Below are 54,355 nucleotides of genomic sequence, written 5' to 3'. Positions count from 1 at the left end.
GCCGCCACGCTGGCCCGCACCCGGTGACCAAGGCGCCGCGTTACCTCCCGGCCGTGTCGCCCGCTGGGACCGTGATCATCGTGCACCGACACTCGCCGACCTCCCCGCGGTGGGGCTCGGGGCTCGCGCCTGACGCCACCTCAGGGCGACGGCGCCCGCCCCGAGCCTCTGGCCGGAAGCCGCGGCGAACGCCGTGGCGGGTCGGCGATGGCATGTCGTGGTCAGGCGTTGCGCTGGCCTGGCCTCGACTGGTGGGAGGGCGCCTGCGATGCGACGACATCAGCGAGCGAATCGACGGCCCCGCACGCCCGCGGCCAGCGAGATGTCGTGGCCGCGGGCCAGCTCGCGGTCCACCGCGAGCCGCAGCCGGACGGACACGCCACGGTCCACCTGGCCGGGAAGGTCGCGGACGGCAGGTGCATGTCAGGGCATCGCGGCGCTGTCGGCGTCCAGCAGGGCGAGGAGTGCGTCCCGGTGGAGGCCGGCGATGCCTTCGAGGAGGTCGGGATGGCGCAGCAGGGCGGCGGCTTCGCTGTCGCGGGGGCCTGGGACGGTCAGCCGGCGCAGGCCGCCAGCCTCGTCGCGGTGCTCGGTGCGCTCGAGCGCCTGGCGGGCGCGACCGGTCAGCGAGGGGTCGGCCAGGAAGCACGCCGCCCAGCTGACCACGGTCTCGTCGACCCAGGTACGCCACGCCATGCCCTCGTCGTCACCGAGGTCGGCCGCGGTGAGCCAGTCGAGCCGGCCGGTGCCACCCGGGCCGAGGAGGTGGAGCAGCTGCACGTCCAGGGCGGTGGGGTGGCGCAGGTGGGCGGCGAGGGTGGCGGCCTGGCGGGCCTGGGCCTCGGCCAGCGCGTAGTTGAGTGCGCCCGGGGGCGGCGGATAGGCGGCCAGGAGCCAGCGGGTGCAGGCGGCTATGACGGGTGTCAGATCGGCGGGCACGGCAGTCGGTCCCTCGGAAGCGTGCTCGCCTGCCCGGTGATCGGGTGCGCGAGCTGGTGCGCGGGGGCGGCACTGCCACCGCTTCGTGGACGACCAGTGTAGGCCGGGCCTGGCAGGGATCGGCATGCCCGGCGTCACGCCCGGCCGTGCGGGCGGAGCCGGGCCGGCCGGGCGGGCCTCCGATCGGTCCGCGCGCTCTGTGGCCGAGCAGTACCAGGCAGGACCGTGGTCCTGCCTGGTACTGCTCGGCGAGGAGGTTCAGGACTTGCCGCGGCCGGTGACGAAGTCGCGGGCCCGGTCGACCAGGCCGACGCCCGGGGCGAGGAGCTTGCTGGCCGTCGGAGTACTGGGCGCGGAGGGGTGCGGGCGGGTGGGAGCCATGGACTTGGCGCGGCGGATCTTGTCGCCGAGGTCGTCCAGCTGCTGCGGGGTGCAGGCCCGGCGCAGCATGGGGAAGAGGTTGTTCTCCTCGTCCTGGACGTGGGCGGCGATCTCGTTCATGAGTTGTTGCAGCAGCGGGCTCATCTGCGCGTCGTCGGTGTCCGTCTTCTCCAGCTGCTTGAGGATCTTCTCGATCCGGCCGTGGTCGGCGATCTCCTTGTCCGCGAGCCGGTCACCGTCCTGGATGTGCTTGCGCACCGCCGGGTACAGGTACTGCTCCTCGGCGACCGAGTGCCGCACCAGCTCAATGGTGACCTCGTCCACCATGTCACGCAGCTGCTGGCCGCCTGCGGTCATCGCCTGGATACGGGCGAACATCTCCTCGACCTCGCGGTGGTCGGTCATCAGCTCGTCGATCACGTTCCGGCCGTGCGCCATCGCACATCCGCCTCTCGTCCTGCCGGGTCGGGTCCATCCCGCCCAGCCCAGACATATCCCTGCCCGGCGCACGGCGCCTGCCGAGCCCGCTGTGGCCTCACCCGATCGGCCCTTCCGCGCACGGCACAGCGGCAGGCTGGTCGAACAGCATCGGGTCCCACAGCGCTGACCACAAGCCGATGCAGAGCCTCGGCGTAGACGAACAGGAAGCGGTGTGGGTCGTGTCCTGCGAGGTGCTGGCGGCCGGGCTGCGCAGGCCTGCGGGGGACCGCGATGTTCCACATCGGGCCGGGTGACGGCGGCATCGGGCCAGGTGACGGCAGCGAGGTATTCATCGCGCTGCGCGGACGGCCAGCGTGGCGCTCCTGAGCGCGCCCGTCACCGCCTTGGCCCGGTTCCTCGCCGAGACCAAGGAGTTGGTGCCCGACGGCGCGGAGCCTGCGCGCACCGACTGGGACTGGCGCATCCGTGGCTGCTGTCGGTCTGACGGCTGGCCGTGGGACCAGGCCAGGATCCGGAGGAACGCCACATCCCGCGATTCTGGGGCCTGCTGCCCGCTGCCCCTTCAGCCGATCGCGTTGGTGTCGGTGGTGGCCCGGCGCGGCCCGGGCCTCGGTGGCACGCTCGCGGCCTAGCGTGGCGGTCCGGTGCTGCGCGCGCCGCGGCCGCTGGAAAGCGGCAGACTTCGGAGAGGAGCGGGATCCGGTGACCGAGTACGGCTACTTCCTGTCGTGTGAGGAGTTCACTCCGGCCGAGCTGATCGACCAGGCCCGGCGGGCGCAGCAGGCCGGGTTCACCCGGCTCGCGATCTCGGACCACTTCCATCCGTGGAACGAGGCGCAGGGCAACAGCGCGTTCGTGTGGTCGATGATCGGCGCGCTGTCGCAGGCCGTCGGCCTGCCGGTCACCACGCTGGTGACCTGTCCCACGGTGCGGCTGCACCCTGCGGTCACCGCGCAGGCCGCCGCCACCTCCAGCGTGCTGCTCGGCGGGCGCTTCGCGCTCGGGGTCGGCACGGGTGAGGCGCTGAACGAGCACATCCACGGCGACCGGTGGCCGTCCTTCGAGGAGCGCGCCGACATGCTGGAGGAAGCGGTCGACGTGATGCGCAGGTTGTTCGCGGGCGACCTGCTCAGGCATCGCGGACGGCACTACACCGTCGACAACGCCCGCCTCTACACCGCACCCGATGGGCCCCTGCCGATCCTCGTCTCCGCCTTCGGTCCGAAGGCCGCCGGGCTGGCCGGCCGGATCGGGGACGGGTTCGTCACCATGACCCCTGCCGCGGACCTGGTGGGCGCCTTCCGTGACGGCGGCGGGGAGGGCAAGAAGGTGGTGGGCGGGGTGAAGGTGTGCTGGAGCAGCAACCGGGAGAAGGCCGTCGACGTGGTGCACCGGCTGTGGCCGACCGAGCTGCTGCCTGGTGAGCTCGCCCAGATCCTCCCCACCCCAGCGCATTTCGAGCAGGCCAGCGAGCTGGTCACCCTCGACATGGTCGCCGACACGGTCACGTGCGGCGACGACGTGGAGGAGCACGTGGAGACGGTGCGCGCCTATGCGCGGGCGGGCTTCGACGAGGTGTACGTCGGGCAGATCGGTCCAGATCAGGAGGTTTTCTTCGACGCCTACCGCGAGCTCGTGCTGCCCGCCCTCCAACGCTGACCGGGGTGTCGCCCAGACGGGGCCGCGAAGCCGTCGACGGCGAATTGGACGGGCGGCGGCGCGGATGGCGCGTTGGCGACCGGCGGACTGCTGGTCAGCGGCGCGGCAGGTGGTGCCGCCGTGGTGCGATGGCGGTTGGCCGACAGGCCCGGCGGCCCGAAACCGCTCACCGTGACGGTGTGAGAGGCTACCGCTCGCCGCGCTGAGGAAGGCCGGGCGGGCGGCCCTGCGAGAAAGCCGTTCCCGTCACGGCCGGGCGGTGTTTCCGGCCCGCCGATCAGGGCACGCGGGGCGCATGGGGTGTCCCAGCCCCGCGCGAACCGCGCGCCGCCGCACACTTCGCGGTCGCCGTTCAACCCGTGGACTGGACCCGACGAGGCCCGTCGACCGTGCGGCGCCCCTGTGGCAGTGGAACCGATTGCGCGCCGTCCTGCTGCACGCTGCGCCCTCCGACTGCGGACCGGTCTGGCCGGGCCGCGGCTCGGCGGCCGGTACGCGTGTCAGCCCGATCCCTCTGGACCGTCGTCGTGCCAGCCGCTGGCCTCGCGGTCCTCCAGTCGCTCGCGCAGCCGGGCCAGAATGGCGCTGAGCAGACGGGAGACGTGCATCTGGGACACGCCGATCCGCGTCGCGATCTGCGCCTGGGTCCAGCCGTCCCAGAAGCGGAGCTTGAGCACGGTCTGCTCGCGCTCCGGCAGTTCCGCCAGCAGCGGACGGACGGCGGTGCGGAAGTCGGCCAGCTCGATGCCGGGGTCGCAGCCGCCGAGGCGGTCCAGTATCGCGCTGCCCGTCTCGTCGGTGTCACGTTCGCGCAGCGCGTCCAGCGAGTTCGGCCGGTAGACGCGGCTGGCAACCAGTCCCTCGATGGCCTGCTCGACGGTGATGTGGAGGTCCTCGGCGATCTCCTCCGGGTGCGGGAGGCGGGCGAGTTCCTGCTCCAGCCGGTCGGAGCCGCGGGCCACTGTCAGGTAGAGCTCCTGCATGCTGCGGGGCACGCGGACGGGCCAGGAGGTGTCGCGGAAGTACCGCTTGATCTCGCCGACGATGGTGGGGATGGCGTAGGTGACGAACTCGACGCCGCGGTCCGGGTCGTAGCCGTCGACGGCCTTGATCAGGCCGATCGTGCCGACCTGGAGGATGTCGTCCATGTCCTCGGAGCGGTGCCGGAAGCGGGCGGCGATGAAGCGGACCAGCGGCATGTTGAGCTCGATGATCGTGCCGCGCACGTAGCTGTAGGCGTGGGTCTCCCGGGCGAGGCCGTGCAGGCGCCCGAACAGCGCGTCGCTGAGCTCGCGCGCCTCGAACTTGCCCATCGCCCGCAGTTCAGCCTCGGTGAGGCGCTGCGGGAGATCGGACGGGAGGCAGTGGTGCGGGCCGTCCGTGCGCTCGGCACGGCTGGCGGTTTCGAGCGAGGTGGACACTTGCTTCTCCTGGGCTCGGGTGAACGCCCGGCGTCATCCGCCGGCTTCCTCCCCTGGGACCTGTGCCAGGCTTCTTCAAGCGACGGTCCCGGTGGCACCCGATGGGTGCGGAAGCGGCCGGTCGAGAGCAGCCGCTCCATCGGGGTTTTTACCCGTCATCCGATACATGAATCATATTTCGGGTGATTTATGGGTTTTCGCCGGGTACACGCGCCCGTGCAACGACCTCAGTGGGAGAAGGAGGAGGAGCGGTGGGATCCACCCAGTGGAAACGCTCCGGCGCATCGCCTTCCTCCTGGAATGGGAGGGCGCCTCGCCGTACTGCGTCCGGGCGTTCCACACGGCGGCCGACGCCGCCCACAGCCTGCCGCCGGGCCCGCCGGACGCCGTCCGTGCCCGGCAGCTGAGGGGCCTGGTGTGAAACCGCCCCTCCCGGGCAGACGCGGCGCGGGGCGGAGCCCGCCCCCTCGCACGAGAGGAGCGCACTCCATGGGTACCGAGGAAAAGCTGCGCAACGCCGCGGAGAAGGCCCACGGCAAGGCCAAGGAGGCCGCCGGCAAGGCCATGGGCGACCGGGTCGTCGAGGCCGAGGGCCGCGGCAAGCAGATGAAGAGCGACCTGAAGCAGGCCGCCGAGAAAGTCAAGGACGCCGGGAAGGACTGAGCCGGCGGCCGACGGTCGCCCCGCGCGACCGCCGGCCCGGCCGGCGGGAGAACCACCGTGAAGGCAGTGGCCTGACACGGACACCGCGACGTCCGCGTCGACTCCGTCCCCGGCCCGGCGGTCCGGGGGCTCCCGGACATCCTGGTGGAAGTCACCGCCACCGGACTCTGCGGAGCCGACCTGCGGTTCAGATGGGGAGCGATGAGGCCGGCAGCCTGACCGTGCACGCGCTCGGCGGTGAAGCCTCCGCGCTGGAGCGGGCGTTGACCGGAGACGCCCGGTGAACGCCTGGCTGCTGGCGGCCGCTCTCCTCGCCGCCGGCGGGATCGGCCCCTGCCTCTCGCTCGGGCTGCGCGGCGCGCCGCAACAGCGGCTGGCCGCGCTCAACCTCGCCGCGACGGTGACGTCCGTCGTCCTGCTGCTGCTCGCCCAGGGGTTCAGCCGCACCTCGTACACCGACCTGGCGCTGGACCTCGCCGTCCTCGCCCCCGCCGGGACGCTGGTGTTCACCCGCCTCCTGGCCGGGAGGCAGCGATGACGGGCCGGCACACCGTCGCGCTGGTCCTGCTGTGTGCGGGACCGCCGCCCTACTGCTCTCCGCCCTCGCCCTCGTCGTGCTGCCGGGCCCGTACCTGCGGCTGCACGCCCTCTCCCCCGCCGCCGCCCTGGGCGCGCCGCTGGTCGCCCTCGCCCTCGCGGTGGACACCGGCCGGGCCGGGCGGCTGCCAAGCTGCTGGTGATCGGCCTGCTGCTGGCGGTCGGCGGCATCGTCACCACGATGGCCGTCGCCCGGACGACCGTCCGAGCAGGAGGCGAAGCGGTGAACAACGCCCTAATCGTGATCACGCTGCTGCTCACCACCGTCACCGCGACCGCCGCCGCGCTCACCGGCGACCCGGTCCGGCAGGCTGCCGTCCTCGCCCTGCTCGGGCTCTGCCTCGCGCTGCTCTTCACCGTGCTCCAGGCCCCGGACGTCGCGCTCTCCCAGCTCGGTGCGGGCAGCGCCATCACCCCGCTGCTGATCCTGCTGACCGTCCGCCGGGTGCGCCACGAGGAACACCCCGACGACCGTCCGGACCGCACCGAGTGAGCCGCACCGCCCGGCTGCGGCTCTTCCTGACCGCCGCCGGCGTCCTAGCGGCCGCCCTGATCGCCGCCGCGACCGAGCTGCCAGGCTTCGGCGGTGTCCGACACCCGTACGGTGAGCGGGCGGTGGCGGCCGGACTGGCCCAGCGCACGGCCAACATCGTCTCCTCGGTCAACTTCGACCAGCGGGCCTTCGACACCCTGGGCGAGGAGGAGTCGATCCTGCTCGGCTCGGTGCTCGGCGCCGGCCTACTGCTGCGTCTCACTCGGGACGAGCGCAAGCGCCGGGCAGCCGCCGAACCCGTCCTGCCCAGCACCCGGCTGTTCGGGGCCGCCCTGCTGCCGGTCACCCTGCTGACCGGCGGATACCTCGTCGCCCACGGCCAGTTGAGCCCCGGCGGCGACTTCCAGGGCGGCGTCGTACTGGCCACCGCGCTGCACCTCGCCTACGTCGCCGCCGACTACCTGGTGCTCAAGCGGATCCGCCCGCTGGCCGTGCTGGACGTGGCGGACGCGCTGGCCGCCGGGGCCTTCGCCGCGCTCGGTCTGATCGGCCTTGCCGAGGGGGTCGGCTACCTCGCCAACGCCCTGCCGCTCGGCACCTTCGAACAGCTCTCCTCCAGCGGGCTGGTGGCCGTGGTGAACGCCGTCGTCGGCGTGGAGGTCGGCTCGGGCGTGGTGGTGCTGCTGGCGCACTTCCTGGACCAGGCGGTGGAGGTCGTTCCCCGGACCCCGAGGAGGAAGCGTTGAGCGTCTCGCCCTGGTCGTCGTCGCCTTCGTCCTGGTCCTGGCCGGTCCGCTGGTGAAGGCCGCGACAGCGCCCTTCCACTTCTGGCTGCCGGACGCGCACGCGGTGGCGCCGAGCCCGGTGTGCATGCTGCTGTCCGGAGTGATGGTCGAACTCGGCGTCTACGGCGTCGCGAGGATCCACCAGGTGGTGTTCGGCGGCGCAGGCGGTCTGCCGGAGGCCGTCGTCCGCGACACGCTGCTCGCAGCCGGGGTGCTCACCGCACTGGTCGGCGCCGTCATGTGCTGGCAGCAGCGGCACCTGAAGCGGATGCTGGCCTTCTCCACGGTCGGGCACATCGGCTTGTTCCTGGTCGGCGCGGCTCTGCTCACCCCGGCAGGCCTGGCCGGATCCGCGGTGTACGTGGCCGGCCATGCAGGCGCCAAGGCCGCCCTGTTCGGTCTCACCGGCGTCCTGCTCGACCGCTACGGCTCGGTGGACGAACACGGGTTACACAGCCGGGCTCGCGAACTCCGGCTGCCCGGGCTGCTGTTCGTCCTCGGCGGGCTGGCCCTGGCCGGGCTGCCGCCGTTCGGCACCGGGCTCGGCAAGGCCGTTGCCGAGGAGGCCGCCGGGCGCGAACTCGCCTGGCTGCCAGCCGTGTTCGTCCTGGTGTCCGCACTGACCGGCGGTGCGGTGCTACGCGCGGGCCTGCGGGTCTTCGGCGGAGTCGGCGCCCCGCCGTCCGAGCACCCCGAGGCGGCCGCGACCACCGGCGAGGGCGAGGAGCCGGAGATCTGTTCAGCTGACCGCCGACTGCCGACGCCGATGCTCGCCGTGCCGGGGCTGCTGCTGGCCGGCTGCCTGGCCGTCGGTGTCCTGCCGGGGGTCGGACGGGCTCTCGCTGCGGGAGCGGCGGCCTTCGCCGACCGCGCCGTGGTGGACCGCCTCCGGGATCGCACTGGGCCTGCTGTCCGCGCTGCTGGCCGCCGGCTTCGCCACCGCCGCCGTCCGCCGCGCCCCCCGGCGCGACACCGGCGGACTGTACCGGGCGGCCGTCCTGCCGCTGCGCCGCCTGCACTCCGGTCTGCTCGGCGACTACGTGGCCTGGCTGACCGTGGGCCTGGTCGCGCTGCTGGTGGCGGCGACAGCGCAGCTGTGAGCTCATCCGTTTCCGGTCCGCCCGCCCGGGTGGCCGCACGAGGCCGGACGGGAGTCCGGCCAACCCCGAGGAGGCGGCCCGTGCGCATACCCGGCACCGGACCGGTCCGCACATCAGGCTGGCCCGCGACACGCTCGGCGTCGAGATCCGCAGCGCCTGCGTCACCTGCTGGCCCTCCCCCGCCCCGGCAAGCCCCGTCGTGTCGCCACAGATCGACTTCGGCGCCGGCCGCGCCCGCTTCACCCGGTTCCACCTCCACCACGACCCCCACGGTCGCCGCTACTGGACCCGGCCGCCCTCAACAACACCCCCACCTCCGGTAGCCGTGTTGCCGCCCTGACCCTGTTGGCGCCTCGGCAAGAGCATGTGCGCATGTGCGCACGGAAGCGACCTAAGACGACCGGATGAGCACCGGCACTGATCTGGCAGACCGCCGCAGCGGCGGGCCGAGGAGCGTTTGGGCGTCGCCGTGTCCGTGCTGGCGCTGCTGGCCGGCCGCACCGGCTCGCTCTGCTGGAGCGGCCCGGCCGGGGCGAGGCGGACGTCACGACGCCGACCGAGGCCACGGGTGCCACCCGGCCATCTGTCAGCCAGCACCTCGCCAAACTCCGCCTGGCCGGCCTCGTCACCACCCGCAAGGACGGGCGACGGGCCGTCCACTCGCTGCACCTGCGCCGGCTCGTCGACGAGGCACTGAACGTCGCCGACCACCAGATCGGCCACCTGCCACCCACGACTGACTCACACATGCGGGGAGGGTGCGGACGGCCACACGGCAAATATGTGCACACGTATGCACATATTCTTTATGCTGGATTGACCACCCCACTGCCGACCGGGACGGGGGCCCATGCTGTCCGTGCTGTGCAACCGCACCTACCGCCACCTGTTCACCGCACAGGTCGTCGCCCTCGTCGGCACCGGCCTGGCCACGGTGGCGCTATCCCTGCTCGCGTACCGGGTCGCCGGCAGCAACGCCTCGGCGGTGCTCGGCACCGCGCTGGCGATCAAGATGGTCGCCTACGTCGCCATCGCACCGATCGCCGGCGCGCTCGCCGGACGGATACCCCGGCGGGCCCTGATGGTCGCGATGGACCTCACCCGGGCTGGCGTCGCGCTCACCCTGCCGTTCGTCACCCAGGTCTGGCAGATCTACGTCCTGATCTTCCTGCTCCAGGCCGCCTCCGCCGCCTTCACCCCGACGTTCCAGGCCACCATCCCGGACGTGCTGCACGCCGAACGCGACTACACCCACGCCCTGTCGATGTCCCGGCTCGCCTACGACCTGGAGTCCCTGTTCAGCCCGGCGCTCGCCGCGATCCTGCTGTCGGTGGTCTCGTACAACTGGCTGTTCACGGGGACCACGGTGGGCTTCCTCGCCTCCGCCGTCCTGGTCGTCTCGGCCGTCCTGCCCAAGCCCGCACCGGTCGAGCGCACCGGCGGGATCTACGCCGAGGCCGCCTTCGGCACCCGTCTGTTCCGGGTCACCCCGAGGCTGCGGGCCCTGCTCGCCCTCGACCTCGCGGTCGCCTCCGCCGGCGCCATCGTCTTCGTCAACACGGTCAACGTCGTCCGCGACCACTTCCACCGCCCAGCGGGGGCCGTCTCGCTGGCCCTCGGCGCCTACGGCGTCGGCTCGATGCTCACCGCCCTGCTGCTGCCCCGCCTGCTGGCCCGGGTCAGCGACCGAGCGATCATGCTGCCCGCCGCTTTCGCCCTGCCGGCCGTGCTCGCCGCCGTCGCCCTGATCACCGCTGCCCCCGCCGGCACCGGGACGTGGGTGGCCCTGCTCGCCGCCTGGGCCCTCGTCGGCGCCGGCAGCTCCGCCGTGCTCACCCCAGGCGGGAGGGTCATCCGCCGCTCCGCCGCCGACGCCGACCTGCCCGCCGCCTTCGCCGCCCAGTTCTCCCTCTCCCACGCCTGCTGGCTGCTCACCTACCCCCTCGCCGGCTGGCTCGCCGCAGGCGCCGGGCTGCCCGTCACCGCCGTCGTCCTCGGCATCGTCGCCCTGGCCGCCGCCGTCGGAGCCGCCGCTCTGTGGCCGTCCCTCGACCCCGAGACCCTCGACCACCTCCACACCGACCTGCCCGCCGGCCACCCCCACCTCGCCGACGCGCACGCAACCGCCACCGGCGCCTGGCACCACGGCCACCACTACGTCATCGACCAGCACCACCACGCCTGGCCCCGCCCGGTCGGCGCCTCCGCCACGGCCGGCTGAACCTGCCCGGGCCGTCCCGCAGCAGCCCTACACGGTCACTGCACCGGAGCGCTCGTGCACAGATCATGGTGGGTGACAGGTATCGACATCCAGTTGTCCCCGCCCGTCGCGGGAGGTGCGCGACCGTGACCGAGCAGTCCCACAACGACGAACCGCACAAGCACCACGGAAACGGAGGCCACCGCCACGGGGGCCGCGCACGGGCACGGCTGTGGCATCGGCTTATGCACGTGGTCACTCCGCACAGCCACGAGACGATGGACAAGGTCGACCCGACGATGGAGACCTCGCACGAGGGCATGCGCACGCTTTGGCTGTCGCTGGCCGTCCTCGGCCTGACCGCCGCCGTCCAGGCGGCCGTCGTGGCGGTGTCCGGGTCGGTGGCGCTGCTGGGCGACACCATCCACAACGGCGCCGACGCACTGACCGCAGTCCCGCTCGGCGTAGCGTTCCTGCTGGGCCGCAAGGCGGCCGACCGTCGCTACACCTACGGCTACGGCCGCGCGGAGGACCTGGCCGGCATCGCCATCGTGCTGACCATCGCCACTTCCTCCGCCCTGACCGCGTACGAGGCCGTCGACCGCCTGCTGCACCCGCACGACCTCACCCGCCTGTGGGCGGTCGCGCTCGCCGCGCTGGTCGGCTTCGCCGGCAACGAGTGGGTCGCCCGCTACCGGATCACCACCGGCCGCCGGATCGGCTCGGGTGCCTTGGTCGCCGACGGCCTGCACGCCCGTACCGACGGCTTCACCTCCCTCGCCGTCCTGCTCGGGACCGGCGGCGTCGCGATCGGGTGGCGCTGGGCCGACCCGGTCGTCGGCCTCCTCATCACCATCGCCATCCTGGCCGTCCTCAAGGACGCCGCCCGGGAGATCTACCGCCGCCTGATGGACTCCGTCGACCCCGCCCTGGTCGACCGCGCCGAACAGGCTCTGCGCGATGTCCACGGCGTCGAGCACGTCGGGCACGTACGGATGCGCTGGATCGGCCACGCCCTGCGCGCCGAGACCGACATCGTCGTCGACCCCCACCTGACTGTCGCCCAGGCCCACGCCATCGCGGTCGAAGCCGAGCACGCCCTGATCCACGCCGTACCGCGCCTGACCGCCGCCACCGTCCACACCGACCCCCACGCCAGCCCCGACAACACCGACCCGCACGCGGCCCTGCGCCACCACGGCGGTCACTGACGCCGCCTGCTCCGATCGTCGGGCACGGCTTGCGGGCAGGGAGATCAGCCACCATGTGCCAGCATCGGAGTCGATGCCGGCGCGGATGCCCCCTCGCCCCCAAGCACTGCCACAACCCTCCCCTGATCATGCGCCTGAATGACGCGCGGCCGAGCTTCGGATCTACCGGCTGTGGCGCGACGGCGGCTTCGCCGTCGGCGCCCTGCTCACCGGAGCCCTCGCCGACGTCTACGGCCTCACCACCGCCATCTGGGCCACCGCGGCCCTCACCACCGCCGCAGGTGTCGTGGCCGCCGCGTGTACGAGACCCACCCCCGCACCTGGCTCCGGACAAACCCGGTGCCGTTCGGACCGTCTCCGGGGCCGGACGGCCCAGGCCCGCCCGCACCCTAATCCGCGAGGCTGGAAGAGGAGCGGAAAGACCTCCGGGAAGGTGGGGCACGATGATGTACTGGAACGGCGGCTGGGCCTGGATGATGCTCATGCCACTGCTGTGGATCGCCCTGATCGGTCTTGTCGTCTGGGCGGTCGTCCGCGTCACCCACCAGCGGCCCGGCCAGTACGGCGACCGGCCCGTCAACGGCGGCGGGCCACCGCACCGCGAGACGCCTCGAGAGATCCTCGACCGCCGCTACGCCTCCGGTGAGATCGACACCGACACCTACCGCGAGGCCCGCAATCACCTCGCCGACCAGGAGCCGAGACCGTGAAGACCTGGCTGCGCGGACGACGGCTGCCGCTTGCCGTGCTCGTCACCGCCGTGGCCGCGCTCGTCGCGTCCCTGGTGTGGGTGACAAGCGGCACCGGCGGCTCCCCGTTGCGGGCCGGTCCGGGCACGATGATGGGCTCCGTCTCCACCGGCGCGCCCGTGCACTCATTCGCTGATGCCGACCGGGCCGCCGACCGCTTCGCCTCCCCACGCCACCTGCATGTCGGCGAGGTCATGCAGTTCAGCAACGGCTACTACGCCGAACTCCTCGACCCGGCCGGCAACCGCGCCACCGAGGTCCTCATCGACCCCGGCAGCGGCACCGTCCAACTCGAGTTCGGCCCCGCGATGATGTGGAACACCACGTACGGCATGATGCCCACCCCCGCGCACACCACCATCACCCCGGACCGGGCCATGCGCCTCGCCGACCAGTGGCTGACCAACCACCGCACCGGCGAGCACGCCGCCGAACCCGACACCTTCCCCGGCTACTACACCCTCCACGTCCTCGACAGCACCAATCAGATCACCGGCATGCTCTCCGTCAACGCCACCACCGGCCAGGTCTGGTACCACACCTGGCACGGCACCTTCGTCCGGATGCAGGAGCAGCCAGAAACCGGCTGACACGCGCCCGGCCACCACACCGGACCGGCCGACAGTCCACCACCGCGTCGCCCACCACGGATCGGGAGGCATCCGGGTGCCCATGCCCCACATCAACGCTCTGCAGCGTGCTCGGGCTCCCTTCGGGCCGGCCTTCCCAGCCCGGCGGTGAGTTCGGCGAGGACGTCCACCTGCTCTCAGCCCGGGATCAGACCCTCGTCGGACAGCAGCACGCGGACCTCGTCCAGGGTGGCGCCAGCCTCCGGCAGGACAACGTCGGAGGGGACGAGCCGTTCGGCGGGCAGCGGCCGTCCGGCCCGGCGCACACCGTCCAACAGCGCGGTGAGGGCCGCGTCGAAGGCGGGCTCGTCCCCGGAGGCGATGGCGCTCCCCAACTGCTCGTCCCACCGGTTCAGTCGGTCGAGGTCCTCCTCGCCGATCTCGTACTGGCCCTCGCCGAGGATGCGGGCGATCACGACTCAGCCTCCTTACCCGGTACCGTGCGGTCGGCTTCGGCGGTCCGCGCGGGTTCGACGGACGGCTTGGCGCTGCCGGGGAGCTCGGCCTTCATCGCGGCGAGTTCGGCCTCGACGTCACCGCCCGCCATGATGGCGTCGAGCTCGGCCTGGAGGTCGTCGCGGGCGACCGGCGAGGTGGCGTCCTCCAGTGCGCCGGAGGCCATCAGCTCGTCCAGCGCGCCCGCGCGGGCCTGGAGCTGTTCGGTCTTGTCCTGGGCGCGCTGGATCGCCATGCCGACATCGCCCATCTCCTCGGAGATGCCGGTGACGGCCTCGCTGATGTGGGTCTGGGCCTCGGCGGCGGTGTAGGTGGCCTTGATGGTCTCCTTGCGCATGCGGAACTCGTCGACCTTGGCCTGCAGCCGCTGCGAGGCCAGCGTCAGCTTCTCCTCCTCTGCCCGGAGTGAGGTCTCCTGGGCCTGCAGGTCCTGGTCCTGGGACAGGACGTGGGTGCGCCGGGTGAGCGCCTCACGGGCCAGGTCCTCCCGGCCGACTGCGAGGGCCTGCTGCGCCTGACCCTGCAACTTGGCGGCGGACTGCGCCAGTTGTTCCCGCTGGAGTTCGAGGCGTTTGCGGCTGGTGGCGACGTCGGCGACCCCGCGCCGGACCTTCTGGAGCAGTTCCAGCTGGCGTCCGTAGGAGTAGTCGAGCACCTCCCTGGGGTCCTCGGCATGGTCGAGCGCCTTCCCCACCTTGATTCTGAACAGTGCAGCAATGCGGCGAAGGAGACTCATCGTGGTTCACGTCCTTCCCTGATGCGGGGCGGTCCGACCGCGCCGTCGGGAGACCGGGCCGCCGCCGTGGGTGGCGGGTTGCAGAGCGGGTCGCGGGCGGCCGGTCCCCCGGCGGGGACTCGGCCTGCTTGGTCATGATCGCCCTCCCTGCGAGGGGACGCCGTACCGGTTGGGGTCGGCGTCGAACGCGGCCGCGCAGCCGGCCGAGCGAAGTACACCGAACCGCCCTCCGTCTCGCGGCGTTCGGCGGCGGTTTCCAGGTTGATCGGCATTCCGCACACCGGATCGGTCAGGCCCTCCCCGGCGGGCGCGGCCTCGCGTCCCACTTCCACGCGCGGTTCCACGGCGACCGGCGCCGCGGTGGGCAGCGGGGCGGTGCGCCAGCGGCGCAGCCGGTTGGCGTTGGTGACCACGGAGAGGGAGGAGAGTGCCATGGCGCCGGCGGCGATGGGGATGCCGGTGGCGTTGTAGGCGAGGGCGAAGAACAGGTTCTGGCGGATGTTGCGCATGGTGGCTCGGGAGAGCTTGATGGCGGTGACGAGAAGAACCAGCCCAGCACCGCGATCAGCAGCACGGCGGCAACCAGAACGACCACGTCGGCGACGCCCATGACGCGCTCCTCCCAGCAGTCCTTCCACACTCCACCCTGAGGCGGCGACACCCCAACCGAGTAGAGCCGCTTCGCCCCGGGAAGCAGGGCCGGTCGGCCCATGTCCGCCCGCTGTCCGCCGCGGGACCGTGGCAAGATGGCGGACCCTGCCCGGAGGAGTGACCACGTTGATGATCTGGACCGACCACGGACTCGGCGGATGGGGCTGGTTCACCGTGTCGCTGAGCGTGGTCATCTTCTGGGCGGCGATCACCGGCCTCGGCGTCCTCCTCTTCGGCGCGATCTTCCGCGCGCTCGGCCGCGCCCCCGAACCCCCTCCGGACCGACGGGCCCCACCTCCCTGCGGGGCCCCATGCTCGCCATAGCTATCTCCCTGGTCGCCACCAGCGTCCTCAGCGCCCGCTTCCTGTTCGTCGCCATCGCCTGCGTCGTCATGATGTACGTGATGATGCGGGGCATGCACGGCGACGACGGCCGCGCCTGAGCGCAGGGAGCCGTGACCACCGCGATCGGCACACTGCTGCTGGCTGCGTGGGCGTGGTGGGCCGTGCGGCATCTCGCCGCCTACGCCCGCCGCTGCCCGCCCCTGGCCCGGCTCGCCGGCCCACGAGCAGCCGCACGAGCGGCCGAACGGCGCCTCGACCACCTGCTGACGACCCGCCAGATCGACCAGGCCGCCTACCAGCACGGGAAAGGGGACGACGGCGGCGATGGGGGCGGCCAGGGCGGCGTCATGGTGGCGGCGCTGGCGCGGCGGGCCTGCCACCAGGCGGTGAGCATGTGGATGGCGAAGACGCCGAGCCGTAGTTGGTCCAGAGCTCGGCCGGGTGGTTGAGCCAGTGGGTGTGGCGGGCGAAGTCAGTGACGGTGGTGAGCGGTGACGGTGGTGAACAGTAGCCGTCGATGCCTGAGCCGTCGTAGGCGAGCTGGGGGCGGGTGGTGGGTTCACGGGCTGTCCTTCTGCTGGGTGGTGCTGCCGGATGTGCGGGTGGGTGCGCGGTTGCGGGTCCGCTCTCCCGGTGAACGAGGCTGCGCGGCGCGTAGTATCGATGGCCGATATCGGTTTCGTCACACCCGGGAGGAAGCGGTGCGGGAGTTCCAGCGGGGTGCGGTGCGGCTGCACATCCTGCACCATGCGACCGAGGAGGAGATCCATGGCGCGTGGATGGCCGAGGAGCTCGCCTCGCACGGCTACAAGATCAGCCCGGGGACGCTGTACCCGACGCTGCACCGACTGGAGGCGGACGGACTGCTGACCTCCGAGCAGCGGGTCGTCGACGGCCGCGCGCGCCGCGTCTACCGGGCCACCGAGGCCGGCAAGCAGGCGCTCGCGGAGGACCGGCGGGCACTGGCGGAGCTGGCCCGCGAGCTGCTGCCCCCGGACCAGCTCCAGGTCTGAGCCCGGTCAGGCTCGGCGAGTGAGAGCCTTGCGCGCGCCGAAGGCGACGGCACCGAGCGCGATCACCACGGCGCCCCACAGCACCGAGGCTGCCGGGAGGGCGAAGGCCAGGACCAGACAGCCGGTCGTGCCGACGATGGGCACGATCCTCGGCGGGCGTCCCTCGTCGGGGGTGAGGGTCCAGGCGGAGGCGTTGGCAACGGCGTAGTAGGCGAGCACGCCGAAGGAGGAGAAGCCGATCGCCCCGCGGACGTCCGCGACGGCCGCCAGGACCGCGACGATCGCGCCGACCGCGAGTTCGGCGTGGTGCGGCACCTGGAAGCGCGGGTGCACGGCGGCGAGCTGGTGGGGCAGGTGGCGGTCGCGGGCCATCGCCAAGGTGGTGCGGGATACCCCGAGGATCAGCGCGAGCAGCGAGCCGAGGGCCGCGACCGCCGCACCGACGCGCACCACCGGGGCCAGGCTCGGCACCCCGGCGGCCCGGACGGCGTCCGCCAGCGGCGCGGTGGTGTGGGCCAGGCGGTCGGGTCCGAGCACGGCCAGGACAGCGAGCGCGACGACGGCGTAGACGACCAGGGTGATGCCGAGCGCCACCGAGATCGCGCGGGGGATCGTACGCTTGGGGTCGCGGACCTCCTCACCTAGGGTGGCGATGCGCGCGTACCCGGCGAACGCGAAGAACAGCAGACCGGCGCCCTGGAGCACACCGTGGAAGCCGGCGTCCGTGCCGATGGCCCAGTGGCCGGTGTCGGCGGCGGAACTGGTGAGGCAGGCGGTGACCACGGCGGCCAGCACTGCCAGCACCAGGGCCACGATGGCCCGCGTCAGCCAGGCGGCTTTCTGCACGCCGACGTAGTTGACCGCCGTCAGCGCGACCACCGCAGCGACCGCCACCGCGTGGGCTTGGCCGGGCCACACGTACGAGCCGACGGTGAGGGCCATCGCCGCGCAGGAGGCGGTCTTGCCGACCACGAAGCCCCAACCGGCCAGGTAGCCCCAGAAGGCGCCGAGTCGCTCGCGTCCGTAGACGTAGGTGCCGCCGGACTGCGGGTAGCGGGCGGCCAGCCGCGCGGAGGAGGTGGCGTTGCAGTACGCGACCACGGCGGCCAGCGCGAGGCCCAGCAACAGGCCGGAGCCGGCCGCCGACGCGGCCGGGGCGAGCGCGGCGAAGATGCCTGCGCCGATCATCGACCCGAGCCCGATCACCACGGCGTCGAAGACGCCCAAGTGCCGCTCCAACTGCCCAGCACCGGCGGTAGCCGATGGCTTTCCCATGACGCACTCCTTGGCGGCGCGCGCCCGCGCCGCTATGTTTACGGAACCCGATATCGGAAGACGATATAGGAGCCAGGTGCCGAGCCCAGCCGAACGGCGAGCAGGAGGAACAGGCGGCCATGAACGGCCTCCGGCCCGATCAGCTGGCAAGGGGGCTGAACTGGGTGTAGGGGGCCTGTGATGGGATTGGCGCACGGGCTCGGTTGGGCTACAGGCAGCGGATGATCTCCCGTTACAGCTGGACGGCCTGGCCGCCGCCCGGGCCCGCGGCCGGGTCGGCGGTCGCCGGCCGTAGCTCACCCCGGACCGGGCAGCGCTCGCCCAGCCGCTCTACGACGCGCGGAGAAGACCGCGCAGCAGATCGCCGACCTGATCGGCGTGCCCCGTCTCGACGGTGTACGGACATCTGGACCGGGACAAGCCCGTGCCACGGCAACCCCGAAAGAGGACGCTCACGAGGCCCGGCCCTGACCGCACAAGTAGTTCGTGCGGGTCTGGTTGTTGACCCACTCGGACGACAAGCCGATCACCCCCGACGCTGTGCTGCCCGGGCGGGGCACCGTCGTGTGTGATCGCGGGCGCGCCAGCCAGGCTCGTGGGCGAACAGTCGGGAGACCTGTGCGGGCGTGCCCGTGCCGAGAGAATCAGGAGCAATCGGATGTTCGTTGAAGGAGACAGGGCCGTGAGGCCCCGTTGGGTACCGGCGGCGATGGTGGCGGTAGTGGCGGGGGCGGCCGGCCTGACCGGAGTGGTCCCGGCCGTGGCGGCCCCGAGGGCCCTGGTGGACTGCACCGCCGACCCCGGTGCCCTACAGCCCGCGATCAACGCCGCTTCGCCAGGAGACGCCCTTCGGGTAAGGGGTACCTGTATCGGCCCCTTCACCATCGGCAAGGACCTGACCCTCACCGGTCTCAGCGAGCGGCAGGCGGTCCTGGACGGGAACGCCGCCGGCTCCACCGTAACGGTCAACAGCGGTGCCCAGGTGCACCTGGACGACCTGACCATCACCAACGGCAGCGCTGCGTCCATCGGTGGCGGCATCAACAACCAGGGCACGCTAACGGTGAGCCACTCCACGGTGAGGAACAACAATGCGCCGTCAGGTCCGGCGGGCGGCATCAACAACCAAGGCACGCTGACGGTGAACCACTCCACCGTGAGCGGCAACTACGCACTGGGCGCCGGCGGCGGCATCAACAACAACGGCTCGCTCACGGTGCGCGACTCCGACGTGTCCGGCAACTCCGGGGACAACGGCGGCGGCATCTTCAACTACCTCGCCGACAACACCGTCGCGGTCACCCGCTCCCGGGTGCACGACAACATCGCGAGAGCGAACAGCGGCGGCGGCATCGACAACTACCAGGGCACGACGACGATCTCCGACTCCCAGGTGTACTCGAACACCGCCCCCAACGGCGGCGGTCTGGAGAACGAGTTCGGCACGATGAACGTGATCGGCTCGTCGGTGGAACACAACACGGCGCCGAACCAAGGGGGTGGCATCTACAACGGCGGCACGGTCACGCTGACCCGCTCCACGGTCGAGAACAACACCGCGGGCGGCGGTCCCGGCAGCGGCGGTGGCGTCTACAACACTGGAACCGTCACCCTCGACCGTTCCAGGGTTCGCGACAACAACCCCGACAACTGCGATCCGGCCGGCAGCGTCCCGGGCTGCACCGGCTGAACCTGCCGTCGCCACGCCCCGCGCTGACCGGGGGCTTCGGTTCCAGTCAGCACCGCTGAATCGCAGGCGGGAGCGGCCGACAGCCGAACTTTGCACGACAAGGGCGCCTTCGGGGCCATGGTCTTCACCCCGGACGGCACGAGGCTGCTGACCGCCAGCCGCGCCAGCGACCAGCTCACCCCGCCGGCCATCGGCAAGGCCGTCGCCGAGACACTGGTCCGCGACGGCGCCCGCGACCTGATCGACGCCATCGCTTCGAAGGTAGAGCCCACTGAGTCCGGCGCGTGACCCCTGCCGCAGAAACGGCCCACCAGAGGTTCACTCGAAAGGGTGAATCTCTGGTGGGCCCGCGACCTCAGCGGCCGCGGATCACGGACATCAGGCGTTCATGGGTCTCGCCGTCGGCGGCCACGACCAGGCCGCGGCCAGCTTCGCCGATCCGGCCGCCATCGATGCCGGTGACCACGCAGCCGGCGGCCCGGCACAGGGCGATGCCGGCGGCGAAGTGGACGCTCCCGGACAGGTCGCCGCCGTCGGTGACATAGGCGGCGCGCTTTCCGGCGGCGACCCAGGCCAGCGCGATCGTGGTGGAGACGACCCGGGGCCGGAAGCCTTCGACGAACCCGGGGTGGGCCAGCAGGTCCACCGCCCGGAAGGTCCCGGCGTTGGGGAAGGGCGGGTCCAGGTTGACGTCCACGAGCCGGGTGGCGGCCGTGGGCACCAGTTCGGTGTCGGCACCGTCGCGCCGGACCCAGGCGGTGTCGCCGTCGGTGTGGAAGACCTCGCCGCTGAACGGGTCGGCCACCGCCGCCGCACCGCTGCGCAGCGCCACGTTGACGGCCACCAGCATGTTGCCGACGGCGTAGTTGAGCGTGCCGCACAGGGGGTCCACCAGCCACTGGCGCGCGGCCCCCGCAGCCCCCTGCTGCCCGCCCTCCTCGCCGAGTACGGCGTCATCGGGCCGGGCGGCGTGGATGACGGCGAGGATCGCCTTCTCGGCCTCGACGTCGGCGGTGGTCGCGAAGTCCCCGGCACCCTTGTCGATCCGGGCGAGCCGCTGCCCGTACATGGCGCGCACGATGTCCGCGCCCGCCTGCGCCGCGGCCGTCGCGACGCCCGCGTCGTCAAGTCCCTCATACGAGTTGATCACGTCGGACAGGATATCGAGCACGCCCGACCGACCTCCCCTTGGGCCCACGACCGGTTGACGGGGCTTCAGGCGTCGTCCTGCCACCCGGGCGCGTCCAGGTCCTCCAACTGCTCGCGCAGCCGGGCCAGGGTGGCGGTGAGCAGACGGGAGACCTGCATCTGGGAGACACCGATCCGGCGGGCGATCTGCGCCTGGGTCCAGCCGTCCCAGAAGCGGAGCTTGAGCACGGTCTGCTCGCGCTCCGGCAGTTCCGCCAGCAGCGGACGGACGGCGGTGCGGAAGTCGGCCAGCTCGATGCCGGGGTCGCAGCCGCCGAGGCGGTCCAGTATCGCGCTGCCCGTCTCGTCGGTGTCACGTTCGCGCAGCGCGTCCAGCGAGTCGGACCGGTGGACCCGGCCGGCGACCAGTCCCTCGATGGCCTGCTCGACGGTGATGTGGAGGTCCTCGGCGATCTCCTCCGGGTGCGGGAGGCGGGCGAGTTCCTGCTCCAGCCGGTCGGAGCCGCGGGCCACTGTCAGGTAGAGCTCCTGCATGCTGCGGGGCACGCGGACGGGCCAGGAGGTGTCGCGGAAGTACCGCTTGATCTCGCCGACGATGGTGGGGATGGCGTAGGTGACGAACTCGACGCCGCGGTCCGGGTCGTAGCCGTCGACGGCCTTGATCAGGCCGATCGTGCCGACCTGGAGGATGTCGTCCATGTCCTCGGAGCGGTGCCGGAAGCGGGCGGCGATGAAGCGGACCAGCGGCATGTTGAGCTCGATGATCGTGCCGCGCACGTAGCTGTAGGCGTGGGTCTCCCGGGCGAGGCCGTGCAGGCGCCCGAACAGCGCGTCGCTGAGCTCGCGCGCCTCGAACTTGCCCATCGAGCGCAGTTCGGCCGCGCTGGGCCGCATCGGCGGATCGGACGGCGGGCGGGACGGTGCGGCTGCCCCCCGATCGGCGGGGTGGACTCGGGTGGGAGGGATGAACACGTGCTTCTCCTGCCCGTTCGGGCGGCACCCGGGGGAGAGGGTGCGGGAGCGGCTGGCCGGACATCGTCGGCCGCCACGTGGTCTATGTACCCGCCACGGCTGCGCGGACGCGCCGTTTATCCGGTTTGTTCAGCTTCGTCCGAGTGTGCGGGCGGCCGCCGGGGCGGAGACGCTGGGAGGGGGCCTCCCCCCGGGGGATCCCCGGAGGCTCCCACGAACGACTGCAGGAGGTGGGATCGACGGACGGCTCGGCCCCGAGGAGACGGCCCGCGCGGGTGAACGGCACCGCACCGGCCCGGCGGCCCGTGCCGCTCGGCAGCCGTCGGCCCCGGACGATCCCGCCCCGCGCCCGAACCGTCGCGGCCGGTGACCGCGGCGCGCCCGGTGACCGTGACCGCGGCGCGCCCGGTGACCGGGTCCCGCCCGGCCTGCGGACCGTCACCGGGTACGTCTGGCGGCTCGGGCTGCTCGGGGTGGCCGGATACCTGGTCGTCGCCGTCCTCGGCGAGCTCGAACTCCCGGTGATCGCGCTGTTCCTGGCGCTGGTGATCACCTCGGTCCTGCGCCCGCTGGTCGACCTGCTGGCCCGGGCGCTGCCCCGCTCGCTCGCCGTCCTGCTCGCCTTCGTCCTCGCCGCGGTGGTCGTCGGCGGGGTCCTCGCGCTGGTGGGGACGACCGTCGCCGACCAGTGGAACCAGCTGGGCGCCGAACTGCGGGGCGGCCTCGTCCGGATCGACCACTGGCTGACCGGACCGCCATTCCACCTGCGCCCCGGCACCGTCACCGACCTGAGGGCGAAGCTCGGCGAGTTCCTCTCCTCCCACCGTTCCTCGCTGCTCACCACCGCGATCAGCGGCGCCAGCCGGGCCGTCGAACTGGGCACCGGGCTGGTGCTCGCGGTGTTCTGCTCGGTGTTCTTCCTGCACTCCGGCGACCGGATGTGGTTCTGGGCCCAGCACCAGCTCCCGGCCCGGGCCCGCCCGGTGTGGGGGCGGGCGGGGCAGGCCGCCTGGCGCGCCTTCGCCGGCTACACCCGCGGCGTGCTGATCGTGGCGGCGACCAACGCCGTACTGGTCGGCATCGCGCTGGCCCTGCTGCGGGTGCCGCTGGTCCTGCCGCTGATGGTGCTGGAGTTCGTCGCCGCCTTCGTCCCACTGGTCGGCTCCCCGATCGCGCTGGCCGTCGCCGCACTGGTCGCGCTGGCCGCCCGCGGACCGGTGGTCGCCCTGCTCGTACTCGCCCTGATCGTCGTGATCGGCCAGATCGAGGGCCATCTGCTGCACCCGCTGGTGCTCGGCTGGTCCGTACGGATCCACCCGGTGGTCATCGCCCTGTCGGTGATCGGCGGCGCCGTCCTGGCCGGGGTGCTGGGCGCGCTGGTGGCCGTGCCGGTGGTGTCGGTCGCGTGGGCGGTACTCAACGAGCTGCGGGCGCGCGACCCCTCGCCGGGCGGCCACCGGCGCGGCGACGAATAGCCGGGCTACCGGCCTGCGCCGCGCCGCTTGCCGTCGAGCCAGTCGGCGAGTACGGCCGCCTGGCTGTGGTCGACGTCCTTGGTGGCGGTCAGCAGCGTGATGCCGTCCCGGGCGGCGAGGTCGCGCAGGTGCGCGGCGGCCTCGCGGTGTTCGGCGTCGCCGAGCTCGGCGAGGTAGCGGCGACGGAACTCGGTGTAGCGGCTCGGCTCGTGCCCGTACCAGCGGCGCAGTTCGGTCGACGGCGCGACGTCCCGCAGCCACTCGTCCAGGTGGGCGTCCTCCTTGCGCATGCCGCGCGGCCAGATCCGGTCGACCAGCACCCGCTGCCCGTCCTGCGGCGAGGACTCCTCGTAGATCCGGCGGTAGGCGATCCGTGTGGCCATGACGGCGTCCCCTTTCAGGCGGGCCGGCGCGGCACGGCGCCGGGGCCGGCGGGAAGCGGTGGGCTACCAGGACGCCTACCCGATCGTCCCGCAGGGACACCAGGGTCGCGGACCTCGGGCAACCGCAGCTCGCACCAGACGGTCTTGCCCGGCCCCAGCGGGCGCCAGCCCCAGCGCAGGGCGATCCGGTCGAGCAGGAACAGGCCGAAGCCCCCGCCCCCGTCCGGGCCGTGCGGGCGCCTGGGCAGCGGGGGCCTCGGGCTGGAGTCGCTGACCTCGATCCGCACCCGCCCGGGGCATCGGACGAGCAGCAGCGCGCCGGGCTCCCCGGCGTGGCGGAGGGCGTTGCCGACGAGCTCGGAGACCAGCAGGACGGCGTCGGCGACCACCACCGGGTCCGGCACCTCGGCCAGGAAGTCGGCGGTGAAGGTACGCGCCTCGGCGACGACGCCGGGCCGTGCCCGGAGCGGCAGCCACCGCGCCCGGGTCTGACCCGGTGTTGCGGTGGGGACCCGTGCCCCGGCCATGCGCTTGCGCCTCCCTCGCTCCCCCGGTGTTCATGCTGGTCCGTTCACGGTCCGTACGGGTGTCCCCGCCCAGGTGCCGGATCGCCCAGGATCACGACTCGGTGGTCGGCCCTTCTGTATCGCGCCTACCCGGGCGGCCGGGGTCGACACGCTGAGCGGTCACACAGTCTGGACGGCGATCAGGCAGGTGTCGTCGTCGGTGTCGGCCGGGCTGAGCTCCAGCAGCCGGTCGAGGTAGCGCTCCAGGTCCGGGCCCGGGGTTCCGGCGGCACGGATCAGCTGGTCCACGGACTCCTCGACCGGGCGGTCCCGGCGCTCGACCAAGCCGTCGGTGTAGAGCAGCAGGACGTCCCCCGGGTCCAGGTGGGCGGTGTACTCCTCGTACTCGGCGTCGTCCAAGGCGCCGAGCAGCACGCCGTGCGGCAGCGGCAGCACCTCGGCGCCGTCCGGGCCGAGCCGGATCGGCGGCAGGTGCCCGGCCCGGGCCCAGCGCAGCCCGCCGCCCACCGGGTCCAGCAGGACGCAGACGACGGTCGCGGTGACGTGGCGGGGCTCGCGCAGGGCGACCGTGTTCGCCCACTCCAGCAGCCTCGCCGGGCCCGCCCCGGTGACGGCGAGGCCGCGCAGCGCGTGCCGCAGCGCGACCATCCCGGTGGCCGCGCCGACGCCGTGCCCGGCCACGTCGCCGACGGCCAGCAGCACCCGCTTGTCGGGCAGCGGCAGCACGTCGTACCAGTCGCCGCCGACCCGGTCGCGCTGGGCGGCGGGGCGGTAGCGCACGGCCGCCCGCAGGCCGGTGACGCCGAGCGGCGGCGGGGCGGCGGGCAGGATGGCCTGCTGGAGCCGCAGGGCCAACTGGGCGCGCTCGGCCGACTCCTGCTCGCTGTCGGCGAGGCGCTCCCGGGTGGCGCCGAGCGCGACCTCCGTCCAGTACTGCGCGGAGACGTCGTGGTAGGCGCCCCGGATCGCGGTGAGTCGGCCCTCGCTGTCGAGGACCGGTTCCGCGATCACCCGGGTGTGCCGGGAGGTGCCGTCCGGGCGGGCCATCCGGAAGACCGCGGAGGAGGCCCGGTGCTCGTTCCGGACGGTGCTCACCAGGCGCCGTACGGCGGGTGCGTCGTCCGGGTGGGCGTGCCGGACGAGTCGGGCCAGCGGCACGGGCGCGGTGTCGACCGACAGGCCGAACAGCTCGTAAAGGCCCGCACTCCACAGGATCCGGCCGCTCTCCGGGAACTCCTCGAATCCGGCGACCCGGGCGAGCCGCTGCGCCTGGACGAGGAGGGCCGTCTGCTCGGCCTCGTCGGCCCGCTCGGACTCCAGCCGCCAGCCGACCAGCAGCCGCTCGCCCAACGGGGCGGCCGCGAGCAGGACAGCGGCGGGCAGGGCGAGTCCGCCCTCGCGGAAGACCAGCCGCATCCGCTCGGCGGGCAGCGGCGTGCCGGTCCGGTGCACCCGCACCAGTCGTTCGAACAGCCCGCCACCGACGGCGGTCGGGTAGCTCTCCAGCAACGAGGTGCCCTCCAGCGCCTCCCGGGGGCGGCCGAGGGGGTCGTCGAAGCCCGCGGCCACCCGCAGCACGGTGAAGTCGGTCACCTGACCGTCGCGGAGCACCGGCTCCAGCAGGAGGGCGGGGGTGAGCAGCCCGGCCAGCAGGTCGGCGGCGTCCTCGGGTGCGACCGGGGCCGGCGCCGTGCCCAGCAGGGTCGCGCAGAGGTCGGCGAGGGCGTGGAGCTGGCGGCGTTGGGAGGGGCCGAGCGGAACCGCGGGGGCGGCCTGCAGCACCTCCAGCGCTCCGCGCCTGCGGCCGCCGTCGACCAGTGGGAGGACGGCCCGGGCCGATCCGGTGCCGATCGACGGTCCTTCGGTGCCTGGGTCACCCGGCCACAGTTCCGCGCCGCCCGCGACGACCCGCTGGGCGGGGGTGGGGACGCCCGGCGGGACCCGGCTCCACGCGGCGGCCTCGTCCCCGGGGAGGCCGGCGCACGCGGCCAGGGCCAGGGCGCCGCCGGGCAGGCGTTGCCACACGGCCGCGGCCCGGAGGCCGAACGCCTCACGTGACTGGTCGAGGACGGCGTCGACGGCCTGTTGCAGGTCAGGGAGCGCGGCGAGGGCGGGTGTCGCGGCGGGCGCGGCCGCGCTGAGCGGCTGCGGGGTCTCACCGGGCAGGGCGACGATGTCGGCGGCCAGGGTCACCGCCGGTACGCCCGCGTCCCGGGCGAGTCGGCCGAGGTGGACGGCGGCCTCGGCCGGGAGCACCCCGAGGCGTTCGGCGAGCATGCCGGTGGCGAGGTCGACGGTGGAGCGCGCCCGGGCCTCCGCCCGCATCCGGTCGGCGTCCTGCTGGAGTCGGCGGACGGTCGCGGCGAGGGCCCGGGCGGCGCCGTCCGGGGGCTCACCACAGCCGGTCATGAGCTGTCCAGCCAGTACCGGATCCGGTCGAGCAGGTGGGCGGTGTCGACCGGCTTGGTGACGTGGTCGTCGGCGCCGGCGGCGAGGCTCTTGTCCTGGTCCCCGGGCATGGCCTTGGCGGTGACGGCGATGACGGGCAGGCGGGCGAAGCGCTCGTCCGCGCGGATGGCGGCGATCGCGGCGTAGCCGTCGAGGCCGGGCATCATCACGTCCATCAGGACGAGGTCGGTCTCCGGGTGGGCCCGCAGCAGGCCGAGCCCGGCATCGCCGTCGGCGGCGTGCAGCACGGTCAGTCCGTGCTCTTCCAGGGCCGCGGAGAGCGCGAAGACGTTGCGGACGTCGTCGTCGACGATCAGCGCGGTCCGCCCGGCGAGCGCCCGGTCCGAGGGCGCCACGCCGGCAGGGGCCGGCTCCCGGGCGGCGCGGGGGCCGCCCAGCATGTGGCCGACGCGCTCGCGCAGGTCGTCCAGGCCCCGGGTGAGCTCCACTCCGGCGATCGCGCTGCCCGAGTCGTCGGACCGGTACCCGAGGACGGGGGTGCCGTCCGCCATGGCCTCCAGCAGGACGGGAGCGAGCTCACCGGAGCCCGCCAGATCGAGCACGGCGCAGCGGTACGGGCCTTCGGCCAGCGCGGTGCGCAGGTCAGTGGCGTCCCCGGCGCTGGTGACCCGCGCCGCTGGGAGGGGGCCGCCCAGGGTGTCGACGGCGAGGCGGGTGAGCAGGGTGAGCAGGGCCGGCGGGTGGGGCTCGACGACCAGGACGCAGGGTTCCGACTCGACTGCTCTGTCCGGATGTTCGGGCACACCGAGCGGCAGGTGGAGGGTGAAGCGGCTGCCCCGTCCGGCGGTGGAGCGGACGGTGAGGGTGCCGCCGAGCAGTCGGGCGAGTTCCCGGCTGATCGACAGGCCGAGGCCGGTGCCGCCGTAGCGCCGTCCGGTGGAGCCGTCGGCCTGTTGGAAGGCGCCGAAGATGGTCTCCAGTTGGCCGGGGTCGATGCCGATGCCGGTGTCCTCCACGTGGAAGGCCACCGCGGCTTCCGCGCGGCCGAGTTCGGGCGGTAGGTCCGGGGCCTCGACGCGCTCGATCCGCAGATCGACCCGCCCGGTGTCGGTGAACTTCACCGCGTTGGACAGCAGGTTGCGCAGCACCTGGCGCAGCCGGGCCTGGTCGGTGACGATCCACTCCGGGACGCCGCGGTCGACGACCGCCTCGAAGGCGAGGCCCTTCTGGTCGGCGAGCGGTCCGAAGGCGGACTCGACGTACTCCAGCAACTCCCGTACGGGGAAGGGCTCGGGGGTCAGCTCCATCTTGCCCGCCTCGACCTTGGAGAGGTCGAGGATGTCGTTGATGAGCTGGAGCAGGTCGGTGCCGGCCGAGTGGATGACGCCCGCGTACTCGACCTGTTTGGGGGTGAGGTTGCCGCCGGAGTTCTGGGCGAGCAGCTGGGCGAGGATGAGCAGGCTGTTGAGCGGGGTGCGCAGCTCGTGGCTCATGTTGGCCAGGAACTCGGACTTGTACATCGAGGCGAGGCTCAACTGCCGGGCACGTTCCTCCAGTTCCTGCCGGGCCTGCTCGATCTCCAGGTTCTTGGCCTCGATGTCCCGGTTGCGCTGGGCGAGCAGGGCGGCCTTCTCCTCCAACTCCGCGTTGGAGCGTCGCAGTTCCTCCTGACCGGCCTGCAACTCCTCGGACTGGTCCTGGAGTTCGGCGGTGAGGCGGCGGGATTCGGCGAGTAGTTCGTCGGTGCGGGCGTTGGCGAGCAGAGTGCCGATGTTGACACCGCAGGTCTCGGCGAAGCGCTCCAGGAAGTCGCGGTGGACCTGGGTGAACGGGTGGACGGAGGCGAACTCCATGACTCCGAGCAGCCATTCCTCCAGCACGATCGGCAGCACGAGGAGCGAGCGGGCCTCGCCGGCCCCGGCACCGGAGCCGATGACGGCGTAACCGGGCGGCAGGCCGTCCACCGCGACGATCCGCCGGCTGCGGGCGGCCTGGCCGACCAGGGACTCCCCCAGCCGCACCCGCCGCACCTGCCCGGCCGGGCGGCCGTACGCACTGATCAGGGCCAGTTCGGTGCCGGCCTCGCCCTCCTCGGCGAGGAAGAACGCGCCGTACTGGGCACCGATCAGCGGGGTGAGCTCGTCGGTGATCATCTCGGCGACGGCCTGGATGTCCCGCCGGGCCTGGATGGCGGCGGAGAACCGGGCCAGATTGGTCTTCAGCCAGTCCTGCTGCTGGTTGGCCAGGGTGGTCTCGCGCAGCGACTCGACCATGGCGTTGATGTTGTCCTTGAGGTCGGCGACCTCACCGGAGGCGTCCACGCTGATCGAGCGGGTCAGGTCGCCGGCCGCGACGGCGCTGGTGACCTCGGCGATCGCCCGGACCTGCCGGGTGAGGTTGCCGGCCAGCTCGTTGACGTTCTCGGTGAGCCGCTTCCAGGTGCCGGACACGCCCTCGACCCGGGCCTGGCCGCCCAGGCGCCCCTCGCGGCCGACCTCCAGGGCGACCCGGGTGACCTCGGCCGCGAAGGAGCTCAGCTGGTCCACCATGGTGTTGATGGTGGTCTTCAGTTCCAGGATCTCCCCGCGCGCGTCCACGTCGATCTTGCGGGTGAGGTCGCCCTCGGCGACGGCCGTGGTCACCTGGGCGATGTTGCGCACCTGGCTGGTCAGGTTGCCGGCCATGAAGTTGACGTTCTCGGTGAGGTCCTTCCACGTCCCGGCGACGTTCGGCACCCGGGCCTGGCCGCCCAGGATGCCCTCGGTGCCGACCTCGCGGGCCACCCTGGTCACCTCGTCGGCGAAGGCCGAGAGCGTGTCCACCATGGTGTTGATCGCGTCGGCGAGGGCCGCCACCTCGCCCTTCGCCTCCACGGTGATCTTCCGGGACAGGTCGCCCCGGGCGACCGCGGTCGCCACCTCGGACATCGAGCGGACCTGACCGGTGAGGTTGGAGGCCATCACGTTGACGTTGTCGGTGAGGTCCTTCCAGGTGCCGGAGACGCCCCGGACGGTGGCCTGTCCACCCAGGTTCCCGGCCGTGCCGACCTCGCGGGCCACCCTGGTCACCTCGTCGGCGAAGGCGGACAGCTGGTCGACCATCGTGTTGATGGTCTCCTTGAGCTCCAGGATCTCCCCGCGCGCGTCCACCCGGATCTTCTGGGTGAGGTCGCCCTCGGCTACGGCCGTGGCGACCTGGGCGATGTTGCGCACCTGGCTGGTCAGGTTGCCCGCCATGGAGTTCACCGAGTCGGTCAGGTCCCGCCACGTCCCGGCGGCGCCCTCAAGAGTGGCCTGACCGCCGAGCCGCCCCTCCGTACCGACCTCGCGGGCCACCCTGGTCACCTCATCGGTCACCCGGGCCAGCTGGTCGGCCATCCCGTTGAAGACCTCGGCGATCTCCCCCAGTACCCCCGGCCGGTCGGGCGTGAGCCGGGTACGGAAGTCCCCGTCGCGCACAGCCGTCAGCCCGGCGAGCAGCTGCCGCAGTGCCGCCTGCTCGGCCGGGTCGGCCGCCGGCGTGCCGGGTACGGGGTGTTCGTCCATCCGTCCCACCGCCCGGATCCGTCACGGACGCAGCGCACGCAGGAGCGCGCGCCGTCTCCACGGGCGACGGAGGGCCGCCCTGCTCCCACTCTGCCACCGTGCGGCGGGAGGTGCGAAGGGGCCCCCACCGGCCGCCGCGGGCCCGTTCAACCAGGCGGGGTGTCGCGGATCCGGAAGGCATCGGTGGCGCCGGTGAGTTCGAGCATCCGCAGCACCAGCGAGCGGGGGCGCGCCAGTTCGATCCGGCTGCCGTCGTCCGCGGCCCGGGCCTGGGCGCGCAGCAGGGCGTTGAGCCCGGAGGAGTCACAGAACTCCAGACCCGCGCAGTCGACCACCACGACGGTGGCCGGCTCGTCCAGCGCCGGATCCAGGGCCGCCCGCAGGCCGGCGACGGAGTCGAGGTCGAGTTCGCCGTACAGGGCGAGGACGGTCCCCTCAGCCCACGGCGACGCTTCCACGATGAACCTGCCGGGCGGTGCTTCGGCTGCGAAGCCCCGGCCGCTGGCCCTCGGCCACGGCGGCGGAGTCCTCGGGGTCACGACGTTCCTCCTCTTTCCTGCCGACAGTCCCCGGTACGCGGCTGTCCGCTGCGCGGCCCCCGAAACGCCCGGAGCGCGGGAAAATCGGGGCCGCCCCGGCTCAGCCCGGTCCGGCGCCGACGGCCCGGTGCGGAATTCGGCGGGGAGTCCTGTGGTGAGTGCGTTGGGGAGTCCAGAGGTGAGGGCACCTCCAGCCAGACCAGCTTTCCCTCCCCCTCCGGCAGCGTCCCCCAGGCCTCGGCGAGCCGGTCCACCACCCGCAGGCCGTGCCCGCCCGGCCGGCGCGGGTCGTACGGGCGCAGCCGGGGCGACTCCGGGCTGGCGTCGGCGACCTCTACCCGCAGCCGGGCGCCGTTCCAGTTCAGCCGCAGCTCGCGCGGGCCGCCCGGGGCGTGCAGGCAGGCGTTGGTGACCAGCTCGGAGACCATCAGCAGCACGTCCTCCGCCGCCGCCTGGCGCTCCTCGTCGGCGGCGGGCAGCCAGTGCCAGGACTGCAGCGCCTGTCGGCTGAACTCCCGGCAGCGCCCCACCGCGCCCTCGCTGCCCGCCAGGGTGAGGCACCTGGTCTGGCCGAAGCCTGGAGCGCGGCCGGGTCCGGGACGGTCCATGGCCGGGCTCCTCAGACCGGGTCCGACGGCGGGCCGGCGCCGGGGGCCCGAGGCCCCCGGCGCAGCCCTGCCGCCTCCGCGTCGAGGCGGGCTCGCGACAGCGGGTTCAGCCCCGTCGAGCCGCAGAACCGCAGGTCGGCCAGGTCGGCCACGATCCGTGCGAGGCCGTCGTCCACCGGCCGGGCGAGTGCGCCTCGCAGCCCGTCGGCCGTGGAGTGGTCCAGTTCGCCGGCGACGCTGATGATCCGCACCGACCCCTGCCGGTCGTCCATGCCCGGCGTTTGCCCGGCGCCGTCGCGCCTACACCCGAACGCCCGGGACCCGCGGCCACCGGGCGGGCGGCCGGGGAGATGCTTGACAAGCTCAACCTTTCAGGCCTAGCGTGCGTGATCGCAATTGCTTCATGCCATGAAACATCGAGTGCGCAGGCCGTCCCGAAGCACCGCGAGACCCCGTTTCCCTGGAGACCACGTTCATGACCCCGCTCGACCACAGCGCCGCCGTCGCCGCCGAGACCGCCCGCTTCGTCGCCGCCGTACAGCAGGCCGACCCCATCCTCCCGGTGCCCAGCTGCCCGGGCTGGACCCTCGCCGACCTCGTCCGCCACGCCGGCAGCGTGCAGCGCTGGTTCACCGTCCTGCTGCGACAGCGGGTCCAGGAGCCGCCGCGCAGCCGCGACGTCGACCTGCAGCTGCCAGAGCGGCCCGAGGAGTACCCGGCCTGGCTGGCCGAGGCCGCCGAGCAGGCCGCCGCGACCTTCGCGCAGACCGACCTCGACGCCCCGATGTGGGCCTGGGGCGCCGACCAGCACGCCCGCTTCTGGGTGCGCCGGATGCTGTTCGAGACCCTCGTCCACCGCGCCGACGCCGAGCTCGCGCTCTGCCTGGCGCCCGAGATCGAGCCCACCCTCGCGGCCGACGGCGTGGACGAGTTCCTGACCAACCTGCCCTTCGCCGCCTTCTTCGCCCCCAAGACCGCCGAGCTGCGCGGCGACGACCGCACCATCCGCTTCAGCCGCACCGACGGCGCCGGCACCTGGCTGGTGCGCCTGCGCCCCGACGGCCTCGGCCTCACCCCGGACGACAGCGACGCGACCGCCGACGCCACCGTCCAGGCCACCGCCGCCGACCTGCTGCTCCTCCTCTACGGGCGCCTCGACCGCACCGCCGCGAGCGTCACCCTGTCCGGGGACGAGGAGCTGCTGGCGCTCTGGTTCGCCAACTCGGCGTTCTGACCACGGCCGGGGCGCCGTTGGTCAGTTGCGTCCGTTGGGCCAGCTCGGTCAGCTCGGTCAGCGCAGCGGTTCGAACGGCCCCAGCTCCGCCGGGCGGCGACCGGTCACCATCGCCTCGGCGAGGAGTTGGCCGGTCGCCGGACCGAGAGTGGTGAACTGCTGCCCGACGCCCGCCTGCTCGGCGGCCCCCTTCCGGACCTCCGCGCACACGACGAGGCGCACGGCACCTCGTTCCTGCCCACCCTCGCCGCCTGGTGGGACCACTACGGCGAACCGCAGGTGCCGCGCGGGCCCTGCGGATCCACCCCTACACCCTGCGCTACCGGCTGCGCCGGATGGCCGAGGTGACGACGGGCGACCTCTCCTCACCACAGGTCCGCCTGGCGTTGCGCCTCCTGCTCGGCTCACTGCTGGACGGGCCCGGCCCACTCACGCCGCCCGCCGGTCGGTGCGGACCGCCTCAGCCTGCGTGAAGGATCCGGAAGCGACTGGCGTCCGCCGGATCCCGCTCGGCGACCTGGACCGACGGCCACGCCCACTGCCAAACGCTGACGCCCGGCGTACGGGAGAACCGGATCCGCCCGCGGGTGCCCTCGACAGCGACGCGCGGCCAGGACTCGGCGATGCGCGCGCGGTCCGCACCGTGCGAACGGAGCAGATCGGCGAGGACGACGACCGTGTCGTAGCCCTCGAAGGCGACGAAGGAGGGCGCTTCACCCAACCGCTCACGCAGGGCCGTCTCGACTCGCGCTCCGAGTGGGCTGAGACGCTCGGGCAGGTAGCGCAGGAACGGGATCGCCGAACCGTCGTCGCCCAGCAGCGCCGCCCATTCGGCGAACTCCGGTTGCCCGGCCGGGGCACCGATCACGGTCTCGGCGAGGCGCTGGTCGCGGCGGACGGACCTGACGATCGACACGGCCGGCTCCGGGTGGCCGGTCAGCAGGAGGAGGGCTGTCGCGCCATGGTCGACGAGTTCGTCGCACACGGCCGCGGGGGCGAGGGTGCCCATGTCGAGCTCGATGACGGTGCCGCCGCGCGGAGCGAGGTGGTCCCGCAGGATGCGGGCCCCGGATGCCCAGTAGACGCTCGGCTGGGCTGCTATGGCGATTCGACTGTGGCCCGTGCCGAGGAGGAACTCCGCGTAGGTCCGCCAGCCGTGGGACTGCGCCGGGGCGAGGCGCGCGACCCATTCCGTCGGCCGGTCGGTGAGCGCGTCGAGAACCGCTGAGGAGCAGAGGAACGGCAGGCCGAGGGCGTCGGCCCTGGCGGCGACCGCGCGGGCGACGACGCTGTGGTACTCCCCCGCCAGGGCGGCCACGCCCAGCTGAGCCAGTTCGTCCACGGCCGCCGCGGCCTTCTCCGGATCAGCCGCCGTGTCCCGGACCAGCAGTTCGAGCGGCCTTCCGCCGATCCCACCGGCGTCATTGACCTCGCGAACGGCCAACTCGATTCCGGCGAGCAGATGTTGCCCCGCCTCGACCAGCCGGGCCTGGTCAGCGGCACGAGAGCGCCGATCCCTACTGATGTTCCGTCAGTCCGCCCCGCTCCGAATGCCGATGGTGACGTGCTCATGTGCTGGCGTCTCCCGCGTGACGATTCGGTCGCAGGTCGCCCGGATCACCGAACGGCCGGGTTCGATGGTACGCGTCCACCTCATCCGGCCACGGCGAGCACACCTGCGTGATCACGCCGGACATTGCATCCACCGCCATCGCCAACAGTCAACCGAATTCCTCTTCCGGCAGGCGGTGACCACCGATGCCGCGTCATGGCCTGTGCGCCGGCTCTCCCGCGACAACCAGCCGGTACCCGTAGTCCATGCCAGTCCGCTCGAGCAGGTCGGCATGACGGCGCCGCCACCGCCCCGAGTCCAGATCGGCACGCAGCCGGGTGATCGCCGACTCCACGACGGTGGACGGAAGTTGGGCGAAGGTGGAGCTGGCCCGCCGGATCACCGGGTCGAGGTAGCACTCGGGACGGCGCCAGTAGGCGATCTGGAAACCGTCGGTGAAGTCGTACGGGATGGGGAAGGGCAGCACGGTATGGGCGTCGAGCGCCTCGACGGGGCGGCAGGGCGGGGTCGACCAGGGTGACGGCGTGGACTACCTCGCCCGCGCGAACCGCCACCGACCGGAGGCCACGGACGGCTCTCGGCGCGCACCAGACAGGCACAAGCGGGCGTTCGGTCCACCCGAAGGACGCGGAGTGCGCACGACCCGTGGCTGGAGGCGGGCAGGGCGCCCGCCCGCCTGATACCCGCCTACCGGGCCCACTTGTATAGTCAGGCGCCCGGTCGGATGTGAACAACGCGGGCACCTGGACGTTCGTCGCCGCCCCGACCGTGCTCAACACGGCCTTCCGGCTCGGGGCGACCGGTCAGCCGGTGGCGGCGAGCGTGCCGTCGAAGGTGGCGGCCGCGAGGCCGAAGGACAGGGTCATGCCGATCCCCGAGGTGACCGAGATCGCCCGGACGCCCGGCGCCAGGTCGCGCACCAGCAGCGGGCCGCGGGGACTGCTGGCGTAGACGCCCTGCCAGCGCTCCAGGATCCGCAGCCGCTCGACGCCCAGGACCCGCGCGACGGCCCCGATCAGCAGTTCGTAGCAGCGCTCGTCGATGAACGGCGGGGTGGTGGCGTCGTAGTGGTGCGAGTCACCGACCAGTACGGTGCCGTCCGGCAGCCTGGTGAACATCACGTTGGCGCCGATCTCCAGCAGCTCCGCGCTGTGGCCCAGGACCTCCTCCCGCAGCCGGGCAGCCGACGGCCGGCTGGTGAAGGCGTCATAGCGGAGCATCGAGGTGGCCGTCAGCACCGCGGAGTCGGTGGCGAACCCGACCGGGGCCTCGGCCCGCGCCATGGCGAGGCGGCAGCGCTGGACTTCGTGGTCCTCGGCGATGTCGGGCAACAGGTAGTCCAGGTCGTGACCGACGCAGATCAGGATCCGGTCGCCGTGGACCGGGCCGCGGGTGGTGTGCACCGTCCCGGGCTCGACGCCGGTGACGGCGGTGCCCCAGAGGATCCGGCCCTGCGGCTGCTCGGCCACCCAGCGGGCCAGACCGGGCGCCGCCTCGCGCGGGTTCACCCGCAGGTCGGCGGGCAGTATCGCGCCGCCCACCAGGTCGCCGTCCGCGCCGCCCGCGCGGCCGAGCAGCGCCGCCGTCTGCGCGGCGGTGCGCAGCTCGACGGCGTCGCCACCGCGCTCGGCGCGCAGCTCCTCCAGAACGGCCGCCTCGGTCGCCGACCGGGCCACCACCAGGGTGCCGGCCTCCTCGGCCCAGATGCCAGAGGCCTCGGCGGCGCGCAACCAGCCGGACCGGGAACGCTGGGCGAGGGCGAGCAGTTCGCCGTCCTGGGCGCTGATGCAGCAGTGGCCGAAGTTGCGGACCGAGGCGCCGACGGGCTGCCGGTCGCGCTCGACGACGGTGACGGACAGCCCCTGGCTCAGCGCCTCGACGGCGTGGGCCAGGCCGATGATGCCGGCGCCGACGATCACCACGTCGCTGCGGCCGGGCGTGCCGGGGGTGCGCGTACGGGAGGTGGCGGGGGTGGTGGTGGGTGTGCTGCTGCTCATGGCTCCAGATTCCGGGCTCGTCGGCATCAACGTCAATAGATGTCTGTACAAGTTACCGTCTGTTCATCCGCTCGACGAACACCGGGGCCCAACGGCTCTCCGGGCAGACGAGCAGGTGGGCCCCGCCTTGAGAAGTTCCACCCCGGAGTGTCATAGTCGGCTTGTGAAGACAAGTGACGAGCTTCCTCTCCACCAACGGCTCGGCGCCGAGTTCCAGCGCCGCATCGAGTCCGGCGAGTGGCCCGAGGGTGAGCCGGTGCCCAGCGAGTCGCAGCTCTGCGCCGAATTCGGCGCCTCCCGCGGCCCGGTCCGCCAGGCGCTGGCCATGCTGCGCCGCGAGGGCAGCCTGGTCGGCGGCCGCGGGAAGCCGCCGGTCGCCCGGCGCTCGGCCCCCTCCCAGCCGTTCGGCACCTTCCTCTCCTTCACCCAGTGGGCCCGCACCATCGGCCGCGAACCCGGGCAGACGACCGTCGAGGTGGCCCGCCGCCGGGCGACCCCGGAGGCCGCCGCCCGGCTGGGCCTCACCGAGGGCGAGCCGGTCGTCGAGCTGGTGCGACTGCGGCTGCTGGACGGCGTTCCGGCCATGCTGGAGCGCTCCACCTTCGTCCACGAGGTCGGCCGCATCCTGTTCGACTTCGACCCGGACACCGGTTCCGTCTACGAGGAACTGCTGCGCCGCGACGTCGACCTGCACCACGCCCGGCACACCATCGACGCCGTCGCCGCGGAGCCGAGCGACGCCGAGCTCCTGCGGATCACCGTCGGCGACCCACTGCTGCGCGTACGACGGCTCACGACGTCGAGCCAGGGTGTGCCGCTGGAGGACGCGGACGACCGCTACCTGCCCGCCATGGCCACCTTCACCATCGAGAACACCATCAATGGCCGTACCGTCATCGGCCGCTACCGCACCGAAGAGGACTGACAGCGTGATCGAGCTCGCCGCCCTGGACATGGCCGGTACCACCGTCAACGAGGCCGGTGCCGTCTACCGGGCCCTGCGCACCGCCGTCGAGGGCACCGGGGTGCCCGTCACCGAGGCCGACCTCCAGACCTGGATGGGCACCGACAAGCGCGAGGCCATCGCCGCCCTGGTCCGCATCGGCGGCGGCACCCCGACCCCGGAGCTGGTCGAGGAGCGCTACGCGGCCTTCCGCGAGTTCCTGCGCGAGGCCTACCGGACCACCCCGCCGCAGGCCATCCCCGGTGTCGAGGACGCCCTCGCCGAGCTGCGCCGACGCGGCATCAAGGTGGCCCTGACCACCGGCTTCAGCGGCGACGTCGCGTACCCGCTGCTGAAGTCGCTTGGCTGGTCCACCGGCGAGGGCGGCAACCTCGACGCGGTGGTCACCTCGGACGAGGTCCCGCGCGGGCGTCCGGCGCCGCACATGATCCACCGGGCGATGGAGAAGACCGGGGTCATCGACACCCGCCGGGTGCTGGCCGCCGGCGACACCGCCGTCGACGTCCAGGCCGGCGCCAACGCCGGTGCCGGTGTGGTGATCGGCGTCCTGACCGGGGGGCTCACCCGCGGCGACTTCGAGGGGCACCCGCACACCCACGTGCTGGACAGCGTCGCCGACATCCCGTCGCTTCCGGAGGCCCGGCCCGCCGTCTGATCCGACCGTCACAGGAGCCGCCGGGAATGGCGTCCACCCTCGGCAGCTTCCGCGTCTGGCACATCGGTGCCTCGACTCATCCCGGCCCCGGTCTCTCCGGGGTTCCAAACACCTGGTCGCGCCCGGCAGTTGCTCGGCCGTGCCGCACAGCTCCATGACCTGCTCGCCGCAGGGCGAACGGTCCTGCGGCGATCCCGCGTCCGGGCACACGCTACCGTCCGGTGTAGGTGAACTCGTCGGCCGGGCTGGGGGGAGAGGTGGCCCTGCCGACCGTCACGGTGATGTTCACCGTCTGGTGGTCGTCGAGCTGACCGGGCGCGGTTGCGGTGATCTGGGCCGGTGGGGACGAACTTGACCGAATCGGATGCCTTGTCCTTGAAGTGCACGGTGGCGCCATCGACAAAGCCCGAGCCGCTGATGGTGACCGGGGTGCCGACCTTTCCGCTGGTCGGGCTGACCGCACTGACCACCACAGGTGCGGGTCCGCCATAGGCGAACTGCCCCATCGCGACGGCCGGGGAAGTGCCGAGGGTGTTGGTGACGCGGACGTGGACGACGCCGGTTCCGTTGGGGACCTGAGCGGTGATCCTGATGCCGGAGGGGTCGATGTCGCTCTTGGTACAGGCGAATTGGCCGAAGTCGACCACGCTGTCCGAACTGAAACACTTCGTAGTCCAGCACGGTCACGGCCTCGTCCTGATTTCGCTGGCCATCGACAGCCCGGGTAGCGCAGACTCGGGCCGGACACTTTTCAGACCGGAGGATGGTTTTCATGGTTGACCGGCCCTTGACGCTCATGGCGGTGCACGCCCACCCCGACGACGAGGCCACCGGAACGGGGGGTGTGCTGGCCCGGTACGCGGCGGAGGGCTTCCGTACGGTCCTCGTCACCTGTACCGACGGCGCCTGCGGTGACGGGCCGGGCGGCGTCAAGCCGGGCGAGCCCGGCCACGACCCGGCGGCCGTCGCCGAGATGCGCCGTCAGGAGCTCCAGGCGAGCTGCGACGTCCTCAAAATCAGCCACCTGGAGATGTTGGACTACGCCGACTCCGGAATGATGGGCTGGGCGGCCAACGACGCTCCCGGCTCCTTCTGGCGGACGCCGGTCGAGGAGGGCGCCGCCCGCCTCGCCGAACTGCTGCAGCGCTACCGGCCCGACGTGGTCGTGACCTACGACGAGAACGGCTTCTACGGCCACCCCGACCACATCCAGGCGAACCGCATCACCATGGCGGCGCTGGAGCTGAGCGGGATGACGCCGAAGGTGTACTGGACGACTGCGCCGCGCTCGATGATGCAGCGCTTCGGCGAGGCCATGCGCGAGCTCGGCGCCGACTGGGATGCGCCGGACCCGGCGGAGGAGGCCGAGGCCATGCCCGAGATCGGCCTCCCCGACGAGGAGATCACCACCTGGGTCGACATCACCGAGTTCGGCAGCCAGAAGTTCGACGCCCTGGCCGCGCACGCCAGCCAGGGCGAGAACATCTTCTTCCTGCGGATGGGCAAGGAGAGGTTCACCGAGCTGATGGGCGTGGAGACCTTCGTCCGGGTCCAGGACACCACCGACGCCGCCGTGCCCGAGACCGACCTCTTCGCCGGCCTGCGCTGACCCGCCGGCGCAGCCGTCCGTTGACCTGAAGACCCGTCGGGCAGCCATGACAGGCCGCCCGACGGGTCTTCACCCTGTGCGGCGATCCGGGCGCGGGGACGGGAGTCAGAGCGTACGGCGAAGAGTTCGCGACCAATAGTGACTCCGTCGGGCCACCGGCTCACGCTCACACTCCAGCACGCTCGTACGAGGGAGGACGTACGATACCGATCCTGGCAGCGGACCCGTTGAGGCACGAGCCCCGTCCCGGACCCGGCCCCCGGCACCGGGAGTGTCAGCGGCGCCAACTCGGCGGCGGTCGTGGAGAAGACCTCGCCCGGGCCGCCGGTGAGCACGGCGAGGCAGCGGTGGGTCCACCTCCGAGCCGGTCGCCCAGGACACCGGCCAGCGCGCTCCGGGGTCGCCGTCCGGCTGGACCGGCGTGAAGCGGGCCGCCCAGTCCCGGGCGCCGAAGCGGGCCGCGTCCACGGCGAGGACATGGCGGCGCTCCGCAGCCGTCAGGTCCCGGTGGAGGTGTGCGGACGCCCGGTAGACGGCCGCGAGCAGCCGCTCCCCGCCATCGTCGACGCGCTGAACGGCTTTGCCGCCAAAGCCTCCTGAGCGGACGCCAGTTCCATACCCCACCCTCGTCTCATGTGATCAGTAACGTGAGGATGGCGCGCCCCGGTTGCGTCAGTCGAGATCACACCATGCCCCAACCAGCTGAACGGAGAGGCAAGATGACGATCAAACAGAACACCTGCGGTGGCTTCGCCCGGGCGGCGGCATGCTGACGTTCATCGTCGCCGCGCTCATCCTCATCATGATCCCCGGCCCCGACCAGGCGCTGATCACCCGCAATGCCCTGGTCGGCGGTCGGACCGCCGGCCTCTACACCACGCTCGGCGGCATGCTGGGCCTCAGCGTGCACGTGTCGGCCGCCTCGCTGGGCGTGTCCTCGTTGCTCGTCGCCTCCGCCGTCGCGTTCACGGCGCTCAAGGCCGTCGGAACGCTGTACCTGGTCTGGATGGGCATCGCGACCCTGCGCGCGGCCCGACAGTCCGCGAAGGGCGCGGCGGACGCGACGGCACCGGCGGCGGCCGGGAACAACCGGCTGGTGTACCTGCGGCAGGGCTTCCTGTCGAACGCGCTCAACCCCAAGGTGGCGCTGTTCTTCGTCACCTTCCTGCCGCAGTTCCTCCCCACCACCGGCCACACACTGGGCCAGGCGCTCGTGCTCTCGGCGGTGTTCGTGGTGCTGTACCTGCTCTGGTTCAGCCTCTACACGGTCACCGTCGACCGCATCGGCGCGTTCCTGCGGCGCCCGCGGGTGCGTAGCCGCATCGAGCGGGTGACCGGCGCGCTGCTGATCGGCTTCGGCGTCCGGCTCGCGCTGATGCACTGACCCCCGGGGTTGTGGCCCGGGCTCGGGTGCCCGGGCCACAACCCCGTACTCGGCGGACCTGGGGAGTGTCTTGTACGGCCCGGATGTTCTCCTCGCCCTCGATCGCGTGGCCGTCGGTGTTGAGGTGGTCCATGGTGGCCCGGGCCCCGGCACCGGGGAGGACGCGGTCGGCCTCGGCCGCCATCTCGTCGACCGTCCGGTGGAACTCCTCCCAGGCCCAGGCGTACGCCTCGGCCGGGTCGATGTCGGCGCCGTTGGCCCAGCGGGCCGAGCGCAGGTAGCGCTCACGGCCGACGGCGTCTGGGGTGCCGCCGGCGGCGGGCAGATAGCCGTCGCACAGCCAGTCCCGGAAGGCCGCCGCCGCGGCGGTCGCGCGCTCCGCGGCGGTGTCCAGCTCGGGCCGCAGCCGGGCGGGGCCGGCCGCCGTGAAGCCGGTGAACCAGCTCGCGCCGCCGTTCCGGCCGGTCCAGGCGTCGAGCTGCGCGATGACCGCCCGGGCCTGCCTGGGCGCGCACAGCAGCCCGCGGCGGATGCCCTCGGCCGAGCTCGCCCGGTAGCCGTCCAGCGCGCCGGGCACGCTGCGCAGCCGCCCGGCGACGGCCGCCCAGTTCTCCTCCGTGTCGGTGGGCATCATGGTGAAGACGCCCGCACCTGGTGCAGCGGCGAGTTGACGTTGCGCAGCTGACGGAACCGGTCCCCGGTCTCGTGTACGGCGAGCTCCGCGGTCAGCCGCTCCCGCAGCAGCCGGGCGCAGTCCCGTTCCGCGGCGTCCTCGGGGATCCCGGTGCTCCGCTCGGCGGCGTCGACCGCGGCCAGTGTCTTCCGGGCCAGCTGCCCCCATGCTGACGCACCGGGCGAGGCCCTGTCAGCAAGCTGGGGGCCGGAACGGGACAGCGGAACCGTCCGGGGCGTACCGCGCGTCGGAACGTGCGTACGCCCGCCGACCCGACGCCGTGCGGGACAGCGCAACCGGGGGGTCCGTCGAGGTGCTGATCCTGCTCGTACTCTTCGCCGCTGGCGCCGGCCTGGTCCTGATCGGCGTCCACAAGCTGCACACCGCGGTGCCGACCTGCTACGGCCGGCCCATGTCGCCCGGGGACGTCTGCCACCCCCGCGCCGCCCATGCCTACGGCGAGGGCATGCCCGAGCCCCACGACTCGACCTACCGGCAGCAGTTGGACAGCCTCACCAGCGGGGGCTGGACCGCCATCGTGATCGGCGTGGTCCTGCTGGCGCTGGCCGTCGTGATCGGCGTCGCCTGGGCAGCCTCCGCCGCCCGCGAGAGCCGGGAGTCAACCACCCGGAACTGACGATCCCGGGTTTGCGCTTGGCCGTGGGCCTGACGAGTTGCGCGAAGCCCGCACCATCCGCGCGGTCAGCTCTGGCACCCCGCGATCAGCCCGCGGCTCCAACGACATCCAGTCCCCACCCTCGATCGACCAAGGACGATCACGGCAGTCCGAACGGCTCCGTCATCACCGGTTTGCGGATTTCCCAACGGAGTCCCGAAGCCCCGGCTTCCTCGGCGGAATCAGGTGAACAGGCCCGCACACCGAAGCGAACCGACGGGTGCGCCGGGAGCGGATCGGCCGGTGTACGACCGGCCGGGAGCCCGTTTCGGTGAAGCCCTCTCGTGTCCGGAACCGTCCCCTGGATCTCCTACGATGACCGCCATGAACACAGCTGGGGCGGAACGACGCCTCGTCGACGGGCGCTTCGAACTGCTTCAGCAGCTCGGTGGCGGCGGCATGGGCCTGGTCTGGCGAGCCCGGGACAACGCACTGCACCGCGAAGTGGTACTCAAGGAGGTCCGCCCGTCGGACCCGGCGATGGCCGCGGCCGACCCGGACGGGGTGCGGGAGCTGCGCGAGCGGGTGCTGCGCGAGGCCCGGGCGCTCGCCCGGATCCAGCACCCCAACGTCGTGGTCATCCACCATATCGTCGACAGCCCGGACCACCCCCACCCCTGGCTGGTGATGGAGCTGGTCAGCGGTGGCAGCCTCGCCGACCGGCTGGCCGACGGCCCGCTCGGCGTGGCGGAGACCGCGCGGATCGGGCGCGGCGTGCTGTCCGCGCTGCGCGCCGCCCACGCCGTCGGCATCCAGCACCGGGACGTCAAGCCCGGCAACGTGCTGCTGCGCCCCGACGGCACCCCGGTGCTCGCGGACTTCGGCATCGCAGCCGTCCAGGACGCCACCGCCCTGACCGCGACCGGTGCGCTGATCGGCTCGCCCGAGTACATCGCACCGGAACGGATCCGCGGTCAGGAGGGCAACCCGTCCTCCGACCTGTGGTCGCTCGGCATGCTGCTCTACGTCGCCGTCGAGGGCCACCACCCGTTGCGCCGGGCGACCACACTGGCCACCCTCGCCGCCGTTCTCGACGAGCCGCTGCCGCCGCCGAGCCGGGCCGGGCGGCTCGGGCCGCTGCTGGTCGCCCTGCTCGGCAAGGACCCGGCACTGCGCCCGGACGCCGAGCAGCTCGACCGGGCGCTGGAGCAGGCCGAGTACGAGCCCGAGACCTTCCCGCTCGCCCCGGCCGCCCACCCCGTCCGGCCGACGCCGCACGACCGCATACCCACCGGCTTCCCGGCACCCCCGACGACGGGCGCCTCGCCTGCCACGTCAACGTCCCGCCGGGGCCGCGTCACGGTCGCCGCGGTGGCGGCCGGCGCCGTGGTGCTCGCCGGCGCCGGGGCGCTCTACCTGAACCGGTCCGGCACCGACGCGGATGCCGGCGTGTCCAAGGCCCCGAGCGCCACGACCGGTGCCACGAGCACCGTGTCCGACGACCTGCCGCCCACGACCGCACCGTCCTCCGTTGCCTCGCCGACCGCGGTGCCCGGCTCGACCGCCGACACGAACCTGCTGAACCCGGACGGCGTGCGCCGCACCGTCACGACCCTGCAGCCCTACCTGTCCGGCAACAAGGTCTTCGAGCTGACCGTCTACCCGGAGTACGCCATCGCCGAGGTCCCCACCTCGGCCGGCCCCAACCTCTACGACCGGATCACGATCCGCGACGGCAAGATCACCCGCGAGGCGGGCGGAGAGCTGATCGGCGACGAGAAGCCCATCGACCTGCAGCAGTACAGCTGGGACGTCATACCCGGCCTGCTCCAGCGTGCCCAGGCCACCCTGAACGTCCCCCAGCCGACAACGCGCTACCTGCTCATCAACTCCGACATGTTCGACGGCACCCCCACCATCAAGCTCTACCTCGCCGACGACTACGGCACCGGCTACCTGGAGACGGACCCGAAGGGCACCACCAAGCGCACTTACCCCCGCGGCTCCTGACCCGCGTTCAAAGCGGCGCGATGCCCGCGTGCCGGAGCGCGGAACGCGCGGCCTGAAGCCCGCACAGCCCGTGCACGCCGGCCCCGGGAGGGGTGGCCGCGGAGCAGAGGTAGACACCGCGGATGCCGGTGGCGTACGGGTCGAGCGCGGCGCGCGGGCGCAGCACGGTCTGCAGCGCGGTGTTGGCTCCCGTGGAGATGTCCCCGCCGACGTAGTTGGCGTTCTCGCGCGCCAGCCGGCCGGTCGACGTGACGGCCGTGGCGAGCACCCGGTCGCGGAAGCCGGGCGCGAACCGCTCGATCTGGGCGAGGATCGCCTCCGCGGCGTCCCCCTCGTAGCCGTGCGGCACGTGGGCGTAGGCGTACACCGGGTGCACGTCGCCGCGCGAGCGGCCGGGATCGGCGAGGTACTGCTGCGCCACCAGTGTGAAGGGCCGTGCGGGCATGCGCCCGAGGGCCGTCTCCCGTTCGGCGTGGGCGATCTCCTCCAGGGTGCCGCCGACGTGGACGGTGCCGGCCCGGCGGCAGCCCTCGTGGCGCCACGGGACACCGTCCTGGACGGCGAAGTCCATCCGGAAGGCCGCCGGACCGTGCCGCCAGCGGCGGTACGCGCGGCGCACCCGCGCTGGCAGTTCGCCGCCGCAGAGGTCCGCCGCCGCGCCGGGCGCGAGGTCCAGCAGGACGATCGGGAACGGCCGCAACTCGGCCAGCGAGCGCACCGGCCGCCCGGTCTCGATGCGTCCGCCGAGTTCGACCAGCCGGGCCGCCAGGGCGCCGCTGATCCGGCCGGAACCGCCCCGGGCGACCGGCCAGCCGCGGTGGTGCGCCGCCGCGAGCAGCATCAGGCCGACGGCCGAGGTCAGCGGCCGCTCCAGCGGCTGGAAGGCGTGCGCGGCCGCGCCGGCGAACAGGGCCCTGGCCCGGTCGGTGCGCCAGCTGCTGGCGAGCAGGGTGGCCGGCTGGACGGCCTTCAGGCCGAAGCCCGCCAGGATCACCGGGTGCCGGGGCAGCCGCAGGAGCGGGCGCAGGGCGTCCTCGGCGAGGGCGTCGAAGTCCGCGCTCAGCCCGCCGAACACCCGCTCCCAGGTGGCCGCGTCGGGCCCCAGCGCGCGGGCGCTCTCCCGGACCGAGCGCACCGCCACGGCCGCGTCCCCGCCGTCCAGCGGGTGCGCCAGGTCCACTTCCGGCCAGGCCCACTCCAGTCCGTGCCGGGCGAGGTCGGGAGAGCGCAGCAGGGCGGAGGCCACACCGAAGGGGTGCACCGCCGAGCAGTGGTCGTGCAGCAGGCCCGGCAGGGTGGCCTCGCCGCTGCGGGCGCCGCCGCCGATCTCCTCGGCGGCTTCCAGCACCGTGACGGCGAGGCCGTGCCCGGCGAGCGTGACCGCCGCGGCCAGCCCGTTGGGCCCGGAACCGACGACGACGGCCTCGCTCAAGCGCCCACCTCGCCACGCTCGGCGGTCTCTTCGCGAAACGCGCACCTTCCGATGACGAGCTCGCTCATGCCCTGCCTCCCTGGCGGCGTCAGCAGATCCGCGGCAACTGCTCGCCCATCGGCAGGTCGACCACCCGGGTGCCGCCGAAGCCGGTGCGGGCGACGACCATCCCGGGGTGGTCCGCGACGCACTCGCCGATCACCACCGCCTCCGCGCCGAGCGGGTGGGCGCGCATGGCGGCGAGGACGGCGTCCGCCTCGCCGCGCGGGACGAAGGCGACGAGCTTGCCCTCGTTGGCGATGTACATCGGGTCCAGGCCCAGTACGGCGCAGGCGTTGGCCACCGGATCCGGCACGGGCACGGCGCGTTCGCTCAGCACCACACCCACCCCGGCCGCCGCCGCGATCTCGTTGAGCGCCGCCGCCAGGCCGCCCCGGGTGGGGTCGCGCAGCACGTGCAGGTCGGGGGTGGCGGCGAGCATCGCCCCGACCAGGCCGCCGAGCGCCGCGCTGTCGCTGCGTACCTCGACCCCGAACTCCAGGCCCTCCCGGACGCTCATGATCGCCACCCCGTGCAGTCCGATCGGCCCACTGACGATCACCACGTCGCCGGGGACGGCCCGCTGCGGCCGGATGTCGACCCCGGCCGGAACGAGCCCGATGCCGGCGGTGTTCAGGTAGACGCCGTCCCCGTGCCCGGCCTCCACCACCTTGGTGTCCCCGGTGGCCACCTCGACCCCGGCGGTGCGGGCGGCGGCCCCGAGGGCCCGGGCGACCCGGTCCACCACGGCCATCTCCACCCCCTCCTCCAGGATGAAGCCGCTGGACAGGTAGGCCGCCCGGGCCCCGCTCATGGCGAGGTCGTTGACCGTGCCGTTGACGGCGAGGTCGCCGATGCAGCCGCCGGGGAAGAACAACGGCCGCACCACGTAGGAGTCGGTGGAGAAGGCGAGCCTGGCGCCACCCAGCTCCAGGACGGCGGAGTCGCCGAGCCCCGCCAGCGCCCGGCCGCCGAACGCGGGCGCGAAGAGGTTCTGCACCAGCTCGGCGGACATCGCCCCGCCGCCGCCGTGCCCCATCACCACCCGGGGGTGGTCGCGCAGCGGCAGCGGGCAGCTCCAGCCGGAGAAGTCGGGCGCGGCCGACGGTTCCGCCAGCATCTCGGTGTCAGCCAACGGGACTCGCCTCCTGAGGCGTGATCGGCGTGCTCAGCCGCCGGTAGAGGTAGTACGCGGCGCAGGCCCCCTCGCTGGAGACCATGGTGGCGCCGAGCGGGGTGCGCGGGGTGCAGACGGTGCCGAAGGCCTCGCACTGGTGGGGCTTCAGCAGTCCCTGCAGCACCTCGCCGGCGCGGCACTCGGCCGGTTCCCTGGTCGCGATTCCCGCGACGTCGAAGCGGTGCTCGGCGTCGTGGTCCCGGTAGCGGGGCGAGAGCCGCCAGCCGCTCCGCGGGATGACGCCGATGCCGCGCCAGGGGCGGTCGGCCACCTCGAAGACGTCCGCCAGCATGGCGCGGGCCGCGGGGTTGCCCTCGGGCCGGACGGCGCGCGGGTAGGCGTTGTCGACGGCGTGCTCGCCGCGTTCCAGCTGCCGTACGGTCCGCCGGATGCCCTCCAGGATGTCCAGCGGCTCGAAGCCGGTGACGACGATCGGCACCCGGTGGCGCTCCGCGAGCGCCGGGTACTCGGCGGTGCCCATCACACTGCACACGTGCCCGGCGGCGAGGAAACCCTGGACCCGGCAGTCCGGCGAGTCCATGATCGCGTCGATGGCGGGTGGCACCCGCACGTGCGAGACCAGCATGCTGAAGTTGCGCAGGCCCTGCTTCCTGGCCAGGTGGACGGCCATGGCGTTCGGCGGGGCGGTGGTCTCGAAGCCGATGCCGAAGAAGACGACCTCCCGGTCCGGGTTCTCCCGGGCGATCCGCAGGGCGTCGAGCGGCGAGTACACCACCCGGACGTCGCCGCCCTCGCCGCGGACGCGGAACAGGTCCCGGTCGGTGCCGGGCACCCGCAGCATGTCCCCGAAGGAGCAGAAGATCACCTCCGGCCGGGCGGCGATCGCCAGCGCGCGGTCGATCACCTCCAGCGGGGTGACGCACACCGGGCAGCCCGGCCCGTGGATCAACTCGACTTCTTCCGGTAGGAGTTGGTCGATGGCGTGCCGAATGATGCTGTGCGTCTGGCCGCCGCACACCTCCATCAGCGCCCACGGCCGGGTGACCGTCGCCCTGATGTCGGCGAGCAGCCCCTCGGCCAGCTCGGGGTTGCGGAACTCCTCCAGGTACTTCACCGTCCGGCCTCCTCAGTCCCTCGCTCCGCCCCGGCCGCCTCCCACGGGTCACCGAACTCCTCCTGCAGCAGCCCGAGTTCCTCGAACAGCTGCAGGGTCCGCCGGGCCGACTCCTCGTCCAGGCGCTGGAGCGCGAAGCCCACGTGGACGATCGCGTAGTCCCCCACCTGAAGGTCGGGCAGGTACTCCAGGCACACGTCCTTGACCACCCCGCCGAAGTCCATGACCGCCATCCGGGTCCCGTCACGTTCCCCGATCTCCGTCACCCTGCCGGGCACTGCCAGGCACATCCGCTCTCACTCCTCCCGGGTGACCGACGACCGGGCGGCCACCATCAGCTGGCCGAGCGCCAGCCCTCCGTCGTTGGGCGGCACCCGGCGGTGCCGCAGTACGGTGAAGCCGTCCTCCCCGAGGCCGCGCGCGCAGCCCGAGGAGAGCAGCGCGTTGGCGAAGACGCCGCCGCTGAGCGCCACCGTGGTGGTGCCGTAGCGCTCCCGGGCGGCCGCACAGATCCGCCGGACCAGGTCGGCCACCGCACTGTGGAAGCGCGCGGCGACCAGCCCCGCGGAAGCACCCGCGGCCACGTCCGCCACGACTCCGGCCAGCACCGGCCCGGGGTCGGCGATCCAGCCGTCCTCCCGGGGCGACAGTCCGAACCCGTAGCCCGCCGCCGGGCCGAACTCAGCGGCCGCCGCCTCCAGTTCGATCGCCGCCTGGGCCTCGTAGCCGGCCCGGTGGCAGACCCCCGCGAGCGAGGACACCGCGTCGAACAGCCGGCCCATGCTGGAGGTCGGCACGCAGTTCAGCCCGCGCGCCAACTGCCGCTCCAACAAGTGGAGTTCCTCCTCCGGGCAGGCCTGAACCGGCGGCAGCCCGGGCGCCCAGGGCAGCCCGGCCGTCCGCAGGTGCGCGAGCGCCGTCCGGTAGGGGCGTTCGACGGCCGCGTCACCGCCCGGCAGCGGCACGTACCCGAGGTGGGCGAGGCGGCGGAACCCGTCGTAGTCGGCCAGCAGCACCTCGCCGCCCCAGATCGCGCCGTCCTCGCCGTAGCCGGTGCCGTCGAAGGCCACCCCGAGCACCGCCCGACCGCCGTCCAGGCCGTGTTCGGCCATCACCGCGGCGATGTGGGCGTGGTGGTGCTGCACCCGGCGCACCGGCCGGCCGGCGGCGGTCCGCTCGGCGTGCCGGACCGAGCGGTAGCCGGGGTGCCGGTCGGCGACGAGCAGGCCGGGCCGCACCCCACTGACCGTGCCGAGCTGCTCGACCGCGCGGTCGAAGGCGCGCAGCGTCGCCAGGTCGTCCATGTCGCCGATGTGCCCGGACAGCCAGGCGTAGCCGTCGCGGGCCAGCGCGAAGGTGTTCTTAAGGTCACCGCCGACCGCCAGCACCGGCCGGACGGGCACCGGCAGCGGGAGCGGCAGCGGGGCGTATCCGCGCGAGCGGCGCAGCGGCAGCTGCTCGCCGTCGACCACCCGCACCACGGAGTCCTCGCAGGGCACGTGGATCGGCCGGTCGTGGCCGAGCCAAGCGTCGACGAGCGGGGCGAGCCTGCTCAGCGCCTCCCGGTCGTCGGTGACGATCGGCTCGCCGGAGAGGTTGGCACTGGTCATCACCAGGAGGTCCGGCCCGGGGGCGGCGAGCAGCAGGTGGTGCAGCGGTGTGTACGGGAGCATCACCCCGAGGTCGGGGCTGCCGGGGGCGACCGCCGGGAGTTCCGCGGCGAACCCACCCGGGCGGCGCAGCAGGACGATCGGCCGTGCCGGTCCGGTGAGCAGTTCCCGCTCGACCGGGCCGACCGGCAGCAGGCCCTCGACGGTGGCGAGGTCCGGGGCCATCAGGGCGAACGGTTTGTCGCCGCGCCGCTTGCGCCGGCGCAGCAGGGCGACGGCTCCGGCGTCGCGCGCGTCGCAGGCGAGGTGGTAGCCACCGAGGCCCTTGACGGCGAGGACCGCCCCGTCGGCCAGCAGTCGGCGGGCCCCCGTCAGCGCTTCCTCCCCCGTCCGCCCGGCGGTCCCGGGGACGTTCAGCGCGAGGCGCGGCCCGCAGGCGTGGCAGGACACGGGCTGGGCGTGGAAGCGGCGGTCGGCGGGGTCGGCGTACTCCCGGGCACAGTCCGCGCACATCGGGAAGCCGGCCATGGTCGTGTTGGCGCGGTCGTACGGCAGGCCGGTCACGATGGTGTGCCGGGGACCGCAGTTGGTACAGCTGATGAAGGGGTGCCGGTGGCGCCGGTCGGCGGGGTCGGCGAGTTCGGCCAGGCAGTCGGCACAGACGGCGACGTCCGGCGGGATCAGGGGGGTACGGGGGCCGTCGGCCCGGGACGGGGCGATGGTGAAGCCGGTGGCGCCGGTGGCGGCGAGCGGCGCGTGCTCCACCGAGGTGACCCGGGCGAGCGACGGCGCGTCGCTGGCCACCCGTCGACAGAATGCGTCGAGGGCGTCCGGGCTGCCCTCGACCTCGGCCAGGACGCCCTCGCCGGTGTTGGTGACGCTGCCGGCCAGCCCGAGTTCGCCGGCCAGGGTGAACACGAACGGCCGGAAGCCGACCCCCTGGACGAGTCCGCGGACGGCGACCCGCCGCCGCTCGCGGTCGGGTTCCGGGTGACCGGCCGTCACCGCGGCGCCTGCACCGTGTCGTGGTGCGCCCCGTGCGAGTGGGCCGCCATCACCGGCCGGTGCACCTCGGCGCCGTCCAGCACGGACAGGGCCCGCTCCAGCAGCGCCCCGACGCCGTCGCCGGTGCGGGCCGAGGTGTGCACCACCTCCACCCCGGGGTTGACCCGCTGGACGTTCGCCAGGAACGCCGCCCGGTCGAACTCGGCCGCCGCGGCGAGGTCCGCCTTGGTCACCAGCACCAGGTTGGCCAGCCCGAACGCGGTCGGGTACTTGAGCGGCTTGTCCTCACCCTCGGTCACCGAGGCCAGCACCACCCGCAGCGATTCGCCGAGGTCGTAGGAGGCCGGGCAGACCAGGTTGCCGACGTTCTCCACGAACAGCAGCCGGCAGTCCTGCGGCAGCCAGCCGTCCAGGTGCCCGGCGAGCATCCGCGCCTCCAGGTGGCAGAGCCCGTCGGTGAGCACCTGCTTCACCGGCGCGCCGGAACGGGCCAGCCGCAGCGCGTCGTTCTCGGTGGCCAGGTCGGCGGTAAGCGCGGCGACCGGCACCCCACGCTGCCGGGCCAGCCCCAACTCGGCCTCCAGCAGGGCGGTTTTGCCGCTGCCGGGGCTGGACAGCAGGTTCACCGCCACCGTCCCCCGGGCGGTCAGCGCCGCCCGCAGTTCGCGGGCGCTGTCGTCGTTGCGGGCGAGGACCGCCCGGCGGAGGTCGACCGTCTGGCACATCGCGTCAGCCTTTCTGTTGGGCCCGGACGTCGGGGCGCCGGGGCGTGTCCTGCAGACACGCCCGCTAGGCCCACTCGACGTCGAGGATCTGGAGCTCGCGCCCGGACAGCAGCTCGACGCCGCCGCCTCCGGAGCAGTTCGGGCAGCCGAGGTCCGGCGGCATGCCGACGGCCCACTCGAGGGCGCAGGGCGCGCACCGGGCCCGCGCCGCAACGGGCTCGGTGTCCAGCACCGCGCCCTCCACCAGCGTTCCGGCACAGGCCAGTTCGAAGCAGAAGTCGAGCGCCTCGGGGACGACCCCGGCCAGCTCGCCCACCTGCAGCCGCACCCGCGTCACCCCGGGGGCCCCGTGCTGGCGCGCGGCCTCGTCCACCTGCTCGACGACGGCGGCGGCGATCGACATCTCGTGCATCGGTCCCTTCCCACGGCGGGCGGCAACGCGCCCCATTACAGGGCGCGGTGGCGGCCACGGCTCGAAGCCGCGCCGCCACCGCGCCTGGGGCTGCACCGTTCGCAGCAATCCGGGCCTCACATCCGCGAGATCTTCAGGTACCGCTTGAGATCCGGCAGGCTCTGCCAGACCAGCGCGCCGATCCCCGCCAGCAGGGCCGCGCAGAACAGCTTCCTCAGCATGGTGTTGTCTCCCTCTCCGGTTGTGTGGCCCCGTTCACGACCCGCAGGACCACATGGACCGCCTCCTCGACGGCGGCGGCGACGGGCTCGCTCAGCCCGATGCCCTCCTCCAGCGACGCCGGCTCGCAGCCGACCACCAGCACCCGCCCGGGCGGCTCGCCGCCAGTCCCGGCGGCGAGCGTGGCGAGCAGCGCGAGTACGGCGTCCGGCCCCATCCGGTGGCCGTCCAGCACCGGCGCCTCCAGCGGCTCGGCGGCCGCCTCGATGAGGTAGACCGTGCCGGGCGCCCCGCCGCGGCAGGTGGCGTCCACCAGGACGGCGGTCGGGTAGCCGTCGAGCAGCCGGTACGCCAGGTCGACGCCGCGCACGCCGACGTCGACCGTCTCGACGCCGTCCGGCAGAGGGTGGGCGGAGAGCCGTCGGACGGTCTCGACCCCGAACCCGTCGTCGCCGAGGAAGATGTTGCCCACTCCGGCGACCAGCACCTTCCCGCCGCTCATGCACCCACCCCGCTCCGCTCGCCGGGCGCTTCGCGCAACGCGCACCTCTCAACGGCTCGCTCGCTCACGACTCCTCCAGCGGGGTGACCTCGTCGGGCTGGAAGTAGCGGAAGCGTCCCTGGGCCCGCCACAGGTCCGCGCCCGGGTCGTCCTCCACGGTGACGGCCAGGTGCACCGAGCCGTCGACGTCGTGCAGCACCGCCTCCACGACGCCGGTCCGCCCGTCCAGGAAGAGGTCCTGGGCGTCGGTGCGCCGCCGTCCGGGCCGCAGCAGCACCCGGCTGCCGACGCCGACCGGGTGGCCGTCGACCAGCACCCGGTCCCGCTCGGGGTCGACCTGCGGGTCGCTGCCCGGGTCCCACCAGGGCTGCTCCGCGTCGCCGGCGGTGCCGGTGACCTCGCGCAGCCCGCGGATGGCGCCGTGCAGGCGCTCCAGCACCTCGGGCGGCATGGACTCGGCCAGGTCGATCACGGCCCCGGCCCGTTCGTCGGTGCCGCGGGCCTCCCGTTTCTCGCCCTCGGTCAGGGCCGCCGTCCGCAGCGCCAGGATCTCGTCGATCTCGGTGGCGTCGTACAGGGTGCCGAGGCTCTCCGGGGCGACGCGCGGGTGGTCCTCCAGGATGATCGGCGAGGACAGCATCACCTGGTGGTCGCCGTCCGGTCCGGCCAGGACGGGCCAGGTGCGCTCGTTGCGGCACCGCTCGACGGCCGGCCGGGCCCACTGGGGCGGATCGGTGACCGACAGGAAGTGGCCGTGCTCCAGACCGAGCAGCAGGTGGGCGGAGACCAGGGAGCGCGGCAGCGCCTCCTCGCGACCGGCCCGCAGGTCCGGCGTCCAGGCGGAGGCGTTCTCCACCACCACCGTCAGGCGCTGCGCCCGGTACGGGCCGGGCAGTTCCTCCGCCCTCACCCGCACCAGGCCGTCGACCTGTTCGCGCCGCCGCACCAGCCGCCCGACGGCGGTGCCGTGCTCGTGCAGCAGCTCCGTCCCGCCGACGCCCGGCAGCCGGAACCCCCGCTGCACTCCTTCGCCGCTCAACTCATCGACCGACAAGAGGAGTTCGATTCGCTCCTCGACGCCCTCGTCCCATTCGACGAGCACCCGGTCGGCCAGCTCCAGCCGTTCCACGGGCTCGAACCCGCCGGTGACGGTGGCCTGTTCGACGGTTCGCCGTTGCACGCGCAGGAAACGCAGCTCGACCGCCAGCCGGTCGTCCGGGCGTGCCTCCATCACGCACTCGGTGCGCTGGTGGGAGTGCTCGCCGCCCTGCGCGGTGTACTCGGGCGGCACCAGGACGCCGAACTGCCAGCGCAGCCGGTTCTTGGCCGCCGACGCGCGGTACGGGTAGAGCACGTAGCCCTCCAGCAGCACCGCGTCGGCGATCTGCCGGGCGGCCGCGAAGGCGCGCTCGATCCCGTCGGGGAAGCCGCTCACCGGACGCCCTCCTCGATCGCCGCCGCCGCGAGCAGTTCGCGCAGCGTCGCCTCCCAGGAGGGCAGGGCCCGCCGGGAGCGGTAGGTCAGCAGGTCGTCCATCACGTCGTCCGGCAGGCGCAGCCAGCCGCATCCGGGGAAGTGCTGGTCGATCGCCTCCCGCCAGACCCGCACCGGCATCCGCACCCGGGCCTCCTTGTCCCAGGGCACGGGGGTGACCTGGAAGCCGCCGGGGCCGGCGAAGGCGGTGCCGGAGAAGAGCAGCAGCAGCGGCACCCCGCCGCCGTCCAGCGCCCGGAAGTAGCGGGCGGAGGCCACTTCCAGGTCGTAGCTGCACGGCACCGCCAGGTCGGCCTCGGCCTCCCCGGTGAAGCCGGGCACCAGTAGCGGCACGGTGGCGAACTGGATCGGGTTGAGCGTGGACGCCCAGCGCTCCCGCTCGCCGAACAGGTCGGTCAGGCGCTCACCCTCGGCGGCGGCGTACGACCGGCGGCCCGGTTCGATCCGCAGCTGGCACTGGAGGGCGAGGGCGTGCACCCGGGTGTCGGCCGGCGCCGTGACCCGCAGCCGGAACACCAGGGTCGGCGCGGCCGCGTACGGGTCGGACCGGACGCCGGTGCAGGTGAAGCCGAGCGCGCACCTTCCGATGGTTCGTTCACTCTGTTCACTCATGCCGTCACCTCCGCGCGCAGCGGACGGGCCCGGGCTGCCAAGCGCTCGAAGAAGGCGTCGAGTTCGGCCCGCGCCTCGGCCCCGCCGTCGAAGCCGTGCCAGCACCGCCGCAGCCGGCCGACCAGCTCGTAGCAGACGTCGATCGGAACCAGGAAGCATGCGACGTTCCGGTCGGTGCGGCGCAGCAGCAGCGCCTCCACGTCCGGTTCCAGGGCGGCGGCCAGCCGGCTGGTGCCGAGGGCGCGTTCCCAGGCCTGCTCGTCCACCTCGCTCTCGGTGGCGCCGGCCGGCCCGGGG

General features: G+C 73.2%; 61 protein-coding genes and 2 pseudogenes (1 of these 63 cut by a window edge). 29 read left to right on the top strand and 34 right to left on the bottom strand.

What is annotated here, in order from left to right; genetic code table 11:
- On the top strand, window positions 1–27 hold the end of the coding sequence (locus ACWC9T_RS18685; protein ID WP_449822130.1) for a glycoside hydrolase family 15 protein. The gene continues 1,728 nt to the left of window position 1, outside the view; only the last 27 of its 1,755 coding nucleotides appear in the window; the start codon falls outside the window, past its left edge; it ends in the stop codon at window positions 25–27.
- Between the two features lie 396 nt (window positions 28–423).
- Here the strand turns inward: ACWC9T_RS18685 and ACWC9T_RS18680 are convergent, their stop codons facing one another.
- Window positions 424–939, bottom strand: coding sequence for a hypothetical protein (locus ACWC9T_RS18680; RefSeq protein ID WP_449822129.1), 516 nt, complete (start codon window positions 937–939; stop codon window positions 424–426).
- A gap of 258 nt (window positions 940–1,197) precedes the next feature.
- Window positions 1,198–1,758: a hemerythrin domain-containing protein gene (locus ACWC9T_RS18675; protein WP_449822128.1), complete on the bottom strand. Its 561-nt coding sequence runs from the start codon at window positions 1,756–1,758 to the stop codon at window positions 1,198–1,200.
- 705 nt (window positions 1,759–2,463) lie between these two features.
- On the opposite strand from ACWC9T_RS18675, the gene ACWC9T_RS18670 reads away from it, so the two are divergent.
- Window positions 2,464–3,420: a TIGR03557 family F420-dependent LLM class oxidoreductase gene (locus tag ACWC9T_RS18670; RefSeq protein WP_449822127.1), complete on the top strand. Its 957-nt coding sequence runs from the start codon at window positions 2,464–2,466 to the stop codon at window positions 3,418–3,420.
- Between the two features lie 500 nt (window positions 3,421–3,920).
- On the opposite strand, the gene ACWC9T_RS18665 is transcribed toward ACWC9T_RS18670, so the two are convergent.
- On the bottom strand, window positions 3,921–4,841 hold the full coding sequence (locus ACWC9T_RS18665; RefSeq protein ID WP_449822126.1) for a SigB/SigF/SigG family RNA polymerase sigma factor: 921 nt from the start codon (window positions 4,839–4,841) through the stop codon (window positions 3,921–3,923).
- Window positions 4,842–5,106: 265 nt separating this feature from the next.
- On the opposite strand from ACWC9T_RS18665, the gene ACWC9T_RS18660 reads away from it, so the two are divergent.
- The 11 genes and pseudogenes from ACWC9T_RS18660 (at window position 5,107) to ACWC9T_RS18610 (ending at window position 13,229) form a co-directional block, all read left to right on the top strand.
- Entirely contained in the window at window positions 5,107–5,262 is a 156-nt protein-coding gene (locus ACWC9T_RS18660; RefSeq protein ID WP_449822125.1) for a hypothetical protein, read from the top strand.
- A gap of 68 nt (window positions 5,263–5,330) precedes the next feature.
- Window positions 5,331–5,504: a CsbD family protein gene (locus ACWC9T_RS18655; RefSeq protein WP_449822124.1), complete on the top strand. Its 174-nt coding sequence runs from the start codon at window positions 5,331–5,333 to the stop codon at window positions 5,502–5,504.
- 280 nt (window positions 5,505–5,784) lie between these two features.
- On the top strand, window positions 5,785–6,042 hold the full coding sequence (locus ACWC9T_RS18650; protein WP_449800568.1) for a monovalent cation/H+ antiporter complex subunit F: 258 nt from the start codon (window positions 5,785–5,787) through the stop codon (window positions 6,040–6,042).
- 31 nt (window positions 6,043–6,073) lie between these two features.
- Complete coding sequence (locus ACWC9T_RS18645; RefSeq protein WP_449822123.1) at window positions 6,074–6,244, top strand: monovalent cation/H(+) antiporter subunit G; 171 nt, start codon at window positions 6,074–6,076, stop codon at window positions 6,242–6,244.
- Window positions 6,241–6,594: a Na(+)/H(+) antiporter subunit B gene (locus ACWC9T_RS18640; RefSeq protein WP_449822122.1), complete on the top strand. Its 354-nt coding sequence runs from the start codon at window positions 6,241–6,243 to the stop codon at window positions 6,592–6,594. Before ACWC9T_RS18645 ends, ACWC9T_RS18640 begins: the two co-directional genes overlap by 4 nt.
- Window positions 6,591–7,340 carry an MnhB domain-containing protein gene (locus ACWC9T_RS18635; RefSeq protein ID WP_449822121.1) on the top strand — a complete coding sequence of 250 codons (750 nt, stop codon included), beginning with the start codon at window positions 6,591–6,593 and terminating at the stop codon, window positions 7,338–7,340. The genes ACWC9T_RS18640 and ACWC9T_RS18635 overlap by 4 nt, the downstream gene beginning before the upstream one ends.
- A 7-nt stretch (window positions 7,341–7,347) precedes the next feature.
- A pseudogene (locus tag ACWC9T_RS18630) lies at window positions 7,348–8,479 on the top strand (complex I subunit 5 family protein); the annotation flags it as partial.
- An 850-nt stretch (window positions 8,480–9,329) separates the two neighbouring features.
- Window positions 9,330–10,700, top strand: coding sequence for an MFS transporter (locus ACWC9T_RS18625; protein ID WP_449822120.1), 1,371 nt, complete (start codon window positions 9,330–9,332; stop codon window positions 10,698–10,700).
- A 65-nt stretch (window positions 10,701–10,765) separates the two neighbouring features.
- Window positions 10,766–11,890, top strand: coding sequence for a cation diffusion facilitator family transporter (locus tag ACWC9T_RS18620; RefSeq protein WP_449822119.1), 1,125 nt, complete (start codon window positions 10,766–10,768; stop codon window positions 11,888–11,890).
- 443 nt (window positions 11,891–12,333) lie between these two features.
- Window positions 12,334–12,600 carry an SHOCT domain-containing protein gene (locus ACWC9T_RS18615; protein WP_449822118.1) on the top strand — a complete coding sequence of 89 codons (267 nt, stop codon included), beginning with the start codon at window positions 12,334–12,336 and terminating at the stop codon, window positions 12,598–12,600.
- Window positions 12,597–13,229 carry a hypothetical protein gene (locus ACWC9T_RS18610; protein WP_449822117.1) on the top strand — a complete coding sequence of 211 codons (633 nt, stop codon included), beginning with the start codon at window positions 12,597–12,599 and terminating at the stop codon, window positions 13,227–13,229. Before ACWC9T_RS18615 ends, ACWC9T_RS18610 begins: the two co-directional genes overlap by 4 nt.
- 176 nt (window positions 13,230–13,405) lie before the next feature.
- Here the strand turns inward: ACWC9T_RS18610 and pspAA are convergent, their stop codons facing one another.
- The 3 genes from pspAA to ACWC9T_RS18595 are packed head-to-tail and all read right to left on the bottom strand — an operon-like array spanning window position 13,406 to window position 14,969.
- A complete protein-coding gene (gene pspAA / locus ACWC9T_RS18605) occupies window positions 13,406–13,684 on the bottom strand; it encodes a PspA-associated protein PspAA (RefSeq protein WP_449822116.1) in 279 nt (92 codons plus the stop codon).
- The gene (locus ACWC9T_RS18600) at window positions 13,681–14,460 is read right to left on the bottom strand and encodes a PspA/IM30 family protein (RefSeq protein WP_449822115.1); all 780 of its coding nucleotides are present in this window, start codon (window positions 14,458–14,460) and stop codon (window positions 13,681–13,683) included. The genes pspAA and ACWC9T_RS18600 overlap by 4 nt, the downstream gene beginning before the upstream one ends.
- On the bottom strand, window positions 14,457–14,969 hold the full coding sequence (locus ACWC9T_RS18595; protein ID WP_449822114.1) for a hypothetical protein: 513 nt from the start codon (window positions 14,967–14,969) through the stop codon (window positions 14,457–14,459). The genes ACWC9T_RS18600 and ACWC9T_RS18595 overlap by 4 nt, the downstream gene beginning before the upstream one ends.
- A gap of 271 nt (window positions 14,970–15,240) precedes the next feature.
- On the opposite strand from ACWC9T_RS18595, the gene ACWC9T_RS18590 reads away from it, so the two are divergent.
- The 4 genes from ACWC9T_RS18590 (at window position 15,241) to ACWC9T_RS18575 (ending at window position 16,469) form a co-directional block, all read left to right on the top strand.
- Window positions 15,241–15,435: a hypothetical protein gene (locus ACWC9T_RS18590; RefSeq protein ID WP_449822113.1), complete on the top strand. Its 195-nt coding sequence runs from the start codon at window positions 15,241–15,243 to the stop codon at window positions 15,433–15,435.
- On the top strand, window positions 15,423–15,554 hold the full coding sequence (locus ACWC9T_RS18585) for a hypothetical protein (RefSeq protein WP_449822112.1): 132 nt from the start codon (window positions 15,423–15,425) through the stop codon (window positions 15,552–15,554). The genes ACWC9T_RS18590 and ACWC9T_RS18585 overlap by 13 nt, the downstream gene beginning before the upstream one ends.
- A gap of 12 nt (window positions 15,555–15,566) precedes the next feature.
- Window positions 15,567–15,905, top strand: coding sequence for a hypothetical protein (locus ACWC9T_RS18580; RefSeq protein ID WP_449822111.1), 339 nt, complete (start codon window positions 15,567–15,569; stop codon window positions 15,903–15,905).
- Window positions 15,906–16,157: 252 nt separating this feature from the next.
- Window positions 16,158–16,469, top strand: coding sequence for a PadR family transcriptional regulator (locus tag ACWC9T_RS18575; protein ID WP_449822110.1), 312 nt, complete (start codon window positions 16,158–16,160; stop codon window positions 16,467–16,469).
- A 6-nt stretch (window positions 16,470–16,475) separates the two neighbouring features.
- Here the strand turns inward: ACWC9T_RS18575 and ACWC9T_RS18570 are convergent, their stop codons facing one another.
- Window positions 16,476–17,744: an APC family permease gene (locus ACWC9T_RS18570; RefSeq protein WP_449822109.1), complete on the bottom strand. Its 1,269-nt coding sequence runs from the start codon at window positions 17,742–17,744 to the stop codon at window positions 16,476–16,478.
- Window positions 17,745–18,426: 682 nt separating this feature from the next.
- Here ACWC9T_RS18570 and ACWC9T_RS18565 point away from each other — a divergent pair.
- The gene (locus ACWC9T_RS18565) at window positions 18,427–19,434 is read left to right on the top strand and encodes a hypothetical protein (RefSeq protein WP_449822108.1); all 1,008 of its coding nucleotides are present in this window, start codon (window positions 18,427–18,429) and stop codon (window positions 19,432–19,434) included.
- A 90-nt stretch (window positions 19,435–19,524) separates the two neighbouring features.
- Window positions 19,525–19,722, top strand: a complete 198-nt coding sequence (locus ACWC9T_RS18560) for a hypothetical protein (RefSeq protein ID WP_449822107.1) — start codon at window positions 19,525–19,527, stop codon at window positions 19,720–19,722.
- Window positions 19,723–19,789: 67 nt separating this feature from the next.
- Here ACWC9T_RS18560 and ACWC9T_RS18555 read toward each other — a convergent pair whose 3' ends face one another.
- Together ACWC9T_RS18555 and ACWC9T_RS18550 are read right to left on the bottom strand one after the other, a co-directional pair.
- A complete protein-coding gene (locus tag ACWC9T_RS18555) occupies window positions 19,790–20,584 on the bottom strand; it encodes an inositol monophosphatase family protein (protein ID WP_449822106.1) in 795 nt (264 codons plus the stop codon).
- Between the two features lie 65 nt (window positions 20,585–20,649).
- Complete coding sequence (locus ACWC9T_RS18550) at window positions 20,650–21,477, bottom strand: SigB/SigF/SigG family RNA polymerase sigma factor (protein WP_449822105.1); 828 nt, start codon at window positions 21,475–21,477, stop codon at window positions 20,650–20,652.
- A gap of 353 nt (window positions 21,478–21,830) precedes the next feature.
- Here ACWC9T_RS18550 and ACWC9T_RS18545 point away from each other — a divergent pair, with 353 nt between their 5' ends.
- Complete coding sequence (locus ACWC9T_RS18545) at window positions 21,831–23,030, top strand: AI-2E family transporter (protein ID WP_449822104.1); 1,200 nt, start codon at window positions 21,831–21,833, stop codon at window positions 23,028–23,030.
- 5 nt (window positions 23,031–23,035) lie between these two features.
- Here the strand turns inward: ACWC9T_RS18545 and ACWC9T_RS18540 are convergent, their stop codons facing one another.
- The 7 genes from ACWC9T_RS18540 to ACWC9T_RS18510 form a co-directional block, all read right to left on the bottom strand.
- Window positions 23,036–23,413 (bottom strand): DUF488 domain-containing protein, encoded by a 378-nt coding sequence (locus ACWC9T_RS18540; protein WP_449822103.1) that lies wholly within the window; start codon window positions 23,411–23,413, stop codon window positions 23,036–23,038.
- 14 nt (window positions 23,414–23,427) lie between these two features.
- Window positions 23,428–23,940, bottom strand: coding sequence for an ATP-binding protein (locus ACWC9T_RS18535; protein WP_449822102.1), 513 nt, complete (start codon window positions 23,938–23,940; stop codon window positions 23,428–23,430).
- Window positions 23,941–24,099: 159 nt separating this feature from the next.
- Window positions 24,100–26,349, bottom strand: coding sequence for a SpoIIE family protein phosphatase (locus ACWC9T_RS18530; RefSeq protein ID WP_449822101.1), 2,250 nt, complete (start codon window positions 26,347–26,349; stop codon window positions 24,100–24,102).
- Window positions 26,346–29,894 (bottom strand): HAMP domain-containing protein, encoded by a 3,549-nt coding sequence (locus ACWC9T_RS18525; RefSeq protein ID WP_449822100.1) that lies wholly within the window; start codon window positions 29,892–29,894, stop codon window positions 26,346–26,348. Before ACWC9T_RS18525 ends, ACWC9T_RS18530 begins: the two co-directional genes overlap by 4 nt.
- Window positions 29,895–30,040: 146 nt before the next feature.
- Window positions 30,041–30,433 carry an STAS domain-containing protein gene (locus ACWC9T_RS18520; RefSeq protein WP_449822099.1) on the bottom strand — a complete coding sequence of 131 codons (393 nt, stop codon included), beginning with the start codon at window positions 30,431–30,433 and terminating at the stop codon, window positions 30,041–30,043.
- On the bottom strand, window positions 30,430–31,041 hold the full coding sequence (locus ACWC9T_RS18515) for an ATP-binding protein (RefSeq protein WP_449822098.1): 612 nt from the start codon (window positions 31,039–31,041) through the stop codon (window positions 30,430–30,432). Before ACWC9T_RS18515 ends, ACWC9T_RS18520 begins: the two co-directional genes overlap by 4 nt.
- Window positions 31,042–31,052: 11 nt before the next feature.
- Window positions 31,053–31,313 (bottom strand): STAS domain-containing protein, encoded by a 261-nt coding sequence (locus ACWC9T_RS18510; RefSeq protein ID WP_449822097.1) that lies wholly within the window; start codon window positions 31,311–31,313, stop codon window positions 31,053–31,055.
- A 203-nt stretch (window positions 31,314–31,516) separates the two neighbouring features.
- On the opposite strand from ACWC9T_RS18510, the gene ACWC9T_RS18505 reads away from it, so the two are divergent.
- Window positions 31,517–32,275 (top strand): maleylpyruvate isomerase family mycothiol-dependent enzyme, encoded by a 759-nt coding sequence (locus tag ACWC9T_RS18505; protein WP_449822096.1) that lies wholly within the window; start codon window positions 31,517–31,519, stop codon window positions 32,273–32,275.
- 57 nt (window positions 32,276–32,332) lie between these two features.
- Here the strand turns inward: ACWC9T_RS18505 and ACWC9T_RS18500 are convergent, their stop codons facing one another.
- Window positions 32,333–32,497, bottom strand: coding sequence for a hypothetical protein (locus ACWC9T_RS18500; RefSeq protein ID WP_449822095.1), 165 nt, complete (start codon window positions 32,495–32,497; stop codon window positions 32,333–32,335).
- 32 nt (window positions 32,498–32,529) lie between these two features.
- Between ACWC9T_RS18500 and ACWC9T_RS18495 the strand changes: the two genes are divergently transcribed.
- Entirely contained in the window at window positions 32,530–32,748 is a 219-nt protein-coding gene (locus ACWC9T_RS18495; RefSeq protein WP_449822094.1) for a helix-turn-helix domain-containing protein, read from the top strand.
- On the opposite strand, the pseudogene ACWC9T_RS18490 reads toward ACWC9T_RS18495, so the two are convergent.
- The 3 genes and pseudogenes from ACWC9T_RS18490 to ACWC9T_RS18480 form a co-directional block, all read right to left on the bottom strand.
- A pseudogene (locus ACWC9T_RS18490) lies at window positions 32,736–33,847 on the bottom strand (ABC transporter substrate-binding protein). The gene ACWC9T_RS18495 and the pseudogene ACWC9T_RS18490 overlap by 13 nt on opposite strands.
- A 194-nt stretch (window positions 33,848–34,041) precedes the next feature.
- The gene (locus tag ACWC9T_RS18485; protein WP_449822093.1) at window positions 34,042–34,314 is read right to left on the bottom strand and encodes a hypothetical protein; all 273 of its coding nucleotides are present in this window, start codon (window positions 34,312–34,314) and stop codon (window positions 34,042–34,044) included.
- 337 nt (window positions 34,315–34,651) lie between these two features.
- Complete coding sequence (locus ACWC9T_RS18480; protein WP_449822092.1) at window positions 34,652–35,845, bottom strand: TIGR03364 family FAD-dependent oxidoreductase; 1,194 nt, start codon at window positions 35,843–35,845, stop codon at window positions 34,652–34,654.
- A 163-nt stretch (window positions 35,846–36,008) separates the two neighbouring features.
- Here ACWC9T_RS18480 and ACWC9T_RS18475 point away from each other — a divergent pair, with 163 nt between their 5' ends.
- Window positions 36,009–36,770, top strand: coding sequence for a GntR family transcriptional regulator (locus ACWC9T_RS18475; protein ID WP_449822091.1), 762 nt, complete (start codon window positions 36,009–36,011; stop codon window positions 36,768–36,770).
- Between the two features lie 4 nt (window positions 36,771–36,774).
- Complete coding sequence (locus ACWC9T_RS18470) at window positions 36,775–37,464, top strand: phosphonatase-like hydrolase (RefSeq protein WP_449822090.1); 690 nt, start codon at window positions 36,775–36,777, stop codon at window positions 37,462–37,464.
- A gap of 8 nt (window positions 37,465–37,472) precedes the next feature.
- On the opposite strand, the gene ACWC9T_RS18465 is transcribed toward ACWC9T_RS18470, so the two are convergent.
- The gene (locus ACWC9T_RS18465) at window positions 37,473–37,970 is read right to left on the bottom strand and encodes an IPT/TIG domain-containing protein (RefSeq protein WP_449822159.1); all 498 of its coding nucleotides are present in this window, start codon (window positions 37,968–37,970) and stop codon (window positions 37,473–37,475) included.
- A gap of 76 nt (window positions 37,971–38,046) precedes the next feature.
- Here ACWC9T_RS18465 and ACWC9T_RS18460 point away from each other — a divergent pair, with 76 nt between their 5' ends.
- The 3 genes from ACWC9T_RS18460 to ACWC9T_RS18450 all read left to right on the top strand — a co-directional run bounded on the left by ACWC9T_RS18460 (window position 38,047) and on the right by ACWC9T_RS18450 (window position 40,457).
- Complete coding sequence (locus tag ACWC9T_RS18460) at window positions 38,047–38,244, top strand: hypothetical protein (RefSeq protein ID WP_449822161.1); 198 nt, start codon at window positions 38,047–38,049, stop codon at window positions 38,242–38,244.
- Window positions 38,237–39,073 (top strand): PIG-L family deacetylase, encoded by an 837-nt coding sequence (locus ACWC9T_RS18455; protein ID WP_449822089.1) that lies wholly within the window; start codon window positions 38,237–38,239, stop codon window positions 39,071–39,073. The genes ACWC9T_RS18460 and ACWC9T_RS18455 overlap by 8 nt, the downstream gene beginning before the upstream one ends.
- A gap of 766 nt (window positions 39,074–39,839) precedes the next feature.
- The gene (locus ACWC9T_RS18450; RefSeq protein ID WP_449822088.1) at window positions 39,840–40,457 is read left to right on the top strand and encodes a LysE family translocator; all 618 of its coding nucleotides are present in this window, start codon (window positions 39,840–39,842) and stop codon (window positions 40,455–40,457) included.
- Here ACWC9T_RS18450 and ACWC9T_RS18445 read toward each other — a convergent pair.
- The gene (locus ACWC9T_RS18445) at window positions 40,342–41,091 is read right to left on the bottom strand and encodes a DUF885 family protein (RefSeq protein ID WP_449822087.1); all 750 of its coding nucleotides are present in this window, start codon (window positions 41,089–41,091) and stop codon (window positions 40,342–40,344) included. The two genes, ACWC9T_RS18450 and ACWC9T_RS18445, sit on opposite strands and share 116 nt — an antisense overlap.
- 319 nt (window positions 41,092–41,410) lie before the next feature.
- On the opposite strand from ACWC9T_RS18445, the gene ACWC9T_RS18440 reads away from it, so the two are divergent.
- A complete protein-coding gene (locus ACWC9T_RS18440; protein ID WP_449822086.1) occupies window positions 41,411–41,767 on the top strand; it encodes a hypothetical protein in 357 nt (118 codons plus the stop codon).
- Between the two features lie 363 nt (window positions 41,768–42,130).
- Window positions 42,131–43,756 (top strand): protein kinase domain-containing protein, encoded by a 1,626-nt coding sequence (locus ACWC9T_RS18435; protein WP_449822085.1) that lies wholly within the window; start codon window positions 42,131–42,133, stop codon window positions 43,754–43,756.
- A gap of 7 nt (window positions 43,757–43,763) precedes the next feature.
- Here ACWC9T_RS18435 and ACWC9T_RS18430 read toward each other — a convergent pair whose 3' ends face one another.
- From ACWC9T_RS18430 to ACWC9T_RS18375, 12 genes are all read right to left on the bottom strand, one after another.
- Window positions 43,764–45,188 (bottom strand): phytoene desaturase family protein, encoded by a 1,425-nt coding sequence (locus ACWC9T_RS18430; RefSeq protein WP_449822084.1) that lies wholly within the window; start codon window positions 45,186–45,188, stop codon window positions 43,764–43,766.
- Between the two features lie 88 nt (window positions 45,189–45,276).
- Window positions 45,277–46,347: a hydrogenase expression/formation protein HypE gene (gene hypE / locus ACWC9T_RS18425; protein WP_449822158.1), complete on the bottom strand. Its 1,071-nt coding sequence runs from the start codon at window positions 46,345–46,347 to the stop codon at window positions 45,277–45,279.
- A 7-nt stretch (window positions 46,348–46,354) separates the two neighbouring features.
- Window positions 46,355–47,479, bottom strand: coding sequence for a hydrogenase formation protein HypD (gene hypD / locus ACWC9T_RS18420; protein WP_449822083.1), 1,125 nt, complete (start codon window positions 47,477–47,479; stop codon window positions 46,355–46,357).
- Complete coding sequence (locus ACWC9T_RS18415) at window positions 47,476–47,769, bottom strand: HypC/HybG/HupF family hydrogenase formation chaperone (protein ID WP_449822082.1); 294 nt, start codon at window positions 47,767–47,769, stop codon at window positions 47,476–47,478. The genes hypD and ACWC9T_RS18415 overlap by 4 nt, the downstream gene beginning before the upstream one ends.
- A 6-nt stretch (window positions 47,770–47,775) precedes the next feature.
- Window positions 47,776–50,094 carry a carbamoyltransferase HypF gene (hypF, locus tag ACWC9T_RS18410; protein WP_449822081.1) on the bottom strand — a complete coding sequence of 773 codons (2,319 nt, stop codon included), beginning with the start codon at window positions 50,092–50,094 and terminating at the stop codon, window positions 47,776–47,778.
- Complete coding sequence (gene hypB / locus ACWC9T_RS18405; protein WP_449822080.1) at window positions 50,091–50,819, bottom strand: hydrogenase nickel incorporation protein HypB; 729 nt, start codon at window positions 50,817–50,819, stop codon at window positions 50,091–50,093. Before hypB ends, hypF begins: the two co-directional genes overlap by 4 nt.
- A gap of 64 nt (window positions 50,820–50,883) precedes the next feature.
- Window positions 50,884–51,231 carry a hydrogenase maturation nickel metallochaperone HypA gene (hypA, locus tag ACWC9T_RS18400; RefSeq protein WP_449822079.1) on the bottom strand — a complete coding sequence of 116 codons (348 nt, stop codon included), beginning with the start codon at window positions 51,229–51,231 and terminating at the stop codon, window positions 50,884–50,886.
- A 116-nt stretch (window positions 51,232–51,347) separates the two neighbouring features.
- Entirely contained in the window at window positions 51,348–51,452 is a 105-nt protein-coding gene (locus ACWC9T_RS18395) for a DUF6893 family small protein (RefSeq protein WP_387933688.1), read from the bottom strand.
- Window positions 51,446–51,952, bottom strand: coding sequence for a hydrogenase maturation protease (locus ACWC9T_RS18390; protein ID WP_449822078.1), 507 nt, complete (start codon window positions 51,950–51,952; stop codon window positions 51,446–51,448). Before ACWC9T_RS18390 ends, ACWC9T_RS18395 begins: the two co-directional genes overlap by 7 nt.
- Before the next feature lie 64 nt (window positions 51,953–52,016).
- The gene (locus tag ACWC9T_RS18385; protein WP_449822077.1) at window positions 52,017–53,387 is read right to left on the bottom strand and encodes a hypothetical protein; all 1,371 of its coding nucleotides are present in this window, start codon (window positions 53,385–53,387) and stop codon (window positions 52,017–52,019) included.
- Window positions 53,384–54,058: a DUF6084 family protein gene (locus ACWC9T_RS18380; RefSeq protein WP_449822076.1), complete on the bottom strand. Its 675-nt coding sequence runs from the start codon at window positions 54,056–54,058 to the stop codon at window positions 53,384–53,386. Before ACWC9T_RS18380 ends, ACWC9T_RS18385 begins: the two co-directional genes overlap by 4 nt.
- Window positions 54,055–54,355: DUF5947 family protein (locus ACWC9T_RS18375; RefSeq protein WP_449822075.1), on the bottom strand; the 301-nt coding region annotated here is incomplete at its 5' end. The genes ACWC9T_RS18380 and ACWC9T_RS18375, both read right to left, overlap by 4 nt.

It is taken from the genome of Kitasatospora sp. NPDC001159 (assembly GCF_053598235.1).
This window is presented reverse-complemented; position numbering and strand designations above follow the sequence as displayed.

Excerpts from the sequence above, each read along its gene's own strand:
- ACWC9T_RS18675 (WP_449822128.1), bottom strand. The coding sequence starts at position 1,758 with ATGGCGCACGGCCGGAACGTGATCGACGAGCTGATGACCGACCACCGC.
- ACWC9T_RS18655 (WP_449822124.1), top strand. The coding sequence starts at position 5,331 with ATGGGTACCGAGGAAAAGCTGCGCAACGCCGCGGAGAAGGCCCACGGC.
- ACWC9T_RS18625 (WP_449822120.1), top strand. The coding sequence starts at position 9,330 with ATGCTGTCCGTGCTGTGCAACCGCACCTACCGCCACCTGTTCACCGCA.
- ACWC9T_RS18620 (WP_449822119.1), top strand. The coding sequence starts at position 10,766 with ATGGTGGGTGACAGGTATCGACATCCAGTTGTCCCCGCCCGTCGCGGG.
- ACWC9T_RS18615 (WP_449822118.1), top strand. The coding sequence starts at position 12,334 with ATGATGTACTGGAACGGCGGCTGGGCCTGGATGATGCTCATGCCACTG.
- ACWC9T_RS18600 (WP_449822115.1), bottom strand. The coding sequence starts at position 14,460 with ATGAGTCTCCTTCGCCGCATTGCTGCACTGTTCAGAATCAAGGTGGGG.
- ACWC9T_RS18595 (WP_449822114.1), bottom strand. The coding sequence starts at position 14,969 with ATGCGCAACATCCGCCAGAACCTGTTCTTCGCCCTCGCCTACAACGCC.
- ACWC9T_RS18590 (WP_449822113.1), top strand. The coding sequence starts at position 15,241 with ATGATCTGGACCGACCACGGACTCGGCGGATGGGGCTGGTTCACCGTG.
- ACWC9T_RS18585 (WP_449822112.1), top strand. The coding sequence starts at position 15,423 with ATGCTCGCCATAGCTATCTCCCTGGTCGCCACCAGCGTCCTCAGCGCC.
- ACWC9T_RS18570 (WP_449822109.1), bottom strand. The coding sequence starts at position 17,744 with ATGGGAAAGCCATCGGCTACCGCCGGTGCTGGGCAGTTGGAGCGGCAC.
- ACWC9T_RS18550 (WP_449822105.1), bottom strand. The coding sequence starts at position 21,477 with ATGCGGCCCAGCGCGGCCGAACTGCGCTCGATGGGCAAGTTCGAGGCG.
- ACWC9T_RS18540 (WP_449822103.1), bottom strand. The coding sequence starts at position 23,413 with ATGGCCACACGGATCGCCTACCGCCGGATCTACGAGGAGTCCTCGCCG.
- ACWC9T_RS18535 (WP_449822102.1), bottom strand. The coding sequence starts at position 23,940 with ATGGCCGGGGCACGGGTCCCCACCGCAACACCGGGTCAGACCCGGGCG.
- ACWC9T_RS18530 (WP_449822101.1), bottom strand. The coding sequence starts at position 26,349 with ATGACCGGCTGTGGTGAGCCCCCGGACGGCGCCGCCCGGGCCCTCGCC.
- ACWC9T_RS18525 (WP_449822100.1), bottom strand. The coding sequence starts at position 29,894 with ATGGACGAACACCCCGTACCCGGCACGCCGGCGGCCGACCCGGCCGAG.
- ACWC9T_RS18515 (WP_449822098.1), bottom strand. The coding sequence starts at position 31,041 with ATGGACCGTCCCGGACCCGGCCGCGCTCCAGGCTTCGGCCAGACCAGG.
- ACWC9T_RS18510 (WP_449822097.1), bottom strand. The coding sequence starts at position 31,313 with ATGGACGACCGGCAGGGGTCGGTGCGGATCATCAGCGTCGCCGGCGAA.
- ACWC9T_RS18505 (WP_449822096.1), top strand. The coding sequence starts at position 31,517 with ATGACCCCGCTCGACCACAGCGCCGCCGTCGCCGCCGAGACCGCCCGC.
- ACWC9T_RS18480 (WP_449822092.1), bottom strand. The coding sequence starts at position 35,845 with ATGAGCAGCAGCACACCCACCACCACCCCCGCCACCTCCCGTACGCGC.
- ACWC9T_RS18465 (WP_449822159.1), bottom strand. The coding sequence starts at position 37,970 with ATGGGGCAGTTCGCCTATGGCGGACCCGCACCTGTGGTGGTCAGTGCG.
- ACWC9T_RS18455 (WP_449822089.1), top strand. The coding sequence starts at position 38,237 with ATGGTTGACCGGCCCTTGACGCTCATGGCGGTGCACGCCCACCCCGAC.
- ACWC9T_RS18450 (WP_449822088.1), top strand. The coding sequence starts at position 39,840 with ATGCTGACGTTCATCGTCGCCGCGCTCATCCTCATCATGATCCCCGGC.
- ACWC9T_RS18445 (WP_449822087.1), bottom strand. The coding sequence starts at position 41,091 with ATGATGCCCACCGACACGGAGGAGAACTGGGCGGCCGTCGCCGGGCGG.
- ACWC9T_RS18435 (WP_449822085.1), top strand. The coding sequence starts at position 42,131 with ATGAACACAGCTGGGGCGGAACGACGCCTCGTCGACGGGCGCTTCGAA.
- hypE (WP_449822158.1), bottom strand. The coding sequence starts at position 46,347 with ATGCTGGCGGAACCGTCGGCCGCGCCCGACTTCTCCGGCTGGAGCTGC.
- ACWC9T_RS18415 (WP_449822082.1), bottom strand. The coding sequence starts at position 47,769 with ATGTGCCTGGCAGTGCCCGGCAGGGTGACGGAGATCGGGGAACGTGAC.
- hypB (WP_449822080.1), bottom strand. The coding sequence starts at position 50,819 with ATGTGCCAGACGGTCGACCTCCGCCGGGCGGTCCTCGCCCGCAACGAC.
- hypA (WP_449822079.1), bottom strand. The coding sequence starts at position 51,231 with ATGCACGAGATGTCGATCGCCGCCGCCGTCGTCGAGCAGGTGGACGAG.
- ACWC9T_RS18395 (WP_387933688.1), bottom strand. The coding sequence starts at position 51,452 with ATGCTGAGGAAGCTGTTCTGCGCGGCCCTGCTGGCGGGGATCGGCGCG.
- ACWC9T_RS18390 (WP_449822078.1), bottom strand. The coding sequence starts at position 51,952 with ATGAGCGGCGGGAAGGTGCTGGTCGCCGGAGTGGGCAACATCTTCCTC.
- ACWC9T_RS18380 (WP_449822076.1), bottom strand. The coding sequence starts at position 54,058 with ATGAGTGAACAGAGTGAACGAACCATCGGAAGGTGCGCGCTCGGCTTC.